This window comes from Neptunomonas sp. CHC150 (assembly GCF_030397555.1).
In the GTDB taxonomy this organism is placed as follows: Bacteria; Pseudomonadota; Gammaproteobacteria; order Pseudomonadales; family Balneatricaceae; genus Neptunomonas; species Neptunomonas phycophila.
Window position 1 is genome coordinate 1 of sequence record NZ_JAPNXU010000005.1, and the last position, 57,671, is coordinate 57,671.

The following is a 57,671-nucleotide window of genomic DNA, read 5'->3' on the forward strand; positions in this document are numbered from 1 at the left end:
AACCGCTAATTGTTAAATTAGCCTAAAAAAGGGATAAAAAAGGCCAAAAAATAAAGGCGCCCATAAAAGGCGCCTTTATTAAGAAGCTAGCGAGCCCGAAAATGATCAAATAGTAAACAACTGGTGCTTCTTCTTACCAAGCTTTACTAAGAAGTACTTATTAAAGCGCGCCTTCTCAGCAGCAAACACATCAGCAGACTTGGCAATTGCATCTAACCCTTGCGCTTCGCCATTAACAATCACGGCATTTCGTTGTAGCGCGTCTTTTACTTGCTTGCCTGTTCCCATATCTGCTTCTGAGAGTAATTGCGTTAAAGGCAGATCGGCCAGATTGTTTAAATCAAGCGAAGTTGTCGGCAGGCCATCTTGGCTAAGCTGCTCATAATCTGATTCACTTAGCTGATCCGCATTACCAGAGAACAATGCTTCTGTAATACGCTGAGCCGCTTCTAAACCAGCCTCACCATGAACTAACTTTGTAACCTCACGAGCCAACACGCCCTGAGCTTCAGGACGACCTTGACGCACTTTATCGGCTTCTTCTAATTGATTGATTTCTTCTACCGATAAGAAAGTGAAGTACTTAAGGAAACGATATACATCAGCATCAGCGGTTTGTAACCAGAATTGGTAAAATGCGTAAGGCGATGTTTTATTTGCAGATAGCCAAATAGTACCTGATTCAGTTTTACCAAACTTAGTCCCATCAGACTTCGTAATAAGCGGTAACGTTAAACCAAACGCTTTATTACCATTCATACGGCGCGTTAATTCAGTACCACCTGTGATATTACCCCATTGATCAGATCCGCCTATCTGTAAAGTACATCCGTGCGATTTGTTCAACTGCTGATAATCATAAGATTGCAGAATCATGTATGTAAACTCAGTGAAAGAGATACCATCTCCTTCCCTATCAATACGCTGCTTTACAGACTCTTTTGCAACCATTTGGTTAACCGAAAAGTGCTTACCGACATCCCGCAAGAAAGTCAGCACATCCAAATTACGCGTCCAGTCAAGATTATTCACTACTTCAGCGCTGTTGCTACCGCAATCGAAATCAACGAAAGCGCTAACCTGAGCTTTAAGTTTTTCAACCCAAGTCGAGACCGTCTCATCATCATTCAATTTGCGCTCTTGTGCTTTAAAGCTAGGATCACCAATTAGACCGGTTGCCCCTCCAACAAGCGCAAGAGGTTTGTGACCGTAAGATTGAAATCGCTTGAGCGCCAACAAAGGTACAAGACTACCAATGTGCAAGCTATCTGCTGTAGGGTCAAAGCCACAATAAAGTGTGACACTGCCATCATTAAGGTGCGCTACCAGCTCTTCTTCGCTGGTCATCTGCGCGACAAGACCACGCGCTTTCAAATCCTCTAACAGTGTCAACTCACTCATTTTCAAAAAACCCTTTAAAAAACCAAATTAAACGAGGCAGCATTCTACCTACAGGTGATGTTTTGAACAAATATCTCTGAAACACATCAACAAAATGGCTTAAAAGCCGCTACACCTTTATAAACTGATGTATATTTCTGCTCAAAAGGGCGTTAGCCCTCTATTGCTTGTTATTGGTAAGTTATATGTTGCTACACTTTCAAACTCTAAAAAACAACTTCCCCCCTGTCCATTTGGCTGCAGCTAGCATATGCGGACTGATTTTAGGTATTACATTGCTTTTGCTTCCTTCAGAAAATGTCTCAGCGACACGGGAATTAAGAGATCACAAAAGCACACCGGAGCGAACTTCCAACTCTTTAGCTCTACAGTTTTCTAATGCCCATACACAAGAAAACACACCGGCATCTTTAAACGCTCCTGAGCAAGGGTCGAATACCGATCAAACACCAGATAACTGGGTCATATACAGCGTTCAAAAAGATGATAATTTAACATCCTTATTTAGACGCGCTGGGCTTAGCGCTCAAGATGTTCATTACGTTAGCCAGGCCACCAGTAAAGGCAAAGAACTCAGCCGCTTATACCCAGGCGAAAAATTGGCCTTTCAAGTGGCCAATGGCCGTTTAAACAAAATTAAGTATCAAGTAAACGCGTTAAAAACTATCGTCATAGAGTCTCTAAACCCCGGGGCACCCCATCAGTATCAGGTAAGAACAATCGAGCGCACCCCTGAAACGCGAGAACGGTTCACAGAAGTCAGTATTCATAACTCTTTATTTTCAGATGCAGCATCCGCAGGGCTTTCCGACAACATGATCATGCGCTTTGCCTCTATATTTAGCTGGGATATCGACTTCTCCCAAGATATTCACAATGGAGACAGTGTTCGTATTATCTACAATGAACAGTTTTTAGATGGCAAAAAAATTAGGGATGGAAACATAGTGGCCGCCCAATTTATCAGCCAAGGAAAAACCTATACCGCCGTCAGATATACTGACTCAGATGGACGCACTCGTTATTACACTCCTGAAGGTCATAGCATGCGCAAAGCCTTTTTGAGGATGCCTGTGGACTTTGCTCGCATTAGCTCTCGATTCAACCTATCGCGTAAACACCCTGTACTCAACAAAATTAGAGCACATAAAGGGGTCGACTATGCAGCCAAAACAGGAACCCCTATCAAAGCTTCGGGTGATGGGAAAGTCATTTGGCTTGGTACTAAGGGGGGATATGGACGAACTATTATTATTGAACATGGTGGCAAAATCCAAACCTTGTATGCCCACATGTCAAAGTACAATACTCAGCTTAAAAAAGGCAGCCGTGTTAAACAAGGCCAAACCATCGGATACATAGGCAGCTCCGGCTTAGCTACTGGGCCTCATTTACATTATGAGTTCAGAGTAGACGGCACGCACAAGAACCCAATGACCGTTAAATTCCCTCAAGCGGAGCCCGTGGCCAGTAAAGAACGGTTAGCATTTCGGCAAATTGCCAACCAGATGATGGCACAATTGGAAACATACTCTGTCCGCTACGCGAGCGCTCAATAATGCAAAGAACAGACAACACTCACCCTATTTATATAGGGATCATGTCCGGTACTAGCTTAGATGGACTAGATATTGCAGCCATTTCTATTAATCCCTCTAACAATCGCACTCGCTTTATTGCCGCGCAGGGATTCGAGTTACCCAGCCTATTACGCAGCAATATCTTATCGCTCACCCAGGCAGGTAATAATGAGATCGAAAAGCTCGGACGCTTAGATGTCGCTTTAGGTCACTTATTTGCAGACTCAGTGAATAACTTTATAGCGGAACACAGCCTTCCACGCGCATTGATTCACGGAATTGGCTCACACGGCCAAACAATCCGGCACCGCCCAGAAGCAGGCTTTACTCTACAGATAGGCGATGCAAACATTATTGCCGAAAAAACAGCAGTGACTACAGTTGCTGATTTCCGTCGAAGGGATATGGCATGCGAAGGTCAAGGCGCTCCGTTAGTGCCTGCATTTCATGATGATATATTTCGAGAAACAGGCAAAGATCGCGTCATCATTAACATCGGTGGCATGTCGAATATTACTATTCTATCTGAATCCAAACTTCCTAAACTGCTTGGCTTTGATACAGGGCCTGGCAACGTATTATTGGATGCATGGATTCAAAAAAACAAAGGGGTTGAGTACGACAAAGACGGACAATGGGCAGCATCAGGAACCTGCCAGCCCAACTTACTCAACGCCATGATGGGATGCGAGTTCTTTCATACAGCTCCACCCAAAAGCACTGGTCGAGAAGATTTCAATATTGAGTGGCTGGATCACATCTTAACAAGATATAACCATGTAAATGACGCAGATGTCCAAGCCACATTGCTCGAACTCACCGCACTAACAATAACAAAAGAAGTAGAACGCATAGCCCTGACAACACCTGAGCTATATGTTTGCGGCGGTGGTGCTCGCAATCAAACGCTCATGCAACGGTTACAAGCGTTAAACCCTGATTCCGAATTAGCGACCACCCATACCTTAGGGCTGCACCCTGATTGGGTAGAAGCCTCTGCTTTTGCATGGTTAGCATATCGCACATTAACCAACCAAAGCGGTAATAGCCCAGCAGTAACAGGAGCAAAAAAGAGTACGATCTTAGGCGCGATTTATCCTGCCTAATGGGACGATAAAAAATTAGCCGTCATAAAAAAGGCCTTCGTTGAAGGCCTTAAAAACTTAGATGGAGAAAGAGGAACCACAACCACAGGTTGTCGTAGCGTTCGGGTTTTTGACCGTAAACTGCGAGCCATGTAACCCTTCGCTGTAGTCGACCTCCGAGCCTTGTAGATATTGAAAGCTCATGGGATCAACAACCATGGTGACACCATGATTTTGAATTTGTGTATCGTCTTCTGCCACGGCTTCATCAAAAGTAAATCCATAAGAGAAACCTGCGCAGCCGCCACCAGTGATGTACACGCGCAGCTTTAGGCTATCATTTTGTTCCTCTTCGATGAGACTTTTTACTTTATTTGCCGCAGCATCAGTAAAGACCATTGTTGTTTCGTAATTTACTGACTCTGTCATAGTACTCTCGGAACGGTTGGTGCACGATAAAGTGCGGGTTAATCTACGCCTATTGTCAATTAACCCAGCAATTTAGTCAAGTATCAAGGCATCATACCTAAGGCTTTCAGACCAGAGCTTTCATCCAACCCAAACATAATGTTCATGTTTTGAATTGCCTGTCCGGCGGCACCTTTGACCAAGTTATCAATAACAGATAGCACAACAACAGTGTCATCGTTCTGCGGGCGGAAAATACTTATCCGGCATGTATTAGCCCCCTTAACACTGCGTGTTTCAGGATGACTGCCCGCAGGCATCACGTCGACAAATGGCTCGTCCTTGTAGCGCGCTTCATATAGCTCCTGTAAACCATCCTTAGGGTCTTTAAGCGTTGCATAAAGGGTTGCGTGTATTCCGCGGATCATAGGCGTGAGATGCGGAACAAATGTCAAACCCACAGGGCGATCTGCCGCCAGCGCCAACCCCTGACGTATTTCTGGCAGATGACGATGTCCAGGCACACCGTAAGCTTTCATGCTTTCGTTTGTTTCGCACATCAAAGCGCCAACACTCGCACCACGGCCAGCACCACTGACACCGGACTTACAATCTGCGATCAAGCGACGGTGGTCCACCAGCTTATTTTCCAACAAGGGTATAAAGCCCAATTGTGCAGCCGTTGGATAACAACCAGGGCAAGCAATAAGCTGGGCATTCTTTATTTGGTCGCGGTTAACTTCAGGCAGCCCATAGACAGCCATTTCAACAAGATCCGGACAAGTGTGGTCAAGTTTGTACCACGTAGACCATAGCTCCACATCTTTGATACGGAAATCTGCACCTAAGTCGATAATACGTACACCGCGCTTAATTAAGTCGGGAGCCATACCCATTGCTACGCCGTGCGGTGTAGCAAAAAATACAACGTCGCAAGCCGCCAACGTATCGACATCAGGAACAGAGAATGCCAAATCATAATGTCCGCGTAGGTTGGGAAACATATCTGCCACTCGCATTCCTTCCTCCGAGCGGGATGTTATGACGCTAACCTCAACTTCAGGATGATTCGCGAGTAACCGTAAAAGCTCGACTCCGGTATAACCCGTGCCGCCCACAATACCTACCTTAATCACAATAACCTCTCATCGGCATCGAAAAACTGTTATTTTATAATACCGCTATGCACGCCTAAACACTATTGGATGAGTTAAAAACAGGATGCGAAAAATCCGCGAGCTTTTGCAGAACTTTCGGGATCGACTAGCACATTACGACGCCCTACCTCAGTTAGTCGTTCTTGGATTGCTTTCGGGCATCTTAACAGGCTTTCTCATGGTCTTATTTCGTTTAGCTATTGAGCTGCCCCTAACATACTGGCTAGGACACCCAGACAGCTTCGAAAGCTTACCCCAAAGCCAACTCTTCTGGTGGCCCTTAACCGGCAGCTTGATTCTTATTGGTATTTATTTCCGCTGGCCAGCATTAGCACGACAAACAGGCATGGTTAATATGTTTGAACGCCTTGCCTACCATCAGGGCACCATCCCCGGTCGCAGCTTGATTATGCAGTTTTTTACAGCGACCACCGCGCTAGTAAGTGGCCACTCAGTAGGGCGTGAAGGCCCTGCTATTTTTTTAGGTGCCGCCTGCAGCAGCTTACTCGGGCAGCGCATGCGCTTGCCAAACAACTCCATTCGCTTACTAATTGGCTGCGGAACAGCAGCCGCTATTTCCGCCGCCTTCAACACACCATTAGCTGGTGTCATATTCGCCATGGAGGTAGTACTTTTAGAGTACACACTTATTGGGTTTACGCCCGTTATCGTTGCTGCGGTCGCCGCCGATTTAGTCATGCGCAGTACATTAGGGTACGAGAATGCCTTTCAAGTGCCCTCATTTGAGATAGGGACCTTAGCCGAAGTCCCTTGGATTATCGCGTTGGGGGTTACCGTAGGCTTGTGCAGCGCATTCTTTAATCGCCTAATGATTAAAACCATTGCATTCACACAGTGGCCAGTCGCTAGCCGTTTCTTACTAGCTGGCGTACTTACGGGTATCGTAGCGACCTTTTATCCACAAGTAATGGGCGTGGGCTACGATACTATTTCTGAGAGTTTTCAAGGCAATATAGAGTTCACACTATTATTCGGACTGTTAATTGCCAAGCTTATCCTAACCCCTATTATTCTAGGGCTTGGGATTCCAGCAGGTTTGATAGGCCCAACACTGTTCATCGGTGCTTTAATCGGCTCGATTTTTGGTGAGGTTGGCTCTTGGTTTACCGATGCCTCAATGTCACATATTGGTCTATATGCCATGCTGGGTATGGGAGCCATGATGGGAGCCGTTTTGAATGCTCCACTTGCTGCACTTGTGGCGTTACTGGAATTAACCGGCAACCCAAACATTATATTCCCCGGCATGATTACCATCGTTATTAGCAACCTAACCGTTCGCTTCTTGTTTCATATGCCATCTATTTTTATCTCATCCCTGCAAGCACAAGGGTTAGATTACAGCCAAGAGCCCCTTGCTCAGGTACTCTCACGTGCTGCCGTCGCAAGCTTAATGGATAGAGAGTTTATTGCGACAGAACCTAAAACGCTGCCGGAAACCGCACAGCAAGTGCTAGCACTCAAACCGCGTTGGCTTTTACTACAAAACCCCAATGAGAAAGCCTTATCGGTGATGCTACCTAAAAACCTATCTGAATACTTAAGCCGAGAAGCACCGACTGAGGCCATTAATCTGCTTGAAATCCCAGCTGAGCGGTTCGATATCATAGAAGTGAGTTATCGCGCCACACTCTACGAAGCACTGAAAAAAATGGATGAGCTGCGCATCAATGTCGTATGCGTTATTAGCAACCAAGGGGACATTATGGGTATGTTAACGCGTTCAAAAATCGAATATTACTACACACACAAACAGGCCCTATGAAAGCATCGACGACAAAAAAAAATCGACTCAAAGGTTTATATGCGATCACCGACAGCATACTCATGCCTGATGATGAGCAACTCATCGCTCAGACTGAACTCGCTATTCTCGGAGGCGCTCGCATCATTCAATACCGAGATAAAACGACTGACCAAACCAAACGATTGCGCCAAGCGGCCAAGTTAGCCGAACTGTGTCATCAACATGGGGTACTACTTCTGATTAACGATGATATGTCACTCGCACAGGCAAGCGGCGCTGACGGTGTTCACCTAGGTCAAGCGGATGGCGCTGTACCTCAAGCTCGTCAGTTACTCGGAGAAAGTGCCATTATTGGCGTTACCTGCCATGATCAATTGTCTCTAGCCGAACAAGCACTTCACGAGGGCGCTGATTATATCGCCTTTGGCGCTTTCTTTAGGTCAAAAACAAAACCCCATGCATCCCCAGCCCCACTATCCTTATTGAGTGATGCAAAACAACAATTCGATTGCCCTATAGTGGCGATTGGAGGAATAACGGTGGATAATGCTCATCAAACTATTGCGCACGGGGCAAATATGATTGCCGTGATACATGCATTGTTTACAGCCCCGAATGTTAAACAGCAAGCTCAACTATTTACTGCGCTATTTGCCGCTAATTCTTAACAAATAAGGTATTTTATGTCTCGCTCTGATGATCTTTTTCAAGCAGCTCAGCAACACATCCCAGGCGGTGTAAACTCACCAGTACGCGCATTTAAAGGCGTAGGAGGCACACCTGTCTTCTTTAAAAAGGGTGAAGGAGCTTACCTATTTGACGAAGATGACCAACGTTACATTGATTACGTTGGCTCATGGGGACCTATGATTTTAGGCCATGCTAACCCGGTCGTACTAGACGCCGTTCGTTCCGTGCTAGATAACGGTTTAGGCTTTGGAGCACCCACCGCACTTGAAACAGAGATGGCCAACAAAGTTTGCGAACTCATGCCCTCCATAGAATTAGTACGCATGGTGAGTTCAGGAACAGAAGCCACGATGAGCGCAATTCGGCTGGCTCGCGGTTATACCGGACGCGATAAAATTGTAAAGTTTGAAGGCTGCTATCATGGCCATTCAGACTCATTGCTTGTTAAAGCAGGCTCTGGCGCTCTTACGCTAGGAGAACCGAACTCTCCCGGAGTTCCTGCATCGCTTGCAGAACACACGATCACGCTTCAATTCAACGACTTAGGCAATGTAAGAGAAGCTTTTGCAGAAATTGGTGATGAAGTCGCCTGTATTATCGTAGAGCCCGTTGCAGGTAACATGAACTGCATCCCACCGCAGCCAGGTTTTTTAGAAGGCTTGCGTGAAGTCTGCGACCAATACGGGACAGTATTAATTTTTGATGAAGTCATGACAGGGTTTCGTGTCGCACTGGGCGGCGCTCAGGACTACTTCAACATCAAACCAGACCTAACTACTCTAGGTAAAGTAATCGGAGGAGGTCTACCTGTAGGCGCCTTTGGCGGGAAACGCGAGATTATGGAGCATATTGCACCTCTTGGCCCGGTTTACCAAGCGGGCACTCTGTCGGGCAACCCGCTTTCAATGAGCGCAGGTTTAGCCATGCTCAATGCGTTATCAAGCGATACAACGATCCATGAACAATTAGATGCCAAAACGGAATTGCTAACTCAAGGACTTGAAGCCAAAGCTTTAAAACATGGCGTACCTTTTACCACGAGTATGGTTGGCGGTATGTTTGGCCTATTCTTTACCGACCAAGAAAAGGTGACTAGCTTTGCCGAGTCCACGGCCTGCGATGCGGCTAAATTTGCTGCATTTTTCCAAGGGATGCTGAAAGAAGGCGTGTATTTAGCGCCTTCAGCGTATGAAGCTGGTTTTATGTCAGCAGCTATATCCGAAGCCGATATTGATTTCACGCTAGAAGCGGCTGATAAGGTCTTTGCCACTCTCGTATGATGCTGACTATCTCTTATTTGGTACTCATTGCAGGCTGCGCTATTTGCGCAGCCTTACTGTTTCGCCAACCTGAAAAACTATCTAACGCCAACAAAACACGGGCGCTTTTGGTCACAGTGAGTGCTGGTTTTATAGCCATCGCGGGTGTTACTTCCCTCATTGTTTCACCTGATAACCAAGATAGCGAAACCATGCTCAGGTTATTTAATAACCTAAAAAACTTCATTGGGCTTCCGCTTATCGCCAGTATTTTACTGGCCTTTAGCTTGGGTAAAGCTTTTTCGCGCGCAACATGGGGTCGTTGGGTATTGGTTTTATTTGCCTTATTCGAACTGCTTCGACGCAGTGGCGCCGGAGACACTTATGCCATCGCGCTCGAAGTAGTGACCAGCATAGCTTTATGTCTCAGTTTTGTATTTGGTAAACAAACTTTGCTAAAACGTGATAAAGCCTCGATACGCTTACCGGGCATTTTGGGAGCCATTTTCATTGGTTCATCGATTTGCTTACTGGGACCTCACGCTATCGACCCCTACGCTCAGTCTAGTGACTGGCATAACATAAGCTTAGGTATAGGGCTTGCTTTACTGGGACTTGCCGCAGGGCGTTGGATCAATAGCAACCAACAGCTCCCCCCTACTTCACCTAGTTATAAAAACACAAAGTAGTTAAATGAGCAGAAAAAAACCGCCGAACGCAAAAACGTACGGCGGTTTTCATGTCAGCAAACGGCTTAGTAACGTTGGGCAATACCAGCCGCTTTATCAGCCCCTTCAACATCACCTGAATCATTACGAATTGAAGCAATCAACGTCCATAAGCGGCGCAGCTGTGTATTTTGACCTTGCGCTATCGCCACGCCTTTTAGGGCAACCTGCTCAGCCTGCAAAAATTCACCTAAGCGACGATGCGTATCAGCAAGTGAGTAATAGACCTCTGGGTCCCTAGGCGCTATGCGTTGTGCACGTTGCAAACTGGTTTGCGCCGCTCGCAAATTACCACCGTTCGTTTGCTGTTTAGCTGAATCTAACAGCGCAATAATAGCCGGGTTTTGCTGCACCTCCACGGACGATGGCGCAACGGGCACACTAGGTGCCACCTCTATAGACTCATCCCTTTGAGAGCGAACCACCTGAATAGGTGAGACAGGAGTGACCGTAACGCCGATTGAAGGATCTGCGGCGGTTACAACACTGGGGTTCTCATCGGGTACTGCTACTGTAGATCTATCTTCGATGGGCGTTTTATAAATCCCTGGAGACGAACAGCCCGCCAAGGTTAACAAAAGGCCTACTGCCAAACATTTTTTCGTATGTATCTTCATTGTTATCCCTGCCTAAACCAACGCTTGAACCAGTCTACCGGCTCATTCTTGGGGGTATTCTGCAGGGGTTCTACGCCACAATCAACCCGGTATTCAGGGCGAGTCCCTTTTATGAAGGGCACCTGAATAGCACCCTCACACCGCTCATCAGATAAGTAACCAGTGGCCTTATCAACCCACAAATATTCAACCCCTTCCGGTGCCGGAGCAACAAAAGGCTCTGGCCGCTCTGCCTTCATATAAGCGGTCCAAGCTCTCAATGCTCCGCCCGAGCCGGTAAAAGGCAACGGTTCGTTGTCATCACGTCCAACCCATACAACAGCCAACCGGTTACCAGTAAAGCCAGCAAACCAACTGTCTCGCTGATCATTCGAGGTACCTGTTTTCCCCAGTACGTTCGTATTAGAGGGCAACTGGCTATACACATAACGCGCGGTTCCTTCACGCGCTACTTCTTGCATAGCGTATTGAAGCAAGTGGATTTCATCACCCGGAATTGTTTGCTTAACCTGATAAGGGTAACGCGACAACTCAACCCCGTCTTTATCGGTGACCATACGTATTCCACGCAGTGGCATCTGGAAGCCGTTAGTCGCTATCGTTTGGTAGTACTCAGCCACTTCAATGGGTGGTAAGCCCTGGGCACCTAAAAGCAAAGATGGGAAAGCATCAAGATGGCGAGTGACACCTAACTTATGCAAGGTATCGATAACTTTATCCACACCCACATCCAAACCAATTTTAACGGTGGATAAGTTATAAGAATTCGCTAACGCCTTGTGCATCGGTATCACGCCATGTGTTTTCTTATCAAAGTTCTGAGGCGACCAAACAGAGCCATTTGGCATTTTCAAGTTGATCGCTTCGTCTTCTACAGGCGTTACCAGTGAGTAACCGTTTCTTAGTGCTGTTAAATAGACCGAAGGCTTTATTAATGAGCCAATAGGTCTAACCGAGTCGAGCGCGCGATTAAACCCTTGGAAACGTGTGCTACGCCCACCGACGATAGCCAAGACCTCGCCGGTTTGAGGATCTGTTACAACGGCACTCGTTTCAAGCTTATCAACGCGCTTACCGTACTTTTTCTCCAGCATTGCTAAAGTATCAGTTAGGCCTATTTCTAATTTAGCTTGTGTAATAGGGTTTAAGCTAGAAAACACACGTAGGCCTTCTGAACTCAAATCTTCTTCGTGATAGTTTTCTCGAAGCTGGCGTTTTACAAAATCCAGATAAGCCGGATAAGCCCCCTTTAGTAAACTCTTTTCTTTAACAACACCCAGCGGCATAGCTACCGCCGCTTGGAACTCATCTTCAGTAATCTTCCCTTGGTTACGAAGCTCCGAAAGAACTAGGTTGCGGCGACCTAAAGCACGCTCCGGGTGCCGACGAGGGTCGTAAAAAGATGGCCCTTTCACCAAACCCGCTAGCAACGCAACTTGGTGCAATTGAAGCTCTTTAATAGGCTGAGAAAAATAGTATTCAGACCCTAAACCAAAGCCGTGAATCGCTCTGGAACCTGCTTGCCCAAGATACACTTCGTTAAGATAAGCTTGAAGTATTTCATCTTTACTGTAATGAAAATCCAATAACACGGCCATAGGGATTTCCATTAGCTTACGTGCCAATGTGCGATCAGATGTTAGGTAAAAGTTTTTAATCAACTGCTGCGTTAACGTACTACCGCCTTGAACGAAGCGGCCTGCTTTTATGTTAACCCACATCGCCCTCATGATACCCCGAGGCGAGATACCAAAATGATCGTAATATCCTTTATCCTCAATAGCGATCAGTGATTCGGCTAAAAAAGGCGGGGCATCTTCTAGACGAATAAGATCCCTATCTTCATTGTTTTGAGGATAAACACCGCCAACTAAAATTGGCTCCAAACGCGCCAAGTTAACGTTGTTGCCAGCGCCATCTCTAATACGCGAAACGCTATTGCCCGAAAAGTCGATCAATAGTTCCTGAGAAGGCTCCTCACCATCAGGAAAACGAAAGCCTCGCGTGTGCAACCGAACTCGGCTACTGCCAAACTCAGCTTGTCCGGGATGGCTTACCTTTTTAACCGGCTGATAACCTAGCCCCGACAATTCTATCTTCAAATCATCGAGTGAAAGCGGCAGCCCTGGGTACATTTCTAACGGCCGAGCAAACACTTTGGCAGGCAGCGCCCAGCGCTTACCTTCAAATTGTTGTCTAATTTGAGCATCGAGGTAAATCATCCCGATGCCACCAACCACAATCATCAAAAGGAGAATTTTTAAAAAGATTCCACGAATTACACGCCATATCCCTACTTTTTTCTTCGCTTTTCCTGCTTTCCTTGTTGAGGTCTTTTTGGCAGGTGTTCTCTTTTTACTCATCTGACCCGTATAATTCCTGTACTTATCTATCAAAGTTGAAGGTGTCATGCTGAACGTCTTACTCAAAGCCTTAGAAGACCCCGAAAACTACCCTCACCCGGTAGACGCTCCCATTCGGGTGATTGAAACACAAATATCGTGGTTATTCTTAACCGGCGAATATGCATACAAACTGAAAAAGCCCGTAAATTTTGGCTTTTTAGATTTTACCACTTTAAAGCAGCGCCAGTACTACTGCGAAGAGGAGCTAAGGCTCAACCAGCGTTTGGCGCCGGACATCTATGATACCTTAATCGGCTTCACCGGTTCGCCTGAAAAACCTTTTTTACAAGAAGCCTCTCAACTAACTGATGGACAAGCTTTCGAATATGCCATTCGAATGAATCAGTTTAATCCAGAATTACGGCTTGATCTCATCTTGAACCGTGACCGATTTGAGCCCGCTTGGATTGATATGCTGTCAGACCAAGTAGCACACTTTCATAACCGCATTCCACGTGTAGCTCAAGACAGCCCTTGGGGTAGCACCGAAACATTATGGGGTTTGGTGTCTGATAACTATCGCGATATCAATAAAGAATTACTCGAACCCGCTGACGTGCAGTTGTTGCAGCAACTTTCCCAACGAGCCGCACAGCAGTTTCGCAAGCTCATGCCCCGTCTTGAGCGCCGCAAGCTAGACGGCCATATCCGCGAATGTCATGGCGATTTACACTTGGGCAACATCACCCTTTACCATGGCCAACTTCGCTTATTCGATTGCATTGAGTTCAATTTGCAATTCCGATGGATAGACACCATTTCTGACCTTGCGTTCCTCCTAATGGACCTAGAAGCGAAAGGCCAATACCGCTGGGCAAGTCGCTGTTTGAATAACTACCTAGAGATTACTGGTGATTATGAAGGCATCACCATTCTAAATTTTTATAAAGCTTTCCGCTCGATGGTCAGGGCTAAAGTTGCGTTACTAGGTGAATACCCAGACCCGCTAGCCTGTCGTCGATACTTGCAATTAACGCAAAGCTACACCCACCAATCACAACCGACGCTTTATTTGATGCACGGTGTTTCAGGGAGCGGTAAAAGCTATTTAAGCAGTCAGCTTATGGAGCGTACCGACTGTATACGCTTGCGCTCTGACGTTGAGCGTAAGCGCCTGTATAGAGAGCTAAGCCGCCGCGGTGAGCGTTTAGAACTGTACGGCCAAGAAATGAACGCACGCACATTCCAGCATTTACTCAACCTAACTGATGCGCTGATCGATAGCGGCTATTCAGTCATAGTCGACGCTACATTTATCCGCAAGCGCACTCGACAAAGCTTTATTAAGCTAGCAGAGAAAAGGAACACCCCGGTGCGCATTTTACGGTGTGAGTGCGAGCAAAAGCTCATAGAGGCGAGGCTAAAACGACGAAAAGAACAAGGCGATGATCCCTCTGATGCAGATGTTGCGGTTATGCATGAGCAACTTAAACATTTTCATAAACTTAGCGAAGATGAAAAACGCATCACAGTCACCACCAACACCGATGACGATGATGCGATCAATCAATTGGTGAGCCAACTGATCGCCCAAGGGCTTATCGACCCTTAATACTAACCGGCAACATAAAACAAAGGCGCTTCGGCGTCTTTGCTCTTTCGAATTTTTGCATCAAAAACATCTGACAACAACGGGCTCTGCATAACACTTTGCGTGGTTCCTGTGCGTATAACACTCCCCTGCTTTAGCAATGTTACACAGTCAGCAAAACGTGCCGCTAGCGATAAATCATGCAAGATAACCACCACAGCCAACCCTTGAGACGCCATACGTTTCAGCTGCTTCATCACTACATACTGATGCGATAAATCAATTGCTTTTAGAGGCTCATCAAGCACCAATGCTCTCGTCTGAGAACTAACCTGCATAAGTAATCGCGCTAAATGAACACGCTGTTGCTCACCTCCCGATAAGCGCGTGTAATCCTGATCACGCAACGCCAATAAATCAAACGTTTCTAGTGCATGATCAAGGGTATTCACCGATGCTTCGGTATCTAAAATGGAATGAGATACTGGGTACCCCCCCATAGTAACGACTTCTTGTACACTAAAAGGAAAATCCAACCATTGTTGTTGCAGCAAAACAGCCAGTTGCACTGCTCGCTCGCTCACAGATAGTTTGCCAATGGGGCAGCCAGCACACAGTACCGTGCCAGCACTGGCTGATTGCAAACCGGCCATAGCTCTAATCAAGGTCGATTTACCCGCCCCATTAGGCCCTAGAATCACATGTAATTCCCCTGCCCTAGCTGCAAAAGACACGTCTTTTAAGAGTGTATTCGTTTGCTCAACAACCGTGAGTTTTTTGGCTTCTAAATAGATCGCAGCATGACTCATCTCGCTCGCCCTTTATGTCGCCAAAGAATCAAGGCCATGAAAAATGGACCACCTATTAATGAGGTAATTAATCCAATTGGAAGCTCCCCGGGTACCATCAGTGTACGCGACAACACATCCGCAATTAACAGAAACAAACCACCAGCCAATAAAGACATGGGCAAAACACGTCGGTTATCTACACCCACCAGCACACGAACAATATGCGGCACAACCAACCCAACAAAACCAATCAGCCCCACACAGGAAACAACAGCGCCAACCAATAAGGCTACGCTAATAATTAAACGCCATTGCAACACGGGCACGTTCACGCCCAAAAGCAACGCTTGCTCGCTACCCAACAGCAACACGTTAAGCATACGTGCACTGCGGATAATTATTGGAACTAAACCGATAGCAAGCGCGACCAACAACGCAATTTGTGACCAGTTTGCTTGTTGCACATTCCCCATTAACCAAAAAGTCACTTGTCGTAACGTCATGGTATCCGACGCATATTTAAGCACAGCAATACCCGCCGTGGCTGTGGCATTGACAGCGATTCCCATTAGCAACATAACCACGACCGACAAACCTTGCCCTCCTGATGAAAGGCGCATAACCACAGCGGTTACGAGCACCCCTCCTAAAAAGGCCGATAAAGGCAAACCTAATAAATCCGCCAAAGGATGGTCGATTAAAGGTGCTCCCAAAACCTGCCACAACACAGCGGCAAAAGCCGCACCACCGGATACGCCAATCAGCCCTGGATCGGCTAATGGATTGCGAAAAAGCGACTGAATAACAGCACCGGAGACCGATAAAAGAGCCCCGCATAATAAAACTAAAATAGCTCGGGGTAGGCGTAGCTCAACCAAAATACGATGCATAATGTCCGACGTGTCCCACCAGGCAGATATAGGAATCCAAACCGACCCTGCATGTAAAGCAACACCTCCTATTATCACTACTAAAGCGGCGCTAACAGACCAAAGAAATGCAGACCTAGTGAATCGCAATCTAACGCCCCTTTTCTAAAGTAAAATTAACGGGTATCAGAACGTCAGCCGCTACCACTATCCCATCATGCTCGGCAGGGTAAAATTGCCATTGTTTAGCTGCTTTAATAGCCGCCTGATCTAGGGCTATGTCCCCTGAGCTTTTCTCTATCTGCACTAACGATATCTCGCCTAACGGGCTTAACGAAACGCGCAACATAACAACCCCTTCAACTCCTCGCCTGCGGGCTGATCGCGGGTATTTAGGGGCCAATGGTGTGTTTTTGTATCTCACATCTTTTGATAGTAGCTGCACGACAGATGTCGCACTAGGCGGCGCTGTTTGAACTGGCGTTAACGGAGACTTAGCCGCTTTTGCTACCGTGCTGCCCTGAACATTCACTTGCTTATTGCCCGCTACTTGCGACGTTAACTGTCGAGCATTGTTAGCAGGTAAAGTTAGCGCACGTTCTTTCGTGGAAGAAATGATGGGATCAACCGGGCTGGTAGCTTCTTTTCTAGTAGTGGGCTTGGGCTCTTGCGGTTTTATGTTGTTAACTGGCTTATCCATCGCACTATTAAGCACTGCAGCATCCATCTCATTAGGCATGACCTTGGTTGTGTCCGCAGGCGTAATGGATTCATCAACAACACCCTCTTTTGGCGGACTGATAGACTTCAAACCTACCTGTAGGTGGGTCTGATTTAAAGAAGGCTCTATTGCGGCATAGCCTATCCTTTGTTGCCACACATAAAAGGCCGCTGCGTGTATAACAACGGAGATAAACAACACAATCGGCCAAATCCTTCTGTGCATGCGCCCTTCTTTATCTCTAAATTCACCCTAAACACCGCACCAACTGTCAAGCTAAGGACATCAAATGGCGAGAAATCAGTTAAAATATATAATCTACTAAAATACTAGCGCTACTTGTTTAGGGCGCCATCATATCATTGTTTTAAAAAAGGACGCCTGATGTCACCTATTTGCTCCATTAACGACATAACAGACCCCGGCGCAAAAGGCATTTTACACAACGGTGTCTCCTTTATGGTTATCAAAAAAAATGATCAATTTTATGTGTATGAAAATAGCTGCCCTCATCAAAGAATTGCACTCGAATGGCAACCTGATCAGTTTTTAGACATCGATAAGCAATTCATTCAATGCGCCATGCACGGAGCGCTTTTCACTATTGAAACAGGGCAGTGCATAGCTGGCCCCTGCCCAGGAAGGTCACTAACTCCAGTGCCTCATCAGATTATCGACAACACACTCTATCTGCCTTAACTCTCTACCTGCCTTAATTTGGCAAATTACTATCGCATTTTAGACAAACGCTCCAACGCCAACTCGATACGATTTATCCCAGTGGTGTATGAAAATCGAATATAGCGATTAGCATTAAAGCGCCCAAAATCTAAGCCTGGCGTAACGGCTATATGCTGCTTTTCCAATAACTCCCAACAATAACTGAATGTATCATCCGTGAGGTGAGAGGCATCAGCATATACGTAAAAGGCGCCCTCGGGGGTTAATGGAATCCCAAAGCCCTGCTCCCGTAGGCCATCGACCAACAAGTCTCTGCGCGCTTCAAACTCGCGGCGGCGTGACTCTAGTATCGCAAGCGTTTCTGGTTCAAATGCAGCCAAAGCCGCATATTGGGAGATAGTAGGCGGCGATATGTATAAGTTCTGAGCTATCTTTTCGATACTTTCAACAGCACTTTCAGGGGCAACTACCCAACCTAAACGCCACCCTGTCATGCCAAAGTATTTTGAAAAACTATTGATGACAAATGCCGTGTCGTCCACCTCAAGAACAGAAGGCGCATCAAAACCGTAAGTCAGCCCATGATACAGCTCATCAACAATTAACTGCCCGCCTTGCTCTTTAACTGCCGCTGAGACCTCTGCTAGCTGCTCACGATGCAATACTGACCCGGTTGGGTTAGCAGGAGAGGCGACCAAAGCTCCTGCCGTATCACTCGCCCAATGCGTTCGGATCAAATCAGCCGTCAGCTGATAGGCTTGCTGATGATCAACGGGAACTAGCTGCGCCTGGGCATCGACAAAACGCAAAAACTGACGGTTACATGGGTATCCAGGATCCGCCATCATAAAACGGGATCCGCCATTCGCTAACAAACCAAATACCATCAATAAAGCACCCGACGCTCCCGACGTAACAATCACCCGCTCTGGAGCAATGTTCAGTCCGTATCGCTGCTGATAAAAATCAGCAATAGCCACCCGCAACTCAGGAATACCTGCTGCTGGCGTATATTGTGTAAGCCCTTTATCAATCGCCCTATGGGCCGCTTCACGGATAGGCGCAGCCGTCGCGAAATCGGGCTCACCGGCTTCCATATGAACAACATCACAGCCTTGCGCATCCAAAGCTTTCGCTCTTTTGAGCAGATCCATGACTTTAAAAGACTCGATTTCACTCGCCCGTTGCGACCACTGTGTCATATTAACCTCTATAATGTAGCGATAACCGTTGATTATAAACCACCGCAGTAGCATGCCTAAGCTTGTATTTACTGAAAAATCGACTCATTACAGGTATTGCTGTTGAATTATGAGAGATATTCGACGATTTTTTCATTCATAGGACTAGCCTAACGTGAGGCGTTCTGGTAATTTCCTCAACCTTCCAAGCTCAGGAAGCTGGAATTACATAGTATTGGACTGCTGGTTTGTCCTTAGACCCCCAGCCATTTCGGAGAAGTGAGGCGCATTATGCCAAACCCTAACGATTCACAGTTCTCTCACTTTGTGCCTTACGAGGCAGCCAAGGATGAGGAGTATATGAACGAACCCCAGAAGGATCACTTCCGCGATATTCTTCTGGCTTGGAAAAAACAATTGATGGAAGAAGTGGATAGCACAATCCACCATCTTCAAGAGGAAGCATCCAACTTTGCTGACCCGAGTGATCGCGCCAGCCAAGAAGAAGAATTTAGCCTTGAGCTTCGTACTCGCGACCGTGAGCGTAAATTGATCAAAAAAATCAATGAAGCCATGGAACGTATCGACGACGACGAATACGGCTACTGCGATGCCTGCGGTATTGAAATTGGTGTTCGCCGTCTAGAAGCGCGCCCAACGGCCACTATGTGTATTGACTGCAAAACACTGGCCGAAATCAAAGAGAAGCAGATCGGTTCTTGATCGATCTTCATCGACAGGTGAGTCAGACTCGCCTGTCGAACTCTCCTTAGCCAAACCTATATCCAATGTATATTGGTCGCTTTGCTCCATCGCCCACCGGCCCACTTCATTTTGGATCATTAATTGCCGCTTTAGCTAGCTACGCCGACGCTCGTTCATCAGGTGGACAATGGTTAGTGCGCATAGAAAATACAGATCCACCCCGGGAAGTCCCTGAATCAACACATCAAATTTTACAAACACTAGAAGCGTACGGTTTTGAGTGGGATGGCAACGTCGTATGGCAACATCTACAGCATGACAAATACCAAGCCGTGCTCGATAAAATGGTTCTTGAAAGGCTCGCTTATCCATGTGATTGCTCACGCAAACAAATCATGCAACGCCATCACTCAAACCGCTATGACAACTACTGTCGTCATCGAGACGCTGTTTCAACCCCCTCTGCCATGCGATTTAAAGCGCAAGACTCGTACAACGCTCATGTAAAAGAGCAGTGGAGCGATCGTATTCAAGGACTAGTCACCAGCTCATGCAGTGACGATTTTATTTTAAAGCGTAAAGATGGATTATGGGCCTATCAACTTGCGGTTGTCGTCGATGACATAGAATCACAAATCACCCATGTGGTGAGGGGATCTGATTTGCTACATGAAACCCCCAAACAGATGCAACTACAAATAGCCCTTAATGCTCCCACCCCCAGCTATGCGCATATCCCAATCGCAACGTCAAAAACTGGCCAAAAATTGAGCAAGCAAAACTTAGCTAGAGCCATACAACCTCATGAAAGTAGCAAGTTATTGACTGAGGCGCTGGTTTTTCTCAACCAGATAGTAGATCCTGATTGGTCTGCAGCTTCACCACATGAAATTTTACAGCAAGCAATCAAAAACTGGGACATGACTCGCATCCCCCAACAGCTCGCTTTAGTGCGAGAAAAAGGATAAGCACTATGTACTCGCATCGCGTTATTCTTTTACTACTGGCTATGTGCTGGCTATTTTTACCAGCGGTATTTAGCTGGTGGCTGCAATTGGAACACAGTTTTGGACTCACCTTTTTAGCGTGGGCAATTGGCATCGCGATCTGCTTACATAGTGACCTTAAGCGAACACCATCATGAATTTTTCGGTGACTGAACTTTTTGTAATATTCACGGCGTATTTATTTTTCCTCTTTGCGATCGCCTACGCTACTGAGCGCAACATCATCCCTCGCCGCATTTCAGAGCACCCTCTAATACATGCCGTGTCTTTAGGCACTTATGCCAGCGTTTGGACCTTTTATGGTTCCTTTGGAATGATAGAACAATCAGGCATGCTTTTTCTGGCATCTTATCTTGGTGCGACTGCCGCTTTTTTCCTAGCGCCTATACTCTTTACGCCTATTTTCACCATTACTAACCGTTATAAACTCAGCTCGCTAGCTGATTTATTTGCTTTTAGATTTCGCAGCGCATTGGTTGGCACTATTACTACCTTGTTATTATTTTGTGCGATTTTGCCCCTACTCTCGATACAAATCCAAGCAGTTTCAAGCTCATTAAACGTACTCAACCGCAATGTACCTAGTCCACAGATCGCGGCAGCCTTTTGCACCCTGATCGCCTTGTTCGCTATTCTTTTTGGCACTCGGCATCCCTCCCTGCGTGCGCGCAACCGAGGCTTAGTCGTGGCCATGGCAACCAGTTCAGTTATTAAATTACTGGTTCTCTTAGGGGTCGCTCTTTATGTCTTATTTGCTGTTTTTAATGGTCCCACTGATCTACATACTTGGATAACAGAACGACCTATTATTATCGATAGACTACTCAAGAGCAGTGATGGAGAAAGCTGGCGAACCCTACTGCTAACCTTTTTCGCAGCAGCAATTGTGATGCCTCATATGTTCCATATGGCATTTACTGAAAATCGCACTACGGAAACCCTTCGAAAAGCCTCTTGGGGAATGCCTCTTTACCTATTCGGTATGGCAGCCTGCATCCCCATTATTGTGTGGGGCGGTTACAAAATAGGCGTGACAGATCACTCTTCCTTCTTAATGCTTCACTTAGGCCGCGCGCTCGAATCAGACATTATCATTATTGCTGTGCTCATTGGTGGCTTAACCGCTGCTAGCGGCATTATTATAGTGACCGCTATCTCCATGGCCTCTATGCTACAAAACCACGTTATTTTGCCGCTCATCAAAACACCAGATAACATAAAATTTTATGACTTAATCCTGTGGATGCGCCGCATTCTCATCATACTTGTCGTGTCTTGTGGATACTTTTTTTATATTGCAGCGGGCAACTCCCAACAACTTCACATGCTGGGTTTAAGCTCCTCTATTGCTTTTTTACAGTTTTTACCTGGACTCTTAGCAACGCTATTTTGGCTAGGAGCAAACCGAATAGGATTAATTTGCGGGTTAATTGTTGGCATGTTCAGCTGGGCTGTTACAACCTTTTACCCATTACTTAGCGCAGGGCAAAAGCTTAACAGCTCTCTTGAAGCAGTCGACTGGCAATCCTCGGCGATTGTCTCATTATTACTAAATATTTTCGTTTTCGTAGCCGTCTCCCGTATCACACGCACATCACCCGAAGAGCGACGCGCAGCCGAAGCATGTTTAGCAAATGCCTTCGTAACACCAGAGGGCTTGGCACGACCAGCCTTCGAAACTAAAGATATAATTCGTTTACTCTCGCCAAAATTAGGCGAAGCAGCTGCACGCAGAGAGCTGCGCCACGCCATTCGCCGCCTCAACTTAACCGCCGATCAGCTCGCGCCACTTGATATGCTGCGCTTACGAAATACATTAGAGCAAAACTTATCGGCATTGATCGGTCCTATTGAGGCCGCCACATTATTAGAGCCACTGAGCAAGCAACCTTCAAGAACAGGTGATTTCCCTGCCCGCGACATTCATTTTTTAGAAAGCCACTTAGAAACTTACCAAGCCAAATTGAGCGGTTTAGCAGCCGAGTTGGACGAGTTGCGTCGCTACCACCGTACAACTTTAGAAAAGTTGCCTATTGGCGCCTGTACAGTCTCGCCGTCTCAGCAAATTTTATTTTGGAACAATGAAATTGCCACGCTAACCCAACTGACTCCAATGGACGTTAGCGATCTCGTATTATCAGAGCTTCCACAACCTTGGTGCGAAGTGTTACCCGCATTTATCTCCCAAGAAGAAAACCACTTAACAGAAGTTCATATCCGACTACGTGATCAGGATTACTATCTCACGCTACATAAAAGTCATTTATCTGATAATCCCGACAGCTCAATTGTTCTCCTAGTCGAGGACGAAACCAGCCATCATTTACTCGCTGAAAAGCTGACACATAGTGAACGGCTCGCTTCCATTGGGCGATTTGCCGCCGGCGTAGCTCATGAAATAGGCAACCCCATTACCGGTATCGCCTGTCTTGCACAAAACTTACCGCTAGAAACAGACCAGCCCGAAGTACTAGAGACGGGAGACCAAATTGTAGAGCAAACACGGCGCATCAACCGTATCGTACAGTCGTTAATACGCTTTGCGCGAACAGGCCAAAGCATCGGAGATATCCAACTCGAACGCTTAAGGCTAGCCGACTGCGTAGAAGAAGCCATTCACTTGGTGTCACTAGACAGTCACGCCAAACAACAAAATTTTTTCAGGGATATTCCTAACAATTTAGACCTTGAAGCGGATCCTCAACTCATCACTCAAGTATTGGTCAATCTTTTAAATAACGCTTGCGATGCCTCTCCAATACAAGGAGCTATTTGGGTTCATGCCGAACAGCAAGACCAACAAATCATATTAAGTATCACGGACGAAGGCACTGGCATTGATGATTCCATTAAAGCCAAACTATTTGAGCCTTTTTTCACCACAAAAGACCCTGGCAAAGGAACGGGGCTAGGTCTACCTTTGGTGTACAACATCATCACCGAGCATTATGGTAGTATTGAGATAATAAGCCCCGCCAACCAACAGCTTCGTAACGGCACGCAAGTGATTATTACCTTGCCAGGGCTACAGAGCGACTCCGCTGAGCCGCATGTGTGAGAAACGTAGGTAGAAAATTTATGAGTCGTATTTTGATCGTAGAAGACGAGTCGATCATCCGTGCGGCGTTGAAACGCTTGCTGGAAAAACACAGCTACGCCGTCGATGATGCGGCATCTGTTGATGACGCCGTCTCCACATTTAACCTCAACGATTACCAATTAATTATTAGTGACTTACGCTTACCAGGATCTCCGGGCACGGACTTAATAACCCTCGCCAAGAATACCCCGGTACTCATCATGACTAGCTATGCAAGCATGCGCTCCGCTGTCGATGCGATGAAAATGGGTGCTGTAGACTACATTGCTAAGCCATTTAATCATGATGAAATGTTGGCTACGATCCGTACAATTTTAGAAAGCGCTGAGACCAAGACAGCAGCCTCTTTGGATGAACCAGAACCAGATAGTTCAGCCAAAGATACAGAGAACCTTGAGCAAGGCGATTTTGTTGGCAGTTGCGACGCCATGCGTTCACTCTTCACGCGTATTTCTAAAGTTGCACGCACCGATGCCACCGCCCTCATTTTAGGGGAATCAGGCACAGGTAAAGAGCTAGCAGCCAAAGCCATTCATGAACAGAGTGATCGGCGCTCAGCTCCTATGATCTCGGTTAACTGCGCCTCAATCCCCGAGACCCTCATCGAGTCAGAACTGTTTGGTCACGAAAAAGGCTCATTTACTGGTGCCAACTCCGCCCGGAGCGGCTTAATTGAAGCGGCCGACGGTGGAACACTATTTCTAGATGAAATAGGCGAGCTTCCGCTGGAGGCGCAAGCTAGGCTGCTGCGCTTTTTACAAGAAAGCGAGATTCGGCGAGTAGGCTCTGTACAGTCGAAAAAGGTGAATGTGCGCTTAGTTGCAGCCACACACAGAAATTTAAAAGAACTCGCCAAACAAGGGCTTTTCCGCGAAGACTTATATTACCGTTTATATGTAATGGAATTACGTATGCCCCCTCTTCGGGAACGTGGGCAGGATATCTTAGAGTTAGCAGATCAATTTCTCATCAAGGCTTGTGAGAAAATGTCAGCGCCGCCGGCCATGCTATCGCCAAGCTGTCGAGAAATTATGCTAGGTTATCACTGGCCGGGGAATGTCCGAGAACTCGAAAACGCTATTGAACGCGCCGTTATCTTAGCTGATGATCATATTATCACCCCCGAGCTGCTCGGCTTAGACGTTGAGGTTCGACCTTCACTCGAAACCATTGAGCACACCTACGGTGAAAGAACCGCCAATAATCCACCTACTGACTTACCCGTTCAAAAGCAATCTAGGGCGGGCTTATCCCTCGATGACTACTTCCAGCGCTTTGTTCTAGAAAACCAAGAACGCATGAATGAAACGGATTTAGCCAAAAAACTAGGCGTTAGCCGCAAATGTTTATGGGAACGCAGACAGAAACTCGGCATACCTCGTAAGCCTAAAGTAGCACAAGGGTAACACTTTAGGCTTAAAAACCCATAGGTAACACTTAATCCTCTTTAGTGTTACCTATGTGTTACCTGAGGTAACACTTTAAAGTTACACTGCGTTACATTCCTGAACACTTATTCACGAAAAATAAAATTAACTCTTTAAAAACAACAGGTTAATAAAACTGGCACATCACCTGCAATATACTAGGTGTACAAACAACAACAATAAGCTTTAAACATTAACCGCAATAAAAATAAAAATTGGAAGATGTCGTAAAGTTATCTACCTCGAATAAAAATAAAAATGAGGTTTAAAAAAGGCTGGTCGCTAGGATTGTGTAATAACACCCCTCAAGCGCCAAATAAAAATAACAAGCTTAGGTAGTACCGGCTTGCGATCAGCTTAAATATCTCTCTTTCATTCAGTTCTTCTTTCAGCTTAATGTGGTTGCCTATAGATGGTATGATTAGGAAAAACCTATGAGCTGCATATTAAATACACATGCCTACCCGACTTATTAAAAAAGTGACCGGTCTTTTCCGGAACAAATCTACATCTAACACTATCGCCACAAACGAAGCGCCTGCGCCGGTTGTTGTATCATCACCTGAACCTGATAGCTTCCCGCGTGTCATCAAAGAAGAGCAACACCAAATTGCCCGTAAGTATTTGGATGACAATGCTGCAAAAGTCGTTTATCGACTGCTCGACGGCGGCCACGAGGCTTATTTAGTCGGCGGTTGCATTCGCGATTTGTTACTTAAAAAACGCCCTAAAGATTTTGATGTGGCCACCAGCGCTCATCCCGAAGAGGCGCATCAACTTTTTAAACGCTCTCGCTTAATTGGTCGTCGTTTTAAACTGCTGCATGTTCGCTTTGGCCGAGACCTAATCGAAGTCGCCACTTTCCGCGCCAATCACGATAGCAACGACAACGAAAATGAAACCTTAGGTAAGCAATCTGACTCTGGGCTTATCTTGCGTGATAATGTATACGGAACCATTGAAGATGACGCGGTTCGTCGTGACTTCACGATTAATGCACTCTATTACAGCGTAGCCGACAAGAGCATTTATGACTTTGCTAACGGTTATGACGATATTGAAAAACGTACTATTCGAATGATAGGCGAACCCGATAGCCGTTATCGAGAAGACCCTGTACGCATGCTGCGAGCCATTCGTTTTAGCGCAAAACTCAACTTCACCATTGAGCCAGCAACCGAGGCACCTATCAAGCCGCTCGCCAATCTATTGCAAGACATTGCGCCAGCACGTCTGTTTGATGAAACACTGAAACTGCTGCAGTCAGGCCATGGTGAAGCCTCTTTCGCTCTGCTAAAAGAGTACAACTTGTTAGAGCAACTACTCCCGCTCACACAGCAAGCTATTAATGACCCAACAACCGGCAAGCAAGCTGAAACGTTAATCATTAATGCACTTAAGAATACAGATCGTCGCTTAAGCCAACGCAAAAGCGTTACTCCTGCCTTCTTATTCGCTGTACTTTTATGGCAACCGCTTCAGAATCGCATGCAAGCATTACTCAAAGAGACACGCATGCCCGTTTACACAGCAATGCAAACGGCTGCCAACGAAATCATTTCTGAGCAAGTTAAGCGTATCGCCATTCCAAAACGCTTTTCTGTACCTATGCGTGAGATTTGGGAATTACAATTAAAGTTACCTAAACGTCACGGTCACCGTGCTCAACAAACGTTAGAACAACCGCGCTTCCGTGCCGCTTATGACCTATTACTTTTACGAGAACAAAGCGGCGAACAAACCAATAACTTAGGCCAATGGTGGACACGTTACCAATCAGCATCTGAAGATGAAAAGTCCAACATGGTTGCCCAAATAAAACCAACGCGCCAACCACGCCATTCATCCCCCAAAAATGCCAAAAGCACCTCGGGAGAGAATAAACCTAAACCTCGCCGTCGTAGCCGTGCTAAAAATGACCCTCGCAACCAACAAGCCTAGTCATCTTTGTTACATAGGGCTAGGCAGCAACCTCGATAACCCCAAGCAACAGGTTATCGAGGCGCTAAATGCTCTGAACAAGATCCCTAATACGGCATTACTCAAACATTCGTCACTTTATCGGTCAGACCCCGTAGGCCCACCTGGCCAGCCTGACTATATCAACGCAGTAGCAGCACTCAGTACCCACTTAGAACCGGAACGGCTGCTGGATGAATTACAAGCCATTGAGCAAGACCATCAGCGTATTCGCAAAATACACTGGGGACCTCGGACGCTCGATTTAGATATTATTCTGTTTGGCTCTCAAATCATTACGACCGATCGATTAACGATACCTCACCCTTATGCACATGAGCGCAGTTTTGTCCTTTGGCCACTGGCCGAAATAGCGCCTGAGGACCTTCAATTCCCTAATGGGAACACACTGACTCATCTTTTAGTCTCGAACCCGCTGGGCACACTCGAAAAGATATCGGTATAATCCGCCCCTAAACCAATAAGACACTATGGGTTACCTATGAACAATGTCACATTACATACGTTATCCGCTTGCAAACAGGCAGGCGAAAAGTTCGCTGTACTGACGGCGTATGATGCATGCTTTGCGCACGCCGTTAGCGAAGCTGGGATTGAAGTGATCTTGGTAGGTGATTCCTTGGGCATGGTCCTACAAGGACAAGATAGCACGCTACCTGTCACGGTTGACGACATGGTTTACCACACTCAAAGTGTGGCCCGCGGCAATCAAGGCGCTTTAATTATGTCTGATATGCCTTTTATGAGTTATGCCACCACAGAGCTTGCCATGGCAAACGCTGCCCGATTAATGCAAGCTGGCGCTCATATGGTTAAATTGGAAGGCGACCGCTGGTTAGCCGACGCGATTGCCTTACTATCCGAACGCGGTATTCCAACCTGTGCCCACATGGGGCTAACGCCTCAAACTGTCAATAAAATGGGCGGTTATAAAGTCCAAGGACGCGACAGTGAAAGCGCTAAACAGATGATTGAAGATGCCGTCCTATTAGAAAAGGCAGGCGCCAGCTGTTTGTTACTGGAGTGCGTTCCGGCATTGTTAGCCGAAGAAATCACTCGCGCGGTGGAAATCCCTGTTATCGGAATCGGAGCAGGAGCTGCTACTGACGGGCAAGTACTGGTTGTACATGACATGCTAGGCTTAACACCCAAACGTACTCCCAAGTTTGTTAAAAACTTTATGGCAGACACCGGTGACGTCCAATCAGCCTTGCGTGCCTACGCGATTGCCGTAAAAGACGGGAGTTTCCCGGCCGAAGAGCACACATTTAAGTAAGCGATAATGAAAACTTTCCACACCGTTCAAGAATTACGTGAGGCGCTCGCTAGTGAGCGCCAACACGGCCACCGTATAGCGCTCGTTCCAACCATGGGAAACTTGCACGAAGGCCACATCTCTTTAGTTGAGGCCGCAAAACAGCACGCTGACATTATTGTGGCGACGGTTTTTGTTAACCCTCTTCAGTTTGGGCCTAACGAAGACCTTGACACTTACCCGCGCACCTTAGATGCCGACAAAACACAATTATCAGCGGCTGGGTGTCACTATCTGCTAGCCCCCTCAGTAGAAGAAGTCTACCCCGACGGCCAAGCCACACAAACACAAGTATCCGTTCCGGGCGTAACCGAACTTTACTGCGGAGCTAGCCGTCCAGGCCATTTTGATGGTGTCACGACTGTCGTTTGCAAACTTTTTGGCATGGTACAACCAGATGTAGCCCTGTTTGGTGAAAAAGATTTTCAGCAACTTTTTGTCATTCGCAAGATGACACGCGACCTATGCATGCCAATCGATATCGTCGGCGTACCGATCAAGCGCAACGCTAAAGGTCTCGCTCTCAGTTCACGCAACGGTTACCTCTCAAAATCACAACTTGAGACGGCGACTATTTTAAACCAAACTCTTAAAGCACTTAAAGATCAGCTAATAGCCGACATTGAGCCTCGAGACCAGCTGCTTAAAAAAGCACAAGAAGCGCTCGAAGCCGCCGGTTTTACACGAGATTATTTGGTACTTGCTCGCCAGTCGGATTTACAGCCAGCACAACCGGATGATACCGATTTAGTGATATTAGCAGCCGCTTTCATGGGCCAAACTCGACTAATAGACAACATTGCTTTTCGTCTATAACCCCTTCCCTAAGCCCTTTGTCCCTGATACGTTTGAAACAAGCACAAAGAACATTTTATTGATCTTTGTGCTTGCATTCGTGTTATTGCTCGCACACTATGGATTTCTACCGCAGTGCAACATTTTTTATGTTACATAGCGGCAAATATGCCAAGGATAACCATAAAACTAGGCAATAAGGATGGGACTAAAAAGATGCGACACACAGGCTTTTTGCCACGTTTAATGCATCCATTAATAGCCCAGTCCACAATTGGGATTAATCAGGAAAAGAGGCACTATCATGCGTGATGTAGTCATCGTTGCAGCTGGCCGTACAGCGGTTGGTACTTTTAATGGAACACTAGCAGGCGTCAAAGCATCTGACTTAGGTGCAACTGTTATTAAAGGTCTTATTGAGCAAACAAAGATAGACCCCTCACAGATCGATGAAGTTATTATGGGCCAAGTACTGACTGCCGGATGTGGGCAAAACCCCGCCCGTCAGGCTTTGATTAATGCAGGCCTACCACAAGAAGTTCCCGCGTTTACACTCAACAAAGTATGTGGATCAGGCCTCAAAGCGATACAACTTGCCACTCAAGCTATCCGCTGCGGTGACGCTGATATGATTATCGCTGGCGGCCAAGAAAACATGAGTGCCTCTCCACACGTACTACCTAATTCTCGTAACGGAGCTCGCATGGGTGATTGGAAAATGGTTGATACCATGATCACCGATGGTCTGTGGGATGCATTCAATGACTACCACATGGGTATTACCACAGAGAATATCGTGGCTAAGTATGGTTTTACCCGCGAAGAGCAAGACGCTTTTGCATCAGCATCACAAAACAAAGCAGAAGCGGCTGTAAAAGCTGGCCGCTTTAAAGACGAAATCATCCCTGTGGTCATTCCTCAGCGCAAAGGTGATCCAATTGTCTTTGATACGGATGAGCAACCTCGCTTTGGTTGCACACCAGAAGCACTTGCTAAGCTGCGCCCTGCTTTCAAAAAGGACGGAACCGTAACCGCAGGCAATAGCTCCACAATCAATGATGGCGCTGCCGCTGTTATTGTATGCTCTGCAGAAAAAGCTGCCGAACTTGGCTTGCCTGTATTAGCGCGCATTAAAGCCTATGCTTCTTCTGGTGTTGATCCAGCAATTATGGGCACTGGACCTATCTGTGCGACTCAAAAAGCATTGGAGAAAGCAGAATGGTCAGTAGACTCCTTAGACCTTGTTGAAGCTAACGAAGCCTTTGCGGCACAAGCTATGTCAGTTAACAAAGACGTTGGCTGGAACACAGACATTGTTAACGTCAACGGCGGCGCTATCGCACTGGGTCATCCTATTGGCGCATCCGGTTGCCGTATCTTTGTTTCATTAATTCACGAGATGAATAAACGCGATGCCAAGAAAGGCCTAGCCACTTTATGTATTGGTGGCGGTATGGGTACTGCACTGGCTGTCGAGCGTGATTAATCACTGACCCAAAAATCGACATAAAAAAACCGCCGTGTCATCGGCGGTTTTTTTTTGGTCAACCATTAAGCTTCTGAAATAGCACCCTTACCAATGCCTTCGTAAGCCCTTACTCGCACTTCATCTAGAGGCCGAATCTGCTTCGTTCGCTCCGCTAAATGTTGAGCTATTTGCTCAACCGTAGTTTCCGTATCGATGTCATAACAACGATCACTGGGTAGCGACAAATAAAACTCACCTTGCGGCGCGTCATAGGCATATACATTCACACCCTCAGGCCCTTCTTGACGATGTGCCTTTGTGCCGATGTAAATATCCTTCCAACGCGTGGCTAAATCAGCCTCTAGCTTATCGTCTCGCACGTCATTAACAAAAATTTCAACCCGTGAACGATGACCATGAGCGATACGTTGGCAATTCCCGTTATGTTGTTGCAAACCATGGCTGTAATGATAAAACGCCCCGTCAATACTCTCAGGGACAAAAGACAACCTCATCCCTCGAACTTCTTGCGGGAAAAGGGCCATTAGCTTTTCAATACACCACGCCGCTAGCGATTCAGGAGTGACCTCATCGATCTCAACCAACGCAATCGCTCGGCTGGGGGAACGACAAACCAGCTCACCACCGTCTGGATATTGCCATTTCACTTCGGTTTCACCAGCATCCGCGCTAACGCAAAGGCGCTCCATCTCAGTAGGCACAACAAGCGCATGATCAATGGTAGTGTCCATCCATTCACGCACGAGCTTTTTAACCACACCGAAATCACACACCATTCCCTGATCATTTAACGAGCCGTCCAGCTCTAATTGCACCAACCACGATTCGCCCATCAAGCCACGAGTCGGGTGCAAGTAAGAAAAATCTACATTTGTCAGGTTATTTACAAACAGCTTCACAATATACGCCTCAATTCTAAGCCGCCCATTCTATCGCATGGAGCAAGTCACTTGCATGAAAAATACAAAGATCAGCTATAAAAAAGTCGTATATTAACGAACAACACATCAATCATTTATGTATAACGAACGGACGCGGTATACTTTAACTTTTTGGACAAAGCCCTATGCGTCTCGACAAGTACCTATCACAAGCCACAGGCCTCTCGCGTAAAGAGGTGAAACGATTAATGCACAAGAACACGGTTACTGTGAATGGTGATCTCGTACGAGACCCCTCACTGCATATCAGCCTAGATGACAATGTCGTTTTTAATGACGGCGAAGTGGCCGCACCAACACCCCGCTATTTGATGATGAATAAGCCTGAAGGCGTAGTGTGCGCTAACGATGACCCTCTTCACCCTACCGTGATTAGCCTGCTATACGATGAACCACGCCCTGACAGCTTACATACAGTGGGCCGCCTCGATATAGATACCACCGGGCTGATCCTAATAACGGATGATGGTCAATGGTCACACCGAGTCACAGCACCCAAACATAAAATGCCCAAGCGATACCGTGTGACAACCGTTGACCCTATTCCAGAGTCAGCCATTGACGATTTTGCCCAAGGCGTTCAGCTGCATAACGAACCACAGCCAACTAAACCAGCCTCGTTAGTCATCATTAACGAACATGAAGCCTTTTTAACCCTCACTGAAGGTAAATATCATCAAGTAAAACGCATGTTTGCTGCCATTGGTAACAAAGTTGAAACCTTACATCGTGATGCCATAGCCGATGTGTTACTGGACGATACTCTTGCTCCCGGTGAATATCGAGAACTGACCCAACAAGAACAGGAGCTGTTAGGCGTATGATGCGCGACAAAGCATTTGATCTACTTTATCAGAGCTTTAATCCAGCACTGCCAAACACCTTATGGTTTGTCGATGAAAACCTAATACCCGAACATGCCCCAGCAGCGATGGGCAACACACGAGTGATCGCTAACCGCTACCATCTACACAGACAACTGCTCGATGCGGGCTGGCATGCGGAGTTTTCTGACTTTGACTGCCAAGACTTAGCACCTGGTAGCTATGATCAAATCTATTTGCGCATCCCCAAAGAGAAGGCGCTTGCTCACTACTTAATCAACACTGCTTCTCGCCTATTAGCCCCAATGGGAAGCCTCATTTTAAGCGGCTTAAAGCAAGAAGGAATCAAAGGATTTTTTGATCGCGCGGATACAGCCGGCGCTCAAACTGAACGCTGGAAGCTTGATAAAGAAACATGGGCAGCGGCTATCACTTTTACCCAACCGATCACGTTAGATGACAAAGACTACACTACCCTGCGCCCCGCCGTCGCCGATACCTCTTTCTCATTTATCAGTAAACCGGGGGTATATGGCTGGAATAAAATAGACCAAGGCAGCCAGCTGCTCATCGAGCACCTTCGCGATATCATCGGTCAATCTCAGCCCCAAAGTGCGTTAGATATCGGATGTGGTTATGGCTACCTTTCCTTACATACGGGGAAGATGCTATCCATCCCCGTGATCGCAACAGACACCAACGCCGCGGCTATTGAGTGCTGTACTGCTAACGCAACGCAATCCAATGTAAACATCTCTGCGGTAGCTGATGACTGTGCACACCACATAGATAGTGTATTTGATTTAGTGGTTTGCAATCCGCCGTTTCATAGCGGGTTTGGCGTAGAAAGCCAGCTAACAGACCGCTTTCTAGCCAGTGCTGCGCAACATTTAACCCCAGACGGCCAAGCTATCTTTGTTACCAACCTACACATCGGCATTGAAAAGAAAGCGGCAGATTACTTTTCAATCGTTGACACTCCAGTGCAAACCAACCACTTCAAGCTTATTCACTTACGGCTCCCCAAAAAGGGCAAAGCTACCGTAAGTGACTAACGAACAACCAAAAACGCCTAGCAAGGCTAGGCGTTCATAAGCTAAACACGTAACAGCATATTACAGTAAATCGCGGATATGCTCTTCACGGTCTTTCGAAGCCGGGTGGCTTGAGAATACACTATGGCTACCGCCACTGGCGGCTTCCATCGCTTGGAACTGTTTCATAACACCAATACCTGCACTAGCATCCCAACCGTGGCGCTTCATAAACTTAACGGCATAGGTATCAGATGCACTTTCTTGTGATTGTGAAAACTGAGCAGACACCAATTTATGAGTAAAATCTCCCAACTGCGAATCCGACAACATACCGACAGTACCGCCAGCTGCTGAAGCGCCTTTACGTGCCGCTGAAGCCGCATAAGCTAACTGGTACTCTTTACGCGTGTGGCCTAATTTTACATGACCTACTTCGTGACCAATAACAAATCGTACTTCATCATCCGTCAACTTATCCATCAAACCCGAATACACTCGAACCGTACCGTTAGGCATAGCAAACGCGTTCATTTCATCTGTTAGATACACTTTGAAGTTCAATTCAAGTCCGTCTTCGTTATTCAGACCCTGAGTAATTCGCGCTAAACGTTTAGCGTATTTATTGCTAGCCGGTGCCACGTTGTTACTAGCATCCAGCTGTTTAGCCGATTGATCAGCTAGCGCAATCACTTCTTGATCGCTAATAGTGGCCGCTTTGTATAAATCCGTCGCGGCTGTCATATCAATGTTTTCCACACAGCCTGTGAGTAAGACAGATGCTGTGACAGCGGCCAATAATGTTTTTTTCATATTCACTTCCAATTTGTGTTTACCTTAAGAAAGGCCGGAATGTAGCAAAAGGTCACTATATTTGCATCTAATAAGACACAAAAGTTCCATTCAGGCTTATAAATCATCAAACATATTACGCAAGCTATTTAAGGTAGCTCTACCTCTTGCCTTATTTAATTCTGGATTTTTTTCCCCATTACCTTCGATTTCCAAATCTTCTTGAGGTAATTCATCTAAAAAACGACTAGGAGTACAGTCGATAAGCTCACCAAACTGTTTGCGCTGGCGAGCTAGCGTCATGGTCAGTGTCTTTTTAGCGCGCGTAATACCCACGTAGGCTAACCGGCGCTCCTCTTCAATATCGCCATTTTCGATGCTATTGCGATGGGGCAATAGCTCCTCCTCCATACCCATCAAATACACATGAGGAAACTCAAGTCCTTTAGACGCATGAAGTGTCATCAACTGAACGCGATTCGAGTCATCTTCCTCTTCTTGGCGGTCCAACATGTCAATCAGGATAAGGCGCGCGATGGCTTCTTCCACACCGGCATCAGGATCATCTTCCTGCAGACGTTCGAGTGTATTGCGTAATGAATCAACCAAGAACCAAACATTCTGCATACGTTTTTCGCCCATTGCATCACTAGAACTGTTCTGATAAATCCATCCTTCATAATCGATATCCTGAATCAATTCTTTAATCGCCTGGATAGGATCACCTTCATAACAAAGGCGATACTTTTCATGCAACCAATGTGTAAAGCGCCTCAGTTTTTCAACAGCGGCCGCTGGTAAGCGCTGCTCAAGTCCTATTTCAGAGCAGGCATCAAACAAGCTGACACGACGCTCTGTCGCGTATTCACCTAACTTTTGTAAAGTGGATGGCCCTATTTCACGGCGCGGTAAGTTAATGATGCGTAAAAAGGCATTATCATCATCGCGGTTAACAAGCACTTTTAAGTAACTCATCAGATCCTTGATTTCAGCACGCGCAAAAAACGACGTACCGCCTGATAACTTATAAGGCACCTGAAACGCCTGTAACTTAACTTCAAGCAAACGTGATTGAAAGTTGCCTCGATATAAAATAGCAAAGTCGTTAAAGGGGATGTGATTACGTAAGTGCAAGTCGAGTATTTCTGTGGCAATACGTTCACATTCCGCATCTTCATTTCGGGTATGCACCACTCGTAGCGGATCACCAAACCCCATGTCACTCCATAAAGTCTTTTCAAAGGCGTGAGGGTTATTCGCAATTAAAGTATTAGCGGCTTTAAGAATGCGGCTCGTTGAGCGATAGTTTTGCTCAAGTTTGACGACTTTTAAGCTAGGGAAGTCAACCTGCAGCTGCGCTAGGTTTTCAGGCCGAGCGCCTCGCCACGCGTATATGGATTGATCATCATCACCTACTACGGTTAACGCGCCTCTGTGGCCTACTAACTGGCGAACTAGCTTGTATTGGCTGAGGTTAGTGTCTTGATACTCATCCACTAATAAGTACCTTATACGCTGCTGCCAGCGCTCTAACACATCAGGGTGCTCTTCAAACAAACGAACCGGAGTCCAAATCAAATCATCAAAATCGACCGCGTTGTACGCTTGTAAATGCGTCATGTAAGCATCATAGGCACGTGCAGCTAATACTTCTTCCGGGGTCTTAGCAAAACTCTCTGCTTTAGCAGGCGTCACCATCTCGTTTTTCCAATTCGAGATCATTGTACGAATCATATCTACTTGCTCCGCATCTTCATCATGATGCATCAGCAGGTCTCTGATCAGCGCCTTGGTATCTTGATCATCAAAAATAGAAAAACCCGGCTTCAAACCTAATTTTTTGTGTTCGCGGCGAATAATATTCATACCCAAATTATGGAAAGTCGACACCGTTAACCCTTTGGTCTTGCCGGGCAATAATTGCGTAACACGCTCCTTCATTTCACGAGAGGCCTTGTTCGTGAAAGTTACAGCCGCTATATATCGCGCCTCAATGCCGCACTTATTAACCAAGTAGGCAATTTTGCGTGTTATAACACTGGTCTTGCCTGAGCCCGCGCCTGCCAGCACCAATAGTGGACCACTAATATAATCAACGGCTTCTCGCTGACGGGGATTTAACTTACTCATTTGATTTGCTCGTGCTGTTTCGCGTCGGTGACAGGTAATGGAAAACCACTAAGAAAAAGCTATATAAAACACTTGTTTGATGGCTTACTGCTTCATGTTACAGTTGATTCTCTGTACAGCATTATATACAAACAAAGGACGAATGCGTTCTGTTCCGTCATTATAATTGGCTGAGGCTCTACCCAGAAAGCGGCAATGCGATATTCACATACTCTCCCTATCAAAGTTCTGGTTTATTGCCCTGATTCCTCGGCTACAGCGCACTTAACCAGTTTATTGCAGTCGCCCACTATTCACACCCAAATCGTTCAGTCTCTCACGGCGGTTAGGCGCTCACTTATCCAAGACTCAGTCAACTTGTTACTGATCTATGATACACCTGACAATGCCCTAGCTGACGGCGCTTTTTTTTATCAAGAGGTTATCGATTCGGCAAAGCCTGTGGTTCTTGTGCAACCGTCTATATCTCATCACGATGGTCAACGGTTATTAGAAGCCTCTTTTGCTGATTACATATCCCTCAACGGCCTTACGCAAGAAGCACTTATGCGTAGCTTTCGCTTGCTCACTCAAGCACATATAAAAGAAGCAGAAATACATTACTTAAAAGAGACCGATTGGCTGACACGTGTTCAAAACCGCACTAGCTTTTACAATACGCTAACTAAACTCATTAACAATCAGCAGGTAAAGGGAGGCGCGACCGCCTTAGTAACTGTTGATATCGATAATTTCCATGGTTTCAATCAGCGTATGGGAAACTCAGCTGGTGACAGCATCATTCGTAGCCTCTGCCATCGCTTATTGATCTGCGCACTCAATAACCCCGTTTATCGGATTGGCGGCGATGAGTTCGCTATTATTTTGGATGTTAACGATAAAACGCAAACAACGGCCGAAATTCAAAAGCTTATCAGCTCGCTAATCGATACCCTTCGCCCAGCGTTCCAACTTCATGGTGAAGAGCATATTTTAGGGGTTAGTATTGGCGTTTCTGTCGCGCCCAAACACGGGAAAAACCCCGACACCTTACTGAACCACGCCAACCAAGCGAGAGCCCGCGCTAAACACAAACACGGTTGTAGCTACTCAATATACGAGCCTAAAAAAGATCCTAAGCCCGTGTTCGACGGCCTTATCGAATCGGACTTGTGGGCCGCATTAAAATACGAGCAGTTTGCTCTTTATTATCAACCAAGAGTTGATCTTCAAACCGGTGCAGTGGTTGGCGCTGAAGCACTCATGCGCTGGCACCACCCTAGCCATGGGCTTATTATGCCTACAGACTTCATCCCTCTCTCCGAAAAAACAGGCCAAATAGTACCGATGGGGTTTTGGGCAATCCAACAAGCAGGGCGGGACTTAAAAACACTGGAGAAAGCAGGGTGCTACCTAGATAAACTAGGGATCAACTTATCGTTTCGCCAATTTCAAAATGATTACCTAGCACGCACCATCCAGCGAATTATTGCTCGCGATAATATTGATACCCAAGTTCTTGAATTTGAACTAACCGAATCATCTCTGTTTAGTAATGATGAACATGTTCGTCACAGCATCGAAGAGCTGTGCAAAACAGGGATTGAGTTCTCGCTAGATGACTTTGGAACAGGCTATTCCTCTTTTGCTTTACTGCAAAAACTACCGGTTAGTACACTTAAAATCGATCGCTCCTTTATTGCCAACTTGCCGCATAATAACGATGATGTAGAAATAGTCCGCGCGATAATTTCCTTAGCGCACAACTTAAGCATGACGGTTATTGCCGAAGGCGTTGAAACCAAAGAACAGCTCGATTGTTTAAAGGCTCATCAATGCGATCAGGTTCAAGGTTTCTACTACAGCCAACCGGTAACACTGCCTCACCTAATCTCTATGATTAACGGCCGTTCGATAGCCCTTCTCTAAAGCCAAGCGCCTCCATAATGGCTGGCCGTCCCACTGCAACATCGCCTTTTAAATCCGCAATAGTTCGCGCCACTTTCAATACACGATGGCATGCACGCGCCGACAAACCGAACCGACCGGCAGCTCCAGCTAATGTATCCCGTGAGCTGTCGGATAAATCGCAAATGGCATCCAGCTGCTTAGCTTCCAATACATTATTACGACACCCCTGGCGCTCGTACTGACGAGCTAACGCTTGCGAAACCCTTTCAGCCACCTGAGCACTGGACTCTGATGGCTGTCCATCCAAACGCAACAAGGTGTCAGCCGGCAACGCAGCGACATTCACAAACAAGTCGATACGGTCTAGCAACGGTCCAGATAATTTGTCTTGATAACGTCTGACTTGATCCGGTGTGCATCGACATCGTCCGGATGGATCACCGGCATAGCCGCAGGGGCAGGGATTCATTGCGCCAATTAACTGAAAACGTGCGGGGAACTCTGTTTGACGGGAGGCTCTAGAGATTAAAATTTGGCCTGTTTCTAAAGGCTCACGCATAACTTCTAGCACCTTGCGTGAAAACTCGGGCATTTCATCCAAGAAAAGAACCCCTTGATGCGCAAGCGATATTTCCCCCGGGCGTGGATGGCTACCGCCCCCAACGAGCGCCGCTGGTGATGCCGTATGGTGTGGCGCTCTAAAGGGACGCACCCCTTGGCAAATATTATCCACAGGCAGCCCAGCAACCGAATAAATGGCGGCAGCTTCTAAGCGCTCATCTTCATTTAATGTAGGCAACAAGCTTGGTAAGCGCGCCGCCAGCATACTTTTACCACTTCCCGGCACACCGCTCATTAATAGATTATGTCCACCCGCCGCCGCTATCTCTAAAGCTCGCTTTGCCTGCACTTGTCCTTTCACATCACTCAGGTCGTGTCGTTGAATTGAATGTAAAGGCATTTCAACTTGAGGTTCCACGGCCTCTAGCTTTTTTTGTCCAGAGAAAGCGGCACAGACATCCAAAAGATGATCGGCCACACGAACTTTTAACTCGCGAACCAAGCGGGCTTCTTGTCGATTTTCATTAGGGATCAGTAAAGCACGTCCTGCTTTTTTACACGCAACGGCCGCTGGTAATACGCCGGTCACAGCACGTAAATCACCCGATAACGCCAGCTCACCGAGTAATTCAACCTTGTGCAGATTGTCTGTCGGTATCTGTCCCGAAGCAGCCAAGATACCAACTGCAATAGCAAGGTCGAACCGCCCCCCATCTTTAGGTAAATCGGCAGGCGCCAAATTTATAGTAATTCGTCGTTGGGGGAACTCATATCCAGCATTGAGAATAGCGCTACGCACACGCTCTCGGCTCTCACGAACAGCCGCTTCTGGCAAACCAACCAAGTTAAGCGCTGGCAACCCAGGCGACATATGAGTTTCAACAGTGACCGCAGGGGCAACAACGCCCAACTGAGCACGGGTATGAACAATAGCTAGGGACATACATCCTTCCTTGGACGTAACAACAATAGAATCAAGACGATAGCAGAAAACAACCGCCGGGTTCAAATACTCTCCTTTATGCTCATCCTATCCAATGGCAAGAAATGCAGCCTACGCTGTCACATATTCTCAAGGATAAGTTGTTCTTGGAGCATTTCGCTACTTAACAGGCGCCCGAAATAATCACCCTGCATATAGCTAACCCCTTGGTGAGTGAGCTGCATGCGTAACCCCGCTGACTGAACCCCCTCTGCCCCTAACGGAATGTCCAAATCCGCGGCTATATCCGCTATTTTTTCAAGCTGACGCCGGCGAGCCAAATTGGAGACCATGTCTTCAACAAGCTCTGCATCTAGCTTTAACAAGGATGGCTCCAGCTCTTTCAGTTGTTGAATGGGGGGTAAGTAATCACTCAAGCGGTTTAGTGCTATGCGATAACCCAGTGCCTCAATATCGAACAAAACGCCTTCATGGTCGCGGGTTTCTATCGCATCAAACTCGATTATCACATGAGTACGTAACGGTTTTGGGAGATGGATACGTTGCGCCATAAACTCAATAAAGCCTGGCAACTCAACAATTTCACCTCCCAGCGTGATAACCACTCCCTGAAACTTCGTGTGTTGAGCCAAACGAGCTAATGGTAGCTCTAACTGTCCAAACAGCCATGTTAAGTACGTTTGCCACCCACCTTCACCTTCAAAGAAAGGAGCCAGTAACGATTCATTACTACCCAAGCAAGGTACACCTTTAAACAAAGGAGTTAACTGGGCTACTTCTATACGGTGGCTACTAACGCCATAAACGGGGCGAAAGCCTATCGCCATTTGCTCATAATCAGGTTTTATCAACCGAGCAAAATCATCGACAGTCAGTGCTTTGCGCTGGCGAGTCGGATCGTACAAGCGCACACCTGCACCCTGACTTCGCTGAGCGGTTTTCAGCGCTTGACTCACGGCGCCCATCAGCTCTCCAGCATCATTTGCTTGCAATGGAGCGAGGGCAATACCGACAGCCGTAGACAGGTGTATTTCGCGACGATCAACACGAACCGCATACGCCAGCAGCTCGTTTAAGCGATTTGCCACCCGTAAGGCCTCCTCTGCACAACCGACATGACGCAACTGAATCAATAATCGGTCATTACGAATTCGGTATAATGTGTCATAACGACGAAGCCCAACTTGGATACGCTCGGCCACATCACTCATGACTTGCTCGGCCGCCTGTTCGCCTAACGTTTCTTGCAGCCAGTTAAAGCGCTCCACCGATAGTTTGACCAATGCGATATGCTCATTATCCAACCGAGCCTGAGAGATCACATAATCTAACGATGTTTTCAAACGAGGCACTTGCTCGGTATCGTTTAAATTACCTAGCGAATAATGCCCAGCTTGGTATATCGGTTCGGCAACCATCAGCCAATGATCACCCTGAGGCGTACACATCAAGCGACAGCTTAACGAAACCGCAGGGGTTACTGGTAGGATGATAGGCTCACTTAACTCACCAAGTCTTTCCTCTGCCCCCCGCTCCATCATAGAGAGGATCTCAGCCGCTTGATCTGGATGAATATCGGCTACCGCTTTCCCTTCTATTTCATCACGGGTGCGCGACAACATGTGGGCAAAAGCATCATTAACTCGTGCGTACAACCCCGGGCTTTGCAGCCATGCAAGTAATTTTGCCATTTCAGCCTCTGCGCTATTCTTTCGTCTACCGTATTTCTGTTACCTAGCAGCGCCTGGGATTATTTCTCCGTGCTTGTGTCGCTGCCGCTCTCTAGCTGGACTTGTATTTCAGCTACCACCTTTTCTAAAGCATCAACTTTTTCGCGTGTACGCGCAAGCACCGCTGATTGCGCATCAAACTCTTCACGCGTTACTAAGTCCATTTTTGATAAGGCTGACTGTAATAGTGCACGCATCTGCTGCTGCCCCGGCAATTCTGCACCATTATTGAACGTGTTTAGCATTTGGCTAAACTGGGATGAGAGGTTATCTATTAGCTTTTCATTCATAAGAACTCCTAATTTATCTTGTATTTATAAAATACTTTGAGCAAATCCATGATAGCTCAATTACGGCTGCCTGAACCCAACATTTTCAGCTCACTGCAAACAAGCATCATATTGGTGCGCGCACAAAAATCGAGCACTGCTTTGCATCGTTTTTCACCTAAGCAACTCTCACAAAACCGAACAAAACCGCTTAAGCTATTGATTACTAACAACAAAAAATTATAGGTATAGCTTTTGCTTTGTGAGACTCAACCGTTTCGAGTCACCAGACCAGAAACGGGCTGGTGATACGAGAAAACAGTTTATAAAAGGGAGACGACCCATGAAACTCATTTCGGCAATTATCAAGCCATTCAAGTTGGATGATGTGCGCGAAGCACTGTCTGAAATCGGTGTGCAGGGTATTACAGTGACAGAAGTTAAAGGCTTCGGTCGCCAAAAAGGTCACACAGAACTGTACCGCGGTGCAGAATACGTTGTGGATTTTCTACCAAAAGTACGTGTTGACGCAGCCGTAGCTGATGATATCGCTGATCAAGTGGTTGACGCTATCAGCCAAGCTGCTCAAACCGGAAAAATTGGCGATGGCAAAATTTTCGTTATGCCGCTTGAACAAGTCGTACGAATTCGTACCGGCGAAACTGGCGATGACGCACTGTAAATAACGACAAATATTAGATCGAGCCTATCGGAGGGCAATCGAGATGGAAGAGCTTTTAAACTCAACGGCGGGGGACTTAACCCAGCTGAAGTATGCAGTAGATACTTTCTACTTCTTGATTTGTGGCGCGTTAGTCATGTGGATGGCGGCGGGCTTCGCTATGCTAGAAGCAGGCCTTGTTCGTGCTAAAAACACAACTGAAATCCTGACCAAAAACGTAGCCCTATACGCTATTGCTTGTACTATGTACTTGCTGTGCGGTTACTACATTATGTACAGCTCAGACGCGGGTGGCATTATGCCAAACTTTGGCGGCCTGATCGGTGACGAAAACACAGCTGAAGCCGTTTTAAGTAGCGGTGGCGACACTTATTACTCAGCTCGCTCTGACTTCTTCTTCCAGGTAGTGTTTGTTGCAACGGCTATGTCGATTGTATCGGGTGCTGTTGCGGAGCGCATGAAATTATGGGCTTTCCTTGCATTCGCAGTCGTCATGACAGGTGTTATCTACCCTGTTGAAGGCTACTGGACATGGGGTGGCGGTTTCTTAAGCGAAGCTGGTTTCTCTGACTTTGCAGGCTCAGGTATCGTACACATGGCGGGTGCCGCTGCTGCTTTGGCTGGTGTATTAGTACTCGGCGCTCGTAAAGGCAAGTACGGTAAAGACGGATCTATCAACGCCATCCCTGGCGCGAACCTTCCGCTAGCAACACTGGGTACATTCATCTTATGGATGGGTTGGTTCGGTTTCAACGGTGGTTCTGAACTTAAGCTATCGGATGTTGGTGAAGCTAACGCCGTTGCTCAAGTCTTCGTGAACACGAATGCGGCAGCTGCCGGTGGTGTAATCGCAGCTTTGATCACAGCCCGCTTGTTATTCAAGAAAGCCGACTTAACAATGGCTTTAAACGGTGCGCTAGCGGGTCTAGTAGCTATTACAGCTGATCCTTTATCACCTACTGCATTGGGTTCTACTGTGATTGGTGCAATCGGTGGTGTCCTTGTAGTCTTCTCAATCTTATCGCTTGATAAGCTACGTGTTGATGACCCAGTAGGTGCGATCTCTGTACACGGTGTCGTTGGTATCTGGGGTCTGTTAGCCGTTTGCTTAAACAACGCTGACGCTACTATTGGTGCTCAATTACTCGGAATTGTCTCTATCTTTGCTTGGGTATTTATTGCATCACTGGTTGTTTGGTTGGTACTGAAAGCCATCATGGGTGTTCGTATCACCGAAGAAGAAGAGTACGAAGGTGCTGATATCGCAGAATGCGGTATGGAAGCATACCCAGAGTTCACTAAAGGTAAGTAATACCTAGACTCTGTAACTAAAAGAGGCGCCTTAGCGCCTCTTTTTGCGTATATAGCGAATTGATTCACTTCACTGGTATTATGGGTATACTGGTCTACTATATTTTGACGTTGTTAGCTGTCGATCCTTTCTATCGACGCTATTAAGGAGACAATTATGAAACTGGTCAGCGCAGTTATTAAGCCGTTTAAGCTAGACGATGTACGTGAGGCATTGTCTGAAATAGGTATTCAAGGGGTGACCGTTACGGAAGTTAAAGGTTTCGGACGCCAAAAAGGCCACACTGAACTGTACCGTGGTGCTGAATATGTGGTCGATTTTCTACCAAAGGTAAAGATTGAAGTCGCTATCGATGATGATATGACCGACCAGGTTATTGAGGCCATCACTAAAACAGCTAATACCGGAAAAATTGGCGATGGCAAAATCTTCGTTATGCCTTTAGAGCAAGTTATTCGAATTCGTACAGGCGAAACAGGCCCAGACGCACTATAGCCGCTTGCGGTTTTAGTCAGCTATTTGGCTAAAATAATAAAAAAGCACCAATGCTGTACGCCCACTATTCTTTAGAGCGGATAGATTGGTGCTTTTTGTTCCGCTGATCACAGCATTTGCGTAAAGACTAACCGCTAGCGTGACGGCACTTCTATCGTCACGGATAAACCTTTCCCTTCAACATTTTCGGCTAGTATATATCCTCCTAAGCGTTCAGCAGCTCGCTTAGCTATGCTCAACCCTAAACCGTAACCTTTGGTACGCTGGTTTTGTCGATAGAACGGCTCAAACAGGGATGATAATGTATCCTCAGGTACTCCGGTTCCATAGTCGGTAATAACGACACGAATACGATGCGCCTTAGGAATGCTCACTTCTATATCAACACGACAGTCCGGTTCAGTATGCTTTAATATATTTCCGACAACATTGCCTAGCGCACGCGAAAAAAGCTCCCCGTTACCCAGCCCCACCCAATGACTTTTTGAATCACCTTTATTGGCGATCAACAGCTTAACTGGCCGATCAGGTTGCGAAAAACTAACATCATCGATTTCGGAGCGTATTTGCTCCACGACATCAAATGTCCCTTGGCGCGCATCAATGTGGTCCAATCGAGCTAACGATAGCATTTCATCAATTAAGCGACTTAAGCGCTCGCATTCCATATTCATGCGATTAACAATTTTATCGTCAGTACCTAATTTTTGCTCAGCCAGCCCCGATGCCGCTTGCAAACGAGCTAAAGGAGCACGTAGCTCATGTGAGACATCTTCAAATAAGCGCTGCTGGCCCTGCAGCATGCGTTCTACATAGCCTGCCATCACATCAAACTCTCGTGCTAACTCACCTATTTCATCACCGCGCCCCAGCAAAGCGGGCTCTATTTGCATTAAATGATCACCATTATGAAATTGCTGAACATGACGGCGCAAACGGTTAACCGGCCTCACAACCACAAAAGACAGCAACAGACTGGCAACTAAAGAGCCGATAAGAATAAATACGCTCTGAAATGAGAACAGCAACCCCAGCAAACGATTAACAGAATTACTCACTTTACCGCTAGGCACAATGACTCGGTATTTACCGGTATCTGCCGTTATGCTGAATTTAAGTGAGTTGGCAAATACCTGTTTATTTTCGCGGCCATAAACCAGATTGCCTTTATCGTTATAGATTAACAAAGGTAAAGGGGCGCGATTTCGTTTGCCGTTCACCGGACGATCGCGGTCATCAAAAAAGTTCGGTGGCGGTGGTGGCACACCAAAATCAACAGCAGGCTTATCTTCCATAGCATCTGGGTTATAAACAGCACCAGCTTCTAAGCGCTCTATAATGATCTGAGCCATCTCTGTTGCTCTGTACTCGTTCATGCGTCGGGCACTATTACGTTCAGCCACTTCACCGATCACGATGACGGTCACGATAATAACGCTCAAACTCGTTAACCAAACCGCAAGAAAGATTTTCCAAAATAGCCGATTAAGACGCATTAAACATCGTCCCTCACTAATAAATAACCTTCACCTCGGACTGTTTTTATAAACTCCTTATCCCTCAAAAAAGCGCCCACTTTTTGACGAACACGACTTACGTGAACATCAATAGCCCGGTCATAAGGAGTTAGGGGGCGATGCAAAACAATTTCCGTTAATTTCGACTTGCTCAGGATTTCCCCAGGATGCTGCATAAACTGGTGCAGCACATTAAATTCGGCACTGGTTAATTCAATCACCTCGTCGCCACACAGTACTTGCCGGCGGGATGGGTCGAGCGTGATCTGAGCGTAACTGAGCACGGTATCAGCCACTGGTTGCTCCGTTAGACGACTGCGTCTTAGCACCGAACGAATCCGCGCCAATAATTCACGAGGATTACAGGGTTTTGACAAATAATCATCAGCCCCCATTTCCAAGCCGAGAATTCGATCAATATCGCCGCCACGCCCTGTTAGCATAATGACGGGAACCTGCACGGATGGTCTCAGTTGCTGCAGCAACTCCAATCCCGAAATTCCTGGCATCATGATATCAAACACCGCCAAATCAAATTGAGCACCCTCTTTAAATAAGCTCAATGCCTCTTCACCACTATTTGCAATAGAGATGGTTAAGCCTTCAGCGGTTAAGTAATCACCCAACAGCTCTGTTAATTCGATGTCATCATCAACCAGTATTATATGTGCGTCACTCATGCTTATTCCTTTCTTCGTGGCAACGTTAGATGTGCCACTCACTTAATATAAGACATTGTAGCGCGTAAAAAATCACTCCAACTACGCCCTCTTCAACCCTTTACCTAACTTTACAAGCATGAAACCCAACTTAGCATTGCCTTGGTACACAATAGCTCCATCATTTGAACAAGGAGATACACCATGAAAAAGACACTCATTACTTTACTCGCTATTCCAACATTAATGATGGGCACACTGGCACTTGCCGACGGCAAACATAAAGGCGATGACTGCCAAGGCCCTCGCGGTGATAAACACGGAAAATTCGATAAGAAAGGCGACCGTGGAGAGCCTGGTGAGCGCATGATTGAACGCATGTCTAAACGTCTCGACCTAAGTAAAGAGCAGCAAGATTCACTAGCGGATTTGTTCAAAGACCGTGCAGAACAGCGCCAAGCAATGATGGACAAAACACGCACATTACATGAAACCTTGCGCGATTTAGACTCAACCAGCGATACCTATAATCAAGACCTTCAATCAGCTAAAGAGCTAGCAGCTAGCCTAGCCGTCGAGAAAATTGATGAACGTGCCAGCATGAAAGCTGACATTGCTAAGATTCTAACCCCTGAGCAGTTAGACAAATTTGAAGATGCTATGAAGCACAAAGGCGAGCGTGGCGAACGCGGTAAAGGGCCGCGTCCAGAGCAGCCAATGAGCTAATCAGTCTCCATGTGCAAAGGCCTGTGTTCCGTCATAAGGAACCAGGCCTTTTTTTGTTAAAAACAAACCTTTAAGCTACATAAAAGACGCCACAAACAGACAATTTAAAGCCTTTTCCCTTTTAGTCATCTTATTGTCATAAGAATTAGCAAGAATCTCCGGTCTGAATTATCATAGCTCGAGGATTTTAAAAGGGATGCCGCTCTAAGATGCCACTCAAACGGATAAGTTTGCTGCTTTTTTTGCTGATTGCTTGCGCATGCGCTATCGCACTCTCGCAGCTGACATGGAAAATTATAGGCCTTTCATTGCCAAACTCTGTGTCGTCAACGCTTTCGGTAAACAGGACAACGTCCGACACGACAAGTACCCATCAAATCCTCGATGAGGCCATCAATAGTATTAGGCAACAGCACCTGTTTGGCCAAGCTATCGCTGCCCAAATAGCGCCCCAAGTCCTGCCTCCTCAAGACGACATCAAACAAACGCGCCTTAACATACAATTGCTAGGCTTGGTTCACGGAACCAACAGCGTTGCTGTCATTAATTACGAAGGAAAACAAGGCGCTTACCTTGTCGATGAAATCATTGGCAAAAAAGGTGGCCGTGAAGTTTCCTTAGCCGCAATCGATACAGATCATGTCATTATTTACAATAATGGCGAGCCCGAAAAGCTCCTGCTACCTAAAGAGAAAGCAGTGAGCCAAGGCGTAGAAAGCCGAACGTCTTCTGTAGCAAGCGATAATACGCTCGACAAAACTATCGACTTAACCTCTACGCGTTTTCGTCGCCTAGTCGGCAATGATCCGAAAACCACCTTAATGACTAACCCCTTGTCATTGAGCAAATTTATGATGCTAAGCCCCGTCAATGCAGGAGGGAGCTTAAAAGGTTATCGAATTTCAGCCGGCCCTGATAAAAGATTACTGGCTACATCGGGGATTAATGCCGGCGATATTGTTACGCATATCGATAATACTCCCGTGTCATCACTGGATATCACCTCCCTTTACCAGCTGCTTCAAAGCGCTAGCTCTGTATCCCTTACACTCGACAGAGATGGCCAGGCAATCAATATGGATATCAAGTTGTAATGAAAATGTTTACCCCACGCGCGCTTACTCCGCTATTGCTTACTCTAGCCCTTTTGAGCTCAAGCCTAACCACCTTAGCGGAAGAGTACACGCTAGATATGCGTGGCGTTGATATTCGAGAGTTTATTAGCACCATCTCCAAAATGACGGGCAAAACAATCATTACCGATGACAAAGTCCGTGGCAAAGTGGATATTCAAAGCCCCTCAACACTGACAGAACAAGAGCTTTACGAAATTTTCCTCGTTCAGTTGGGTATTAATGGTTATTCCGTCGTGGATGCGGGTAGCAATATATTAAAAGTGATCCCCTCTCAGGGCGCTAAATTAGAAGGGTCGGACGTATCCCAGCTCATACCAGAACGCAGTAGCGAAGAAATTGTGACTCGCGTCGTAGAAGTCCGCAACGTCAACGCGAATCAGCTCGCTGCCACGTTACGTCCATTGATAGACAACCGCCTAGGGATTATTGCAGCGTATGACACCTCCAATGTCATTTTAATTACCGACCGCGCGTCTAACGTACGACGCATAGCGCAAATTATCGGGCAAGTTGACCAAGCCGATTCCCAGACTTTAGAGCTTATCCCTCTCAGTAACGCATCGGCTAGTGAAATGGAGCGCATTCTTACCAGTCTTATGAACGAGACTCAGAAAGATAAGTCCGGTCCAGCGCCGATGATTACTTCTGATAAACGAACAAACACCCTCATTGTAAAGGCTGACGCAACCACCCGAAGCCGTATTGGGCGCATAGCCAAAGAATTAGACAGCGAGGTACAAACCAACTCAAATACACGTGTCGTTTATTTGAAATATGCCAAAGCTAGCGACCTTGTCCCCGTACTTCAGGGAATTAGCGATACAATTATTAAAGAAGAAACAGGACAGCAGGCCAGCGCCGCCTCTACCTCTCAGAGCAGTCTCCACATCGATGCTCATGATCAGACTAATACGATCGTTATGTCTGGCAGCCCACATATTATTAAAACCATTGAAGATGTTATTACTAAACTCGATATTCGTCGTGCTCAGGTTCTAGTAGAAGCGATTATTGCCGAGGTTTCAGAAGATGCCTCTCGAGAGCTAGGTGTCCAATGGCTATTTTTTGATGCCGATGATGGCTCAACCACACCGCTAGGCGCCGTCAACTTATCCACAGACAACACCTCAGGCATTGTAGATATTGTGGCCGCGGCAACGTCTGACTCGGCTTCAACCTCCCTCGTTGGGAACGGCTTATCCGTGGGAATTGGTCAGTTCAATAGTAATGGCTTTAGTTTTGCCGCTTTTTTGAACGCGTTAGACGAAGATACCGACTCAAACGTATTATCAACACCTAGCCTAGTCACCATGGATAACGAAGAAGCGTATATTCAAGTGGGCCAAGAAGTACCTATCATCACCGGATCTACCGCTAGCTCGGACAATACCAATCCCTTCCAAACAATTGAGCGAAAGGACATTGGCGTTATGCTAAAAGTAACGCCGCAAATCAATGAAGGGGATGCGATTCGATTAACACTGGAGCAAGAAGTGTCATCACTTTCAGGCGCTGTTGCTTCCGATATCATTACCAACAAGCGCGTTATATCAACCACCGTGTTAGTCGATGATGGCGCGACACTCGTATTAGGTGGCCTGATTAATGAAGACGTACAGGACACAAGCTATAAAGTCCCTTTATTAGGCGACATACCATTCGTTGGCCGTGCATTTCGCTCGGATACCAGCACCCGCGAAAAACGCACCTTAATGGTTTTTATACGCCCAACAATCATACGCGATCGTTTTGCGGCTACCGAAATCAGCCGCGAAAAATATAATTACATTCATGCAAGGCAAGTGCTCAATAGCCAACGAGATAACTTATTCCCTGATGGACACACCCCATCACTACCGGCTTGGGAGCAAAGTCAGACTAGCCCAATACCGCAAGAAAATACCAGCAAACCAGTAGCAGCGGCCCCTCCAAAAGAGCCGGCTCAGCCAACACCCAAAGCGCCAGCAAGCACAACAAAGCAAACGACTAACAATAGAGGCGACATATTCCAACGGCTGGATGGAGATTTCTAATCCCATGGCCGTTCAACCTGCCTTTAGTTACAGCTTTGCACGCAAGCATATTATTTTAGCCCTCATTAACGATGAGGGAGTAGCCAATGTTAGCTACTCCACGGACACAAGCACCGAAGCATTGCTAGAGGTAGATCGGCTTTATGCAAATCAGATGCAGCTAAAACTCGTGCCTGTTGATGAGCTAAAAGATGCCATAAGTCTTGCCTATCAAGCCGCCGATAACTCTCTCGAAAATATCTCCGATATTAACGAAGTTATCGACTTAGACGCCCTTGCTTCAAGCATTCCTGAGTCTGAAGACCTGTTGGATGCTCAAGACGATGCCCCCGTCATACGCTTGATTAATGCCTTATTTGCCGAAGCACTGCGCCAGCAAGCTTCCGATATACACTTAGAAACTTTCGAAAATAGCATGTCTGTTCGGCTACGAGTTGACGGCGTTTTACAAGAAGTACTCAAACCCAACCGTGCGCTAGCGCCTTTGCTTATTTCTCGCATTAAAGTTATGGCGAAGCTCGACATTGCTGAAAGACGGGTGCCGCAAGATGGTAGGGTCTCGCTCAAAATGGCAGGCAAAGCATTGGATGTACGTATATCCACTATGCCCTCCATCCATGGTGAACGTGTTGTTATGCGCTTACTCGACAAGCAAGCCTCGCGCATGGATCTAACGCATTTAGGTATGCCGTCAGATACACTGGCCTCGTTAACAGAGCTTCTAGCACAACCCAACGGGATCATACTGGTAACTGGCCCCACAGGCTCAGGTAAGACCACAACCCTATATGCTGGCTTGTCGATGATCAATGATCGCAGCCGCAACATTCTTACGGTAGAAGATCCGGTTGAGTATGCACTGGAAGGTATCGGCCAAACGCCCGTAAACACCAAAAGCGGTATGACCTTTGCAAAAGGCTTACGTGCTATTTTGCGCCAAGACCCTGATGTCGTCATGATCGGCGAAATACGTGACCCGGAAACGGCTCAGATCGCCGTACAAGCCAGCTTGACGGGGCACCTCGTCTTATCAACCCTACACACTAATGACTCACTGGGTGCAATCACCCGATTAATGGACATCGGTGTAGAACCTTATCTCATAGCCTCAGCGGTTAAGGGAGTGTTAGCACAGCGCTTAGTGCGTACTTTGTGCCAACACTGCCGAACGCAATACCGCCTCACGGATGAAGATGCTCGCGCATTAGGCGACAGTCAAATTAGTCAATGTCTGGTTTTTGAAAATGCTGGCTGCGACCAATGCAACCACACGGGATACGCAGGCCGTAAAGGCATTTATGAAATGCTCGTCATTGACCGTCCACTGTCACGCTTGATACATGACTGCGCAGGCGAACATAAAATGGCGGAATACGCTAACAAAACCTTGGTAACCATGCTGGATCAAGGTCGGGATTTGGTACTTGCTGGTGTAACTTCACCGGCGGAAGTACTTCGTATGGTCAAGGAGTCTGCCGACCATGCCATCCTTTGAATACCAAGCCGTTAACCCTCAAGGTAAAAAGCTTAAAGGGTTTCTAGACGCCGACTCTGAACGACATGCTCGCCAACAATTGCGCGACAAGCAGTTAATGCCTATTAATCTGTACGAAAACCATAAACGAGGCACCACAAGCAAACGTGGCGGCGTCCGAGTTTCTACTCGCGATTTATCACTTTTCACCCAACAATTTGCCGCGCTTATCCAGTCAGCAACCCCCTTAGAGGAAGCTATTCAGGTGAGTGCAAACCAAACCAATAACAAAGCACTTAAACGCACACTACAAGCGGTACGTAGCAAAATTTTAGAAGGGCATACGCTAGCGGACAGCTTGCGAGATCACCCACGCGTATTCCCACCGATTTATTGCGCCTTAATCTCAGCCGGTGAGCACTCTGGTGATCTCGCTAAAGTACTGATGCGACTAGCGGACTATACCGAGCGCACACAACAGTTGCGCAACACAGTATCGCAGGCCGCCATTTACCCCATCGTGCTCACCATTGTGGCCTTAGGTGTGATCACGCTGCTCATGGCCTATGTTGTCCCCAAAGTCGTCGAACAATTTGATGGCCGTGGACAAGAGCTTCCTTTGCTAACACGTATCATGATTGCCAGCTCAGACTTCATCATCCATCAAGGCTGGATGGTTCTTGTCGCCGTATTTGCAGGCATTTGGGTATGGCGACATTGTCTTAAAAAGCCTGCATTTCGATTGCGCGTGCATGCAGGCATGCTCAAATTACCTATTTTAGGCAACCTTATTACTAACTTAGAGACGGCTAGATTACTCAACACGCTCAGTATAATGGTGACCAGTGGCTCCCCGCTGCTCGACGCGTTACGGATAAGCCAAGAAACCTTAAACAACCGCGTCATACGTAACGCCGTAAGCGAGGCTACGGACCGAGTCCGCGAAGGCCAATTGCTCAGCAAAACGTTAAATGATAGCGGGGTGTTCCCGCCTATATCCGTCTACATGATTGCTAACGGCGAACACAGTGGAGAACTCGGCACAGCGCTTGAGCATGCCGCTCGTCAACAAGAGAACTTACTAACAGGCATGATCAATATCACCACAAAGCTGCTAGAGCCGTTACTGATTATTGTTTTTGGCGTACTGGTACTCGCCATTGTACTCGCCATTTTATTGCCTATTTTACAGCTCAATAACTTAACACAGTTCTAAATCTGCTAAGCGGCTTCGCTTTTAGGTTTAATGAGAAAGGAGTTAACAATGAACACAACACTTGGGCAACCACAACAGCCCGTCCACCCGCGTACAAAAGAACGCGGCTTTACGCTACTTGAAATCATGGTTGTGGTTGTCATTTTAGGCCTGCTTGTTGCTATTGTGGCACCCAATGTATTGGACAACCAAGACCGCGCCATGGCGGAAAAAGCCCGGGCCGACATCTCAGCACTAGAGCAAGCGTTAGACATGTACAAGCTGGATAATTTTGTTTATCCAACGACCGACCAAGGCATTGAAGCTCTGGCTTCACGCCCTACCATTAGCCCTGAGCCTAAGAACTATCGCCCAAACGGCTATATTAAACGCCTACCTAACGACCCGTGGGGTAATCCTTACCAATACGTCCAGCCCGGCGAACATGGCGCATTTGACCTGTATTCCTTCGGCGCTGATGGAGATAACGGTGGTGAAGGTCAAGCTGCCGATATCGGCAACTGGTAACCTGCAACGCTCGCGCGGTTTTACGCTGCTCGAGCTGCTGGTTATTGTCACACTCGTCGGTTTGCTATCAGCGGCAGTTATGCTCACGCTGCGCCCCACCGAGCGCGCTTATACGGCTAACGATGCAATTGATGAAGTACGAGAACAATTGTTAACGATTAGCCGACAAGCCATAGCCAAACAAAATTGGTACGGGCTGAGTTTCGAAAATAATAGCTACCAACGGTGGCATTACCGCGACTCCGAATGGAATGTCATCACAACTGAGTCACCTTATGAACTACCACCGGAATTGGTGATATCCCTCAGTGTCAAAGGCGAAGACCAACGGCTTTCAGATGAGGCACAAGGCCCACAAATTTTAGCCGCGCCAGATGGACTATTAAGCCCTTTTACTCTGGAGATAAGTGACCAAGATACTACATCAACACTCACTGATCCCTACGCTAGAGCGGATGCCCATGATCAAGAATAAAGGCTTTACGCTCCTCGAAGTCATGGTCGCTCTTTTTATACTCGCCGTGGCCGCTGCTGCTCTATCACGTACGGCAGGCCAAGCTACCGATACAGCACAACAGCTTGAAGTTCGCCAACATGCTGGCTGGGTAGCTCACAACCAACTCAGCTTACTACTGCTAGGCACGCAAGAAGCACTGGATGGTGAAATCAACTTTGCCGGGCAGCGCTTTTATTGGAAGGCCACACGCGCAACCACAGAGCTTGCTAATTTCCAACGTGTAACAGTAAAGGTGAGTCAACCGGCTCAACCCGACTATATACTCGCAACATTGACAGGTTTTCGACATGACGAGTAAGCCGCCAGTGCAACGGGTTAGTAGTAACCGTGACCGCCAGTTACAAACCGGTATGACACTCATCGAGCTTGTCATAGCTGTCGCTATAACAGCAATTATTGGATTAATTAGCGCGCAGTTACTGGGTGCCATGATACAAAATAGCCAACAGATTACAGATCACGCCAGTGAGTTAGAGCGTTTGGATCGAGGTTTACGCATCATTCAAAGCGACTTTGACCAACTGGTTGTCAGGGGAGAAAACAGCCTCCTGACCGCCGAAGACTCCAGCGTCCCCGGCTTGTTGATAGAGTTTACTAGGCTGCATGAACAGCCCTCGGCTTTACATACTACTGGGCCAGCTAATAGCCTTAACAGCGACCAGCTCGAACGCGTTCGTTATGTCCTAGAATCTAATAATTTAGTCCGATATTCATCCCCTGTCGGTATGCCTATTGATGAAGATCATTGGTATCAAAACACACTCTTTACACGTTTATCACAGGCTCGTTTGTACTTTCTTTATGAGGACTGGAGTGAGCAACTTTCAGACGCAACCAAGAGTGCGGGTTCTACACCATTGGGGGCTATTCGGTTCGAAGCTGAAAGTGATCGCTGGCAACACCTCGAGCTAGTCAGCATGCTGCGTACCGGAGCCGACTCATGAAGAAGGCCCTATACACCCGTGCGCCCGCAAAGGCACAACGTGGAGTGGCGCTGATTTTAGTGCTCGGCCTCATGGCAATCATCACCATTTTAGCGACCACTATGACAGGCACCGTTCAATTTAGCGCAAATCAACATGTCACCTTAAAGGATATGCGACAAGCCTACTGGTTCGCTCGAGGAGGGGAAGTTTACGCCTTAAGCACCTTGGCTGATCTTAAAGAAAAGAGCCTCTTAGAAGCGACAGACACTCAAGTGACCTTCCCCGTTAGCGGCGATGGTCATACAGGTATGGTGAGCTATCAACTCACACCTTTGCATACCTGCCTTAATATCAACAGTTTAGATATTACTTTTGAAAACCCAGATGCGCGTAGCCTCTTAAATAAAAATGTATGGACTTACTTTCTCGAAAACAAAGCCCAAATATCCGGCGCAACCATTACCCAACTTTTACAACGCGCAGCGGACTGGATCGACCCAGATACTCAACCAAAAACGCCCTACGGTGCCGAATCACTTTTTTATAGCGGTCAAACACCTCCACAACAACCACCCAACAGCACAATGCTGGCTAGCGCAGAACTCGGCGCATTAGATGTGTTAAATGAAGACGAACAACAAGCTATTCGTCCCTTTTTATGTATTCGCCCTGACGATAATACACTGGCTATCAACCCCAACGATTTAACCGCTGACGATGCTTACCTGCTGAGCGTGTTAACACAAGGCCAGTTAGACGAGAATCAAGCTCTCAGCGTAATTGAGAGCCGCCCCGATGATGGTTATGCTGAGCTAGCCGCATTTTGGGCTGACCCAGCATTGAGTGAAGTCGATGATAGCGTTGAGGCCAGTTTCACGTTAGCGCGCCATTATTTTAAACTAGACACACAAGTTGTCTTAGGAACCGCACCTTTTCGGCTGATCTCACTATTGCGCATTGATGAGGATGACACCACCCATGTTATCAGCCGACGTTATGGAGTAACCCCTTGAGTAGCATTCTGTTTATACGCCCGCAGCAGTTCCCTCCCCGACAAGTAGATTGGGTGCTGTACAACACGGCCTCTAAAACTTCCGCCGAGCAAGGCTCCATTGAGGTCACTCAAACAGAAGAAAATACGTCCTTCTCAGCTCTTTCCTCTCTCGCCTCTCAGGCCATGACTATTCTTTTTGTACCGGGGCATCAGGTTCGATGGTTTAAGCAAGCGCTCCCTAGTAAGCAGCGAGCGCTGGTGAATAGCTTGCCATTTATGATCGAGGAACAAATCAGCACCCCAATAGAGCAGATACATGTTGCGCCAGGGGAGTACAAGGACGGAGCTATAACAGGCTTAGCAATCGAGCATTGCGTTTTGCAGTCTTGGATTGATTGGCTAACAGCACACGCCATAACTCCTTCAATTATCACAGCCGATTTTGAACTGCTCTCTAGCACGCAAGACGGTGAAACAGCTATCCCAGTAGGCGATCACGTATTGCTTCATACGGCCGATATTCATGCCAGTGTCAGCCCTGCAACCTATCAAGCATTAGCTGCTCGATTCGCATCAACCACATTAGCGGAGCCTCTTTCCCCGCAGGCCTTTCTTACACACGGTGCGGCACACTTCTCGTTAAAGCAGTTGCCAATAAACTTACTGTGTAACCAATACCAATCGCAACATGCAGCGAAAAAATGGCTTTCTACCTTTAAGCTTCCTCTCATTGCCACCGCCGCGTTACTGCTCATCAGCTTTATTGGCCTTATTGTCGATAACCTGCAGATGCAACGACAAATTGATCAGCTAGACACCGCCATGAAAGGGATTTATCAGACGAGCTTCCCTGATGCTCGCCGAATTACCAACCCTGTTAGTCAAATGCGAGGCGCCTTGAAACAGCTTTCCCAAGGCGGTGACGGAGCGCTCTTTATTGAATGGTTAGCGATGGCTGCACCGCACCTCAAACAAGACGGTGTGAGCGTGCAAAACTTACGCTTTAGCCAATCTCCTGATCTCTTACGCTTGCAATTACAAGCCAAGGATTACGCCACGATTGAGCAAATAAACAGCGCCATAACGCAAGCTGGGCTAACAGCCGATTTGGGTACACTAACCCGCAGTCAAGATGGCGTTAGCGGTCTACTAACCATTAGAGCGCAATAAGGATTATCGACATGTTAAAAGAACGCTTTGCCGCTCTGAATCGAAAGGACCAACAAACCTTATTAATAGCCGCTCCGATTGTTGCGCTACTCATCATTTGGTTAGCTATTGTGAACCCGCAACTGGAACGCCAGCAGCAACTTACACAGCAGCTGGAACGCAAACAAGCCGACTTGGCATGGATGCAACAAGCAGCAATGAGCTTAAATAGTCAACAAAGCAATGCACCCAATGCATTGGCAGCAGGCTCCCTACGACAAGAAGCAACACAAGCGTTTACGCGACAAAAAATTAGCATTAACCGCATACAATCTAACCAGGAAAACGAGCTGAGCATGTGGGCGGATCAGGTGTCTTTTGATCAGTTATTAACCGTTCTAGGCTCTCTCAATACTCGCGGTATCACCCTAGATCAGATCCAGTTAAACCCCACAACAGCAGGACGCGTTAATGTACGTTTAACGCTGACCACAGGTAGCTAGCCAGTATGAAACGTATCATTG

The 57,671-nt window shown here is 46.8% G+C and carries 53 protein-coding genes (1 of these 53 running past the window's edge); 36 read left to right on the forward strand and 17 right to left on the reverse strand.

The genetic code is table 11. The annotated features are described in order from the left end of the window. Nucleotides 1-105 precede the first annotated feature (105 nt). Nucleotides 106-1,401, reverse strand: a complete 1,296-nt coding sequence (tyrS, locus tag OW491_RS04450; protein WP_290034838.1) for a tyrosine--tRNA ligase — start codon at nt 1,399-1,401, stop codon at nt 106-108. Nucleotides 1,402-1,586: 185 nt separating this feature from the next. On the opposite strand from tyrS, the gene OW491_RS04455 reads away from it, so the two are divergent. Continuing rightward, complete coding sequence (locus OW491_RS04455; protein ID WP_290034840.1) at nt 1,587-2,960, forward strand: peptidoglycan DD-metalloendopeptidase family protein; 1,374 nt, start codon at nt 1,587-1,589, stop codon at nt 2,958-2,960. Next, a complete protein-coding gene (locus OW491_RS04460; RefSeq protein WP_290034842.1) occupies nt 2,960-4,087 on the forward strand; it encodes an anhydro-N-acetylmuramic acid kinase in 1,128 nt (375 codons plus the stop codon). The genes OW491_RS04455 and OW491_RS04460 overlap by 1 nt, the downstream gene beginning before the upstream one ends. A gap of 57 nt (nt 4,088-4,144) precedes the next feature. Here OW491_RS04460 and erpA read toward each other — a convergent pair whose 3' ends face one another. Continuing rightward, nucleotides 4,145-4,495 carry an iron-sulfur cluster insertion protein ErpA gene (erpA, locus tag OW491_RS04465; RefSeq protein WP_075173045.1) on the reverse strand — a complete coding sequence of 117 codons (351 nt, stop codon included), beginning with the start codon at nt 4,493-4,495 and terminating at the stop codon, nt 4,145-4,147. Between the two features lie 83 nt (nt 4,496-4,578). Next, nucleotides 4,579-5,610: an N-acetyl-gamma-glutamyl-phosphate reductase gene (argC, locus tag OW491_RS04470; RefSeq protein WP_075179317.1), complete on the reverse strand. Its 1,032-nt coding sequence runs from the start codon at nt 5,608-5,610 to the stop codon at nt 4,579-4,581. Nucleotides 5,611-5,695: 85 nt separating this feature from the next. Here argC and OW491_RS04475 point away from each other — a divergent pair, with 85 nt between their 5' ends. The 4 genes from OW491_RS04475 to OW491_RS04490 are packed head-to-tail and all read left to right on the forward strand — an operon-like array spanning nt 5,696 to nt 10,037. Beyond that, the gene (locus tag OW491_RS04475) at nt 5,696-7,417 is read left to right on the forward strand and encodes a chloride channel protein (RefSeq protein ID WP_290034843.1); all 1,722 of its coding nucleotides are present in this window, start codon (nt 5,696-5,698) and stop codon (nt 7,415-7,417) included. Continuing rightward, nucleotides 7,414-8,067, forward strand: coding sequence for a thiamine phosphate synthase (thiE, locus tag OW491_RS04480; protein ID WP_290034844.1), 654 nt, complete (start codon nt 7,414-7,416; stop codon nt 8,065-8,067). The genes OW491_RS04475 and thiE overlap by 4 nt, the downstream gene beginning before the upstream one ends. Nucleotides 8,068-8,082: 15 nt before the next feature. Further along, nucleotides 8,083-9,369, forward strand: coding sequence for a glutamate-1-semialdehyde 2,1-aminomutase (gene hemL / locus OW491_RS04485; protein ID WP_075173049.1), 1,287 nt, complete (start codon nt 8,083-8,085; stop codon nt 9,367-9,369). After that, the gene (locus OW491_RS04490; RefSeq protein WP_290034845.1) at nt 9,366-10,037 is read left to right on the forward strand and encodes a hypothetical protein; all 672 of its coding nucleotides are present in this window, start codon (nt 9,366-9,368) and stop codon (nt 10,035-10,037) included. The genes hemL and OW491_RS04490 overlap by 4 nt, the downstream gene beginning before the upstream one ends. A gap of 65 nt (nt 10,038-10,102) precedes the next feature. Here the strand turns inward: OW491_RS04490 and OW491_RS04495 are convergent, their stop codons facing one another. Next, nucleotides 10,103-10,693 carry a tetratricopeptide repeat protein gene (locus tag OW491_RS04495; RefSeq protein ID WP_075173051.1) on the reverse strand — a complete coding sequence of 197 codons (591 nt, stop codon included), beginning with the start codon at nt 10,691-10,693 and terminating at the stop codon, nt 10,103-10,105. Between the two features lie 2 nt (nt 10,694-10,695). Next, nucleotides 10,696-13,056, reverse strand: coding sequence for a penicillin-binding protein 1B (gene mrcB / locus OW491_RS04500; protein ID WP_277252254.1), 2,361 nt, complete (start codon nt 13,054-13,056; stop codon nt 10,696-10,698). Nucleotides 13,057-13,102: 46 nt separating this feature from the next. Here mrcB and OW491_RS04505 point away from each other — a divergent pair, with 46 nt between their 5' ends. Next, entirely contained in the window at nt 13,103-14,650 is a 1,548-nt protein-coding gene (locus OW491_RS04505; RefSeq protein WP_075173053.1) for a bifunctional aminoglycoside phosphotransferase/ATP-binding protein, read from the forward strand. Nucleotides 14,651-14,652: 2 nt separating this feature from the next. On the opposite strand, the gene OW491_RS04510 is transcribed toward OW491_RS04505, so the two are convergent. Genes OW491_RS04510 through OW491_RS04520 form a run of 3 tightly spaced genes read right to left on the reverse strand, consistent with a single transcriptional unit; the run spans nt 14,653 to nt 17,235 of the window. After that, nucleotides 14,653-15,438, reverse strand: coding sequence for a heme ABC transporter ATP-binding protein (locus OW491_RS04510; RefSeq protein WP_083637644.1), 786 nt, complete (start codon nt 15,436-15,438; stop codon nt 14,653-14,655). Then, nucleotides 15,435-16,439: an iron ABC transporter permease gene (locus OW491_RS04515; protein ID WP_075179322.1), complete on the reverse strand. Its 1,005-nt coding sequence runs from the start codon at nt 16,437-16,439 to the stop codon at nt 15,435-15,437. The genes OW491_RS04510 and OW491_RS04515 overlap by 4 nt, the downstream gene beginning before the upstream one ends. A 1-nt stretch (nt 16,440) precedes the next feature. Then, nucleotides 16,441-17,235: an energy transducer TonB gene (locus tag OW491_RS04520; RefSeq protein ID WP_083637647.1), complete on the reverse strand. Its 795-nt coding sequence runs from the start codon at nt 17,233-17,235 to the stop codon at nt 16,441-16,443. 159 nt (nt 17,236-17,394) lie between these two features. Here OW491_RS04520 and OW491_RS04525 point away from each other — a divergent pair, with 159 nt between their 5' ends. Beyond that, nucleotides 17,395-17,709: a Rieske (2Fe-2S) protein gene (locus tag OW491_RS04525; RefSeq protein WP_075173056.1), complete on the forward strand. Its 315-nt coding sequence runs from the start codon at nt 17,395-17,397 to the stop codon at nt 17,707-17,709. A 29-nt stretch (nt 17,710-17,738) separates the two neighbouring features. Here the strand turns inward: OW491_RS04525 and OW491_RS04530 are convergent, their stop codons facing one another. Then, entirely contained in the window at nt 17,739-18,893 is a 1,155-nt protein-coding gene (locus OW491_RS04530) for a pyridoxal phosphate-dependent aminotransferase (protein ID WP_075173057.1), read from the reverse strand. 270 nt (nt 18,894-19,163) lie between these two features. Here OW491_RS04530 and dksA point away from each other — a divergent pair, with 270 nt between their 5' ends. The 9 genes from dksA to OW491_RS04575 all read left to right on the forward strand — a co-directional run bounded on the left by dksA (nt 19,164) and on the right by OW491_RS04575 (nt 30,687). Then, nucleotides 19,164-19,595: an RNA polymerase-binding protein DksA gene (gene dksA / locus OW491_RS04535; protein WP_075173058.1), complete on the forward strand. Its 432-nt coding sequence runs from the start codon at nt 19,164-19,166 to the stop codon at nt 19,593-19,595. Between the two features lie 65 nt (nt 19,596-19,660). Then, nucleotides 19,661-20,545: a tRNA glutamyl-Q(34) synthetase GluQRS gene (gluQRS, locus tag OW491_RS04540; RefSeq protein ID WP_290034853.1), complete on the forward strand. Its 885-nt coding sequence runs from the start codon at nt 19,661-19,663 to the stop codon at nt 20,543-20,545. A gap of 172 nt (nt 20,546-20,717) precedes the next feature. Continuing rightward, a complete protein-coding gene (locus OW491_RS04545) occupies nt 20,718-23,642 on the forward strand; it encodes a sensor histidine kinase (RefSeq protein ID WP_075173060.1) in 2,925 nt (974 codons plus the stop codon). 20 nt (nt 23,643-23,662) lie between these two features. Beyond that, on the forward strand, nt 23,663-25,090 hold the full coding sequence (locus OW491_RS04550; protein ID WP_290034855.1) for a sigma-54 dependent transcriptional regulator: 1,428 nt from the start codon (nt 23,663-23,665) through the stop codon (nt 25,088-25,090). Between the two features lie 477 nt (nt 25,091-25,567). Continuing rightward, entirely contained in the window at nt 25,568-27,052 is a 1,485-nt protein-coding gene (gene pcnB, locus OW491_RS04555) for a polynucleotide adenylyltransferase PcnB (protein ID WP_290034857.1), read from the forward strand. Further along, nucleotides 27,027-27,536, forward strand: a complete 510-nt coding sequence (gene folK / locus OW491_RS04560; RefSeq protein WP_290034858.1) for a 2-amino-4-hydroxy-6-hydroxymethyldihydropteridine diphosphokinase — start codon at nt 27,027-27,029, stop codon at nt 27,534-27,536. The genes pcnB and folK overlap by 26 nt, the downstream gene beginning before the upstream one ends. Nucleotides 27,537-27,572: 36 nt before the next feature. Further along, complete coding sequence (gene panB, locus OW491_RS04565) at nt 27,573-28,367, forward strand: 3-methyl-2-oxobutanoate hydroxymethyltransferase (RefSeq protein ID WP_277251799.1); 795 nt, start codon at nt 27,573-27,575, stop codon at nt 28,365-28,367. Between the two features lie 6 nt (nt 28,368-28,373). Continuing rightward, nucleotides 28,374-29,222, forward strand: a complete 849-nt coding sequence (gene panC, locus OW491_RS04570) for a pantoate--beta-alanine ligase (RefSeq protein WP_290034860.1) — start codon at nt 28,374-28,376, stop codon at nt 29,220-29,222. Nucleotides 29,223-29,505: 283 nt separating this feature from the next. Continuing rightward, the gene (locus OW491_RS04575; protein WP_075173065.1) at nt 29,506-30,687 is read left to right on the forward strand and encodes an acetyl-CoA C-acetyltransferase; all 1,182 of its coding nucleotides are present in this window, start codon (nt 29,506-29,508) and stop codon (nt 30,685-30,687) included. 65 nt (nt 30,688-30,752) lie between these two features. Here the strand turns inward: OW491_RS04575 and OW491_RS04580 are convergent, their stop codons facing one another. Then, nucleotides 30,753-31,589, reverse strand: coding sequence for a 6-carboxytetrahydropterin synthase (locus OW491_RS04580; protein WP_075173066.1), 837 nt, complete (start codon nt 31,587-31,589; stop codon nt 30,753-30,755). A 167-nt stretch (nt 31,590-31,756) separates the two neighbouring features. Here OW491_RS04580 and rsuA point away from each other — a divergent pair, with 167 nt between their 5' ends. Together rsuA and OW491_RS04590 are read left to right on the forward strand one after the other, a co-directional pair. Then, a complete protein-coding gene (gene rsuA, locus OW491_RS04585) occupies nt 31,757-32,455 on the forward strand; it encodes a 16S rRNA pseudouridine(516) synthase RsuA (RefSeq protein ID WP_290034863.1) in 699 nt (232 codons plus the stop codon). Further along, nucleotides 32,452-33,510: a methyltransferase gene (locus tag OW491_RS04590; protein ID WP_290034865.1), complete on the forward strand. Its 1,059-nt coding sequence runs from the start codon at nt 32,452-32,454 to the stop codon at nt 33,508-33,510. The genes rsuA and OW491_RS04590 overlap by 4 nt, the downstream gene beginning before the upstream one ends. Before the next feature lie 60 nt (nt 33,511-33,570). On the opposite strand, the gene OW491_RS04595 is transcribed toward OW491_RS04590, so the two are convergent. Next, a complete protein-coding gene (locus OW491_RS04595; RefSeq protein WP_178969418.1) occupies nt 33,571-34,302 on the reverse strand; it encodes a M48 family metallopeptidase in 732 nt (243 codons plus the stop codon). A gap of 96 nt (nt 34,303-34,398) precedes the next feature. Next, nucleotides 34,399-36,411: a DNA helicase Rep gene (gene rep, locus OW491_RS04600; RefSeq protein ID WP_075173069.1), complete on the reverse strand. Its 2,013-nt coding sequence runs from the start codon at nt 36,409-36,411 to the stop codon at nt 34,399-34,401. Between the two features lie 195 nt (nt 36,412-36,606). Between rep and OW491_RS04605 the strand changes: the two genes are divergently transcribed. Then, complete coding sequence (locus tag OW491_RS04605; RefSeq protein WP_290034867.1) at nt 36,607-38,319, forward strand: bifunctional diguanylate cyclase/phosphodiesterase; 1,713 nt, start codon at nt 36,607-36,609, stop codon at nt 38,317-38,319. On the opposite strand, the gene OW491_RS04610 is transcribed toward OW491_RS04605, so the two are convergent. The 3 genes from OW491_RS04610 to OW491_RS04620 form a co-directional block, all read right to left on the reverse strand. After that, the gene (locus OW491_RS04610; protein ID WP_075173071.1) at nt 38,291-39,805 is read right to left on the reverse strand and encodes a YifB family Mg chelatase-like AAA ATPase; all 1,515 of its coding nucleotides are present in this window, start codon (nt 39,803-39,805) and stop codon (nt 38,291-38,293) included. The two genes, OW491_RS04605 and OW491_RS04610, sit on opposite strands and share 29 nt — an antisense overlap. A 119-nt stretch (nt 39,806-39,924) precedes the next feature. Continuing rightward, nucleotides 39,925-41,496 carry a diguanylate cyclase gene (locus OW491_RS04615; protein WP_290034869.1) on the reverse strand — a complete coding sequence of 524 codons (1,572 nt, stop codon included), beginning with the start codon at nt 41,494-41,496 and terminating at the stop codon, nt 39,925-39,927. A 59-nt stretch (nt 41,497-41,555) separates the two neighbouring features. Next, nucleotides 41,556-41,825, reverse strand: coding sequence for an accessory factor UbiK family protein (locus OW491_RS04620; RefSeq protein WP_215151284.1), 270 nt, complete (start codon nt 41,823-41,825; stop codon nt 41,556-41,558). A gap of 322 nt (nt 41,826-42,147) precedes the next feature. On the opposite strand from OW491_RS04620, the gene glnK (OW491_RS04625) reads away from it, so the two are divergent. The 3 genes from glnK (OW491_RS04625) to glnK (OW491_RS04635) all read left to right on the forward strand — a co-directional run bounded on the left by glnK (OW491_RS04625) (nt 42,148) and on the right by glnK (OW491_RS04635) (nt 44,293). Next, nucleotides 42,148-42,486 carry a P-II family nitrogen regulator gene (gene glnK, locus OW491_RS04625; RefSeq protein ID WP_075173074.1) on the forward strand — a complete coding sequence of 113 codons (339 nt, stop codon included), beginning with the start codon at nt 42,148-42,150 and terminating at the stop codon, nt 42,484-42,486. A 43-nt stretch (nt 42,487-42,529) separates the two neighbouring features. Next, on the forward strand, nt 42,530-43,798 hold the full coding sequence (locus tag OW491_RS04630; RefSeq protein ID WP_215151283.1) for an ammonium transporter: 1,269 nt from the start codon (nt 42,530-42,532) through the stop codon (nt 43,796-43,798). Between the two features lie 156 nt (nt 43,799-43,954). Continuing rightward, nucleotides 43,955-44,293, forward strand: a complete 339-nt coding sequence (glnK, locus tag OW491_RS04635) for a P-II family nitrogen regulator (protein ID WP_075173076.1) — start codon at nt 43,955-43,957, stop codon at nt 44,291-44,293. A gap of 134 nt (nt 44,294-44,427) precedes the next feature. On the opposite strand, the gene OW491_RS04640 is transcribed toward glnK (OW491_RS04635), so the two are convergent. Both OW491_RS04640 and OW491_RS04645 read right to left on the reverse strand, forming a co-directional pair. Continuing rightward, nucleotides 44,428-45,789: a HAMP domain-containing sensor histidine kinase gene (locus OW491_RS04640; RefSeq protein ID WP_215151282.1), complete on the reverse strand. Its 1,362-nt coding sequence runs from the start codon at nt 45,787-45,789 to the stop codon at nt 44,428-44,430. Then, a complete protein-coding gene (locus tag OW491_RS04645) occupies nt 45,789-46,490 on the reverse strand; it encodes a response regulator transcription factor (protein WP_290034873.1) in 702 nt (233 codons plus the stop codon). The genes OW491_RS04640 and OW491_RS04645 overlap by 1 nt, the downstream gene beginning before the upstream one ends. A 183-nt stretch (nt 46,491-46,673) precedes the next feature. On the opposite strand from OW491_RS04645, the gene OW491_RS04650 reads away from it, so the two are divergent. The 13 genes from OW491_RS04650 to OW491_RS04710 form a co-directional block, all read left to right on the forward strand. After that, complete coding sequence (locus OW491_RS04650; protein ID WP_277251814.1) at nt 46,674-47,195, forward strand: Spy/CpxP family protein refolding chaperone; 522 nt, start codon at nt 46,674-46,676, stop codon at nt 47,193-47,195. 209 nt (nt 47,196-47,404) lie between these two features. Beyond that, complete coding sequence (locus tag OW491_RS04655) at nt 47,405-48,289, forward strand: type II secretion system protein N (RefSeq protein WP_290034875.1); 885 nt, start codon at nt 47,405-47,407, stop codon at nt 48,287-48,289. Beyond that, a complete protein-coding gene (gene gspD, locus OW491_RS04660) occupies nt 48,289-50,364 on the forward strand; it encodes a type II secretion system secretin GspD (protein ID WP_290034877.1) in 2,076 nt (691 codons plus the stop codon). The genes OW491_RS04655 and gspD overlap by 1 nt, the downstream gene beginning before the upstream one ends. Nucleotides 50,365-50,368: 4 nt before the next feature. Continuing rightward, entirely contained in the window at nt 50,369-51,859 is a 1,491-nt protein-coding gene (gene gspE / locus OW491_RS04665) for a type II secretion system ATPase GspE (protein WP_290034878.1), read from the forward strand. Next, a complete protein-coding gene (gene gspF, locus OW491_RS04670) occupies nt 51,846-53,054 on the forward strand; it encodes a type II secretion system inner membrane protein GspF (protein WP_290034881.1) in 1,209 nt (402 codons plus the stop codon). Before gspE ends, gspF begins: the two co-directional genes overlap by 14 nt. Nucleotides 53,055-53,102: 48 nt before the next feature. Then, nucleotides 53,103-53,561: a type II secretion system major pseudopilin GspG gene (gspG, locus tag OW491_RS04675; protein WP_075173084.1), complete on the forward strand. Its 459-nt coding sequence runs from the start codon at nt 53,103-53,105 to the stop codon at nt 53,559-53,561. Beyond that, nucleotides 53,527-54,036, forward strand: coding sequence for a prepilin-type N-terminal cleavage/methylation domain-containing protein (locus OW491_RS04680; RefSeq protein WP_215151276.1), 510 nt, complete (start codon nt 53,527-53,529; stop codon nt 54,034-54,036). The genes gspG and OW491_RS04680 overlap by 35 nt, the downstream gene beginning before the upstream one ends. After that, a complete protein-coding gene (gspI, locus tag OW491_RS04685) occupies nt 54,023-54,376 on the forward strand; it encodes a type II secretion system minor pseudopilin GspI (protein WP_075173086.1) in 354 nt (117 codons plus the stop codon). Before OW491_RS04680 ends, gspI begins: the two co-directional genes overlap by 14 nt. Further along, nucleotides 54,366-55,022: a type II secretion system protein GspJ gene (locus OW491_RS04690; protein ID WP_290034882.1), complete on the forward strand. Its 657-nt coding sequence runs from the start codon at nt 54,366-54,368 to the stop codon at nt 55,020-55,022. Before gspI ends, OW491_RS04690 begins: the two co-directional genes overlap by 11 nt. After that, the gene (gene gspK / locus OW491_RS04695; protein WP_290034883.1) at nt 55,019-56,017 is read left to right on the forward strand and encodes a type II secretion system minor pseudopilin GspK; all 999 of its coding nucleotides are present in this window, start codon (nt 55,019-55,021) and stop codon (nt 56,015-56,017) included. The genes OW491_RS04690 and gspK overlap by 4 nt, the downstream gene beginning before the upstream one ends. Beyond that, nucleotides 56,014-57,168, forward strand: a complete 1,155-nt coding sequence (gene gspL / locus OW491_RS04700) for a type II secretion system protein GspL (protein ID WP_290034884.1) — start codon at nt 56,014-56,016, stop codon at nt 57,166-57,168. The genes gspK and gspL overlap by 4 nt, the downstream gene beginning before the upstream one ends. An 11-nt stretch (nt 57,169-57,179) precedes the next feature. After that, nucleotides 57,180-57,650: a type II secretion system protein GspM gene (gene gspM / locus OW491_RS04705; protein WP_290034885.1), complete on the forward strand. Its 471-nt coding sequence runs from the start codon at nt 57,180-57,182 to the stop codon at nt 57,648-57,650. A 5-nt stretch (nt 57,651-57,655) separates the two neighbouring features. Beyond that, nucleotides 57,656-57,671, forward strand: the 5' end (the start) of a protein-coding gene (locus OW491_RS04710; RefSeq protein ID WP_290034887.1) for a type II secretion system protein N. 692 nt of this gene lie beyond the right edge of the window; only the first 16 of its 708 coding nucleotides appear in the window; its start codon is at nt 57,656-57,658; its stop codon lies beyond the right edge, outside the window.

What these genes read in the sequence shown, in the direction of transcription:
- gspG (WP_075173084.1), top strand. Translation starts at nt 53,103, where the DNA reads ATGAACACAACACTTGGGCAACCACAACAGCCCGTCCACCCGCGTACA.
- glnK (WP_075173076.1), top strand. Translation starts at nt 43,955, where the DNA reads ATGAAACTGGTCAGCGCAGTTATTAAGCCGTTTAAGCTAGACGATGTA.
- erpA (WP_075173045.1), bottom strand. Translation starts at nt 4,495, where the DNA reads ATGACAGAGTCAGTAAATTACGAAACAACAATGGTCTTTACTGATGCT.
- hemL (WP_075173049.1), top strand. Translation starts at nt 8,083, where the DNA reads ATGTCTCGCTCTGATGATCTTTTTCAAGCAGCTCAGCAACACATCCCA.
- folK (WP_290034858.1), top strand. Translation starts at nt 27,027, where the DNA reads ATGACCCTCGCAACCAACAAGCCTAGTCATCTTTGTTACATAGGGCTA.
- gspE (WP_290034878.1), top strand. Translation starts at nt 50,369, where the DNA reads ATGGCCGTTCAACCTGCCTTTAGTTACAGCTTTGCACGCAAGCATATT.
- gspF (WP_290034881.1), top strand. Translation starts at nt 51,846, where the DNA reads ATGCCATCCTTTGAATACCAAGCCGTTAACCCTCAAGGTAAAAAGCTT.
- OW491_RS04620 (WP_215151284.1), bottom strand. Translation starts at nt 41,825, where the DNA reads ATGAATGAAAAGCTAATAGATAACCTCTCATCCCAGTTTAGCCAAATG.
- OW491_RS04590 (WP_290034865.1), top strand. Translation starts at nt 32,452, where the DNA reads ATGATGCGCGACAAAGCATTTGATCTACTTTATCAGAGCTTTAATCCA.
- OW491_RS04645 (WP_290034873.1), bottom strand. Translation starts at nt 46,490, where the DNA reads ATGAGTGACGCACATATAATACTGGTTGATGATGACATCGAATTAACA.
- gspD (WP_290034877.1), top strand. Translation starts at nt 48,289, where the DNA reads ATGAAAATGTTTACCCCACGCGCGCTTACTCCGCTATTGCTTACTCTA.
- OW491_RS04575 (WP_075173065.1), top strand. Translation starts at nt 29,506, where the DNA reads ATGCGTGATGTAGTCATCGTTGCAGCTGGCCGTACAGCGGTTGGTACT.
- OW491_RS04510 (WP_083637644.1), bottom strand. Translation starts at nt 15,438, where the DNA reads ATGAGTCATGCTGCGATCTATTTAGAAGCCAAAAAACTCACGGTTGTT.
- gspI (WP_075173086.1), top strand. Translation starts at nt 54,023, where the DNA reads ATGATCAAGAATAAAGGCTTTACGCTCCTCGAAGTCATGGTCGCTCTT.
- OW491_RS04595 (WP_178969418.1), bottom strand. Translation starts at nt 34,302, where the DNA reads ATGAAAAAAACATTATTGGCCGCTGTCACAGCATCTGTCTTACTCACA.
- OW491_RS04495 (WP_075173051.1), bottom strand. Translation starts at nt 10,693, where the DNA reads ATGAAGATACATACGAAAAAATGTTTGGCAGTAGGCCTTTTGTTAACC.
- OW491_RS04550 (WP_290034855.1), top strand. Translation starts at nt 23,663, where the DNA reads ATGAGTCGTATTTTGATCGTAGAAGACGAGTCGATCATCCGTGCGGCG.
- OW491_RS04455 (WP_290034840.1), top strand. Translation starts at nt 1,587, where the DNA reads ATGTTGCTACACTTTCAAACTCTAAAAAACAACTTCCCCCCTGTCCAT.
- panB (WP_277251799.1), top strand. Translation starts at nt 27,573, where the DNA reads ATGAACAATGTCACATTACATACGTTATCCGCTTGCAAACAGGCAGGC.
- dksA (WP_075173058.1), top strand. Translation starts at nt 19,164, where the DNA reads ATGCCAAACCCTAACGATTCACAGTTCTCTCACTTTGTGCCTTACGAG.
- OW491_RS04655 (WP_290034875.1), top strand. Translation starts at nt 47,405, where the DNA reads ATGCCACTCAAACGGATAAGTTTGCTGCTTTTTTTGCTGATTGCTTGC.
- gspK (WP_290034883.1), top strand. Translation starts at nt 55,019, where the DNA reads ATGAAGAAGGCCCTATACACCCGTGCGCCCGCAAAGGCACAACGTGGA.
- OW491_RS04525 (WP_075173056.1), top strand. Translation starts at nt 17,395, where the DNA reads ATGTCACCTATTTGCTCCATTAACGACATAACAGACCCCGGCGCAAAA.
- OW491_RS04630 (WP_215151283.1), top strand. Translation starts at nt 42,530, where the DNA reads ATGGAAGAGCTTTTAAACTCAACGGCGGGGGACTTAACCCAGCTGAAG.
- pcnB (WP_290034857.1), top strand. Translation starts at nt 25,568, where the DNA reads ATGCCTACCCGACTTATTAAAAAAGTGACCGGTCTTTTCCGGAACAAA.
- gluQRS (WP_290034853.1), top strand. Translation starts at nt 19,661, where the DNA reads ATGTATATTGGTCGCTTTGCTCCATCGCCCACCGGCCCACTTCATTTT.
- OW491_RS04610 (WP_075173071.1), bottom strand. Translation starts at nt 39,805, where the DNA reads ATGTCCCTAGCTATTGTTCATACCCGTGCTCAGTTGGGCGTTGTTGCC.
- glnK (WP_075173074.1), top strand. Translation starts at nt 42,148, where the DNA reads ATGAAACTCATTTCGGCAATTATCAAGCCATTCAAGTTGGATGATGTG.
- panC (WP_290034860.1), top strand. Translation starts at nt 28,374, where the DNA reads ATGAAAACTTTCCACACCGTTCAAGAATTACGTGAGGCGCTCGCTAGT.
- OW491_RS04460 (WP_290034842.1), top strand. Translation starts at nt 2,960, where the DNA reads ATGCAAAGAACAGACAACACTCACCCTATTTATATAGGGATCATGTCC.
- OW491_RS04615 (WP_290034869.1), bottom strand. Translation starts at nt 41,496, where the DNA reads ATGGCAAAATTACTTGCATGGCTGCAAAGCCCGGGGTTGTACGCACGA.
- OW491_RS04605 (WP_290034867.1), top strand. Translation starts at nt 36,607, where the DNA reads ATGCGATATTCACATACTCTCCCTATCAAAGTTCTGGTTTATTGCCCT.
- OW491_RS04545 (WP_075173060.1), top strand. Translation starts at nt 20,718, where the DNA reads ATGAATTTTTCGGTGACTGAACTTTTTGTAATATTCACGGCGTATTTA.
- OW491_RS04650 (WP_277251814.1), top strand. Translation starts at nt 46,674, where the DNA reads ATGAAAAAGACACTCATTACTTTACTCGCTATTCCAACATTAATGATG.
- OW491_RS04690 (WP_290034882.1), top strand. Translation starts at nt 54,366, where the DNA reads ATGACGAGTAAGCCGCCAGTGCAACGGGTTAGTAGTAACCGTGACCGC.
- OW491_RS04640 (WP_215151282.1), bottom strand. Translation starts at nt 45,789, where the DNA reads ATGCGTCTTAATCGGCTATTTTGGAAAATCTTTCTTGCGGTTTGGTTA.
- OW491_RS04505 (WP_075173053.1), top strand. Translation starts at nt 13,103, where the DNA reads ATGCTGAACGTCTTACTCAAAGCCTTAGAAGACCCCGAAAACTACCCT.
- thiE (WP_290034844.1), top strand. Translation starts at nt 7,414, where the DNA reads ATGAAAGCATCGACGACAAAAAAAAATCGACTCAAAGGTTTATATGCG.
- mrcB (WP_277252254.1), bottom strand. Translation starts at nt 13,056, where the DNA reads ATGAGTAAAAAGAGAACACCTGCCAAAAAGACCTCAACAAGGAAAGCA.
- OW491_RS04475 (WP_290034843.1), top strand. Translation starts at nt 5,696, where the DNA reads ATGCGAAAAATCCGCGAGCTTTTGCAGAACTTTCGGGATCGACTAGCA.
- OW491_RS04530 (WP_075173057.1), bottom strand. Translation starts at nt 18,893, where the DNA reads ATGACACAGTGGTCGCAACGGGCGAGTGAAATCGAGTCTTTTAAAGTC.
- tyrS (WP_290034838.1), bottom strand. Translation starts at nt 1,401, where the DNA reads ATGAGTGAGTTGACACTGTTAGAGGATTTGAAAGCGCGTGGTCTTGTC.
- OW491_RS04490 (WP_290034845.1), top strand. Translation starts at nt 9,366, where the DNA reads ATGATGCTGACTATCTCTTATTTGGTACTCATTGCAGGCTGCGCTATT.
- OW491_RS04520 (WP_083637647.1), bottom strand. Translation starts at nt 17,235, where the DNA reads ATGCACAGAAGGATTTGGCCGATTGTGTTGTTTATCTCCGTTGTTATA.
- gspM (WP_290034885.1), top strand. Translation starts at nt 57,180, where the DNA reads ATGTTAAAAGAACGCTTTGCCGCTCTGAATCGAAAGGACCAACAAACC.
- rsuA (WP_290034863.1), top strand. Translation starts at nt 31,757, where the DNA reads ATGCGTCTCGACAAGTACCTATCACAAGCCACAGGCCTCTCGCGTAAA.
- rep (WP_075173069.1), bottom strand. Translation starts at nt 36,411, where the DNA reads ATGAGTAAGTTAAATCCCCGTCAGCGAGAAGCCGTTGATTATATTAGT.